This is a genomic window from Pseudomonas sp. FG6 (genome assembly GCF_057809015.1).
This window is the reverse complement of sequence record NZ_JBMDJD010000022.1, coordinates 1-57007: the sequence shown is the minus strand read 5'-3', so window position 1 is coordinate 57007 and position 57007 is coordinate 1. Positions and strand designations below refer to the sequence as shown.

Below are 57007 nucleotides of genomic sequence, written 5' to 3'. Positions count from 1 at the left end.
CCGGCTGCCGTTGCCCAGGCGCAGCAGGCGCGGTGGCTTGGGCTGTTTCACGGCCTTGAGCAGGCCGGCGGCGAATTCGTGGGCGGGGGTCGGGTTGTCCTGGGAGGCCTTGGCGCGGGCGCGGATGCCGTTGCGCAGGGGCCACCAGGGCGATTGTTCGCTGATCAGTTGTTCGGCCTCGTGGCCGGCATTCTTGGCGAAGCTGGAGGCAATGGCACCGGGCTGGACTTCCATCACGCGGATGCCGAACGGTGCCAGTTCCATGCGCAGTGCATCGCTCAAGGCGTGCACCGCCGCCTTCGAGGCGCAATAGGCGCCAGCAAACGGCGTGACCAGTACGCCGGAAACGCTGCCGATATTCACCACCAGCCCCCTGGCCCGGCGCAGCACCGGAAACAACGCGCGGGTGACGCCGACGATGGCGAACACGTTGGTCTCGAATTGGCGTTGCAAGGCCGCTACGCCACCGTCCAGCAGCGGTCCCATGGCGCCGTAGCCGGCATTGTTGACCAGCACATCCAGGCCGCCGTGCTGCTGGTTGATGCGTTCGGCCAGTTGCTCCAGGGCCGGTCCGTCATTGACGTCCAGTTGCACGGCGGTGAACCCGGCTGCCGTGAGCTGTGCCACGTCCTCGGGCTTGCGTGCGCTGGCCCAGACCTGGTAGCCGGCGGCCTTGAATGCATCGGCGAGGGCGCGGCCGATGCCGCTGGAACATCCGGTGATCAACGCGACGGGCATGGTGCAGGTCCTTGTGCAAAAAGTGAAAGGGGGGGCGGTCAGTTGGAGAAACTACCTTGCAATCGCTCGGCGCGAAACTCCAAGGTCTGGGGGCGATAGCCGGGGCGCAATGGCGGCAGGGGCAGGCAGTCTTGCCAATCCTTGCCGGCCTGCAATTCACCTGGGCCGTGGTAGCGCGGTGCGCTGTAGGGCGTGTCGGCCAGGTTGGTGGTGTCGCCGGGCGCATAGGCCGCGATCCGCCAGCGCAGTTCCGTCAGCGGCGCATCGTTGCCGTTGTTCATGTTTAGCAGCAAGGGCCGGTCGGCAGGGCAGTGTTCGGGGGCGTAAGTGATGCGCAGCTCCAGGCGCGCCAGTTGCCGGGTCTCGCGGTTTTCCTGCCAGACCACCCACGCCGCCACCAGTCCCAACCCGATGAATGCCGCCAGCGACACCGGCAACGCCTTGGCCGGGTAGCGCAGCAGCAGGATGAGCCAGGTGACGACCAGCAAGACGCCGATAAGCATGGTGAAAACCTCCTTGACTGTAGGGCCATCCTACCGAAGGGATCGACACGATGATATTGGCCCATCGCCAGACAAAAAAAAGCCCCCACCCAACCCGCTGCGGATAGGGGACGCAGTGGGCTGGACGGGGGCTTCTCGTTTTGCTGATCGTTGCTGATCTTTATTGTGCGATGGTCTTCACCGAGACGCCGCGCTCGATCGGGGTGGAGCGACCGTAGATGTCTTCGAAACGCTCGATGTCATCTTCGCCCAGGTAGCTGCCGGACTGCACTTCGATGATCTCCAGCGGGATCTTGCCCGGGTTGCGCAGGCGGTGAACCGACGCGATCGGGATGTAGGTCGACTGGTTTTCGGTGAGCAGGAACACGTTCTCGTCACAGGTCACTTCGGCGGTGCCACTGACCACGATCCAGTGTTCGGCGCGGTGATGGTGCATCTGCAGCGACAGGCACGCGCCCGGCTTGACCGAGATGTGCTTGACCTGGAAGCGACCGCCCATGTCCACCGAGTCGTACGAGCCCCATGGGCGGTACACTTCGCAGTGGTTCTGGGTTTCGGTGCGGCCCTGGGCATTGAGGGTGTTGACCATCTGTTTCACGCCTTGGACCTTGTCCTTGTGGGCGATCATCATGGCGTCCTTGGTTTCGACCACCACGATGTTTTCCAGGCCGATCACCGACACCAGCTTGCCGTTGCCATGGACCATGCAGTTGCGGCTGTCCTGGATCACTACGTCGCCCTTGGTGACGTTGCCGTTGGAGTCTTTTGCGTTGACTTCCCACAGCGACGCCCAGCAACCGACGTCGCTCCAGCCGGCAGCCAGCGGAACCACGCAGGCGCGCTGGGTCTTTTCCATCACGGCGTAGTCGATGGAGTTGTCCGGGCAGCAGGCGAAGGTGGCTTCGTCGAGGGTCACGGTGTCGTTGGTCTGCTCACTGCGCTCCAGGGTCAGCAGGCAGTTGTCGTAGATGTCCGGATCGTGCTTTTTCAGCTCTTCGAGGAAGCGGCTGGCGCGGAACAGGAACATGCCGCTGTTCCAGAAGTAACCGCCGGCCTCGACGAACTCGGTGGCGCGCTTGACGTCGGGTTTTTCGACGAAGTGCGAAACCCGGCTCACGCCTTCAGGCAGCAGCACATCGTTGGTCGACTTGATGTAGCCATAGCCGGTTTCCGGTTTGGTCGGCGGAATGCCGAACAGCACCATTTCGCCACGCTCGGCAGCCACGGTGGCCAGGGCCAGGGCGCGTTGCAGGGCTTTCTGGTCTTCGATGACGTGGTCGGCCGGCAGCACCAGCATCAACTCGTCGCGGCCTTCGTTGACCAGCATCATCGCGGTCAGCGCCACGGCGGGAGCGGTGTTGCGTCCGAACGGTTCCATCAGGATGCGTTGGGCTTCCAGCTTGCGGTTGCTCAACTGCTCGTTGACGATGAAACGGTGGTCTTTGTTGCAGACCACGATCGGTGTGTCCATGCCTTCGAACACCAGGCGTTCGAGGGTTTGCTGGAACAGGGTCTGTTCACCGGTCAGGGCCAGAAACTGTTTAGGGAATTGCTTGCGCGAAAGCGGCCAAAGACGTGAGCCGCTACCACCTGACAAGATCACCGGAATCATGTTTGTTACTCCTTTGAAGCGAAATGGTTTCAGAGCTACTGCGTTTTGTCGTTTCACTCTCTTGTTTTTGTTCCGTACCCGAATGACACCCCTATTCAGGGTGGGAGCAAGCCCGCTCCCACAGGGGTACAGCGTCAGTCGGGTGAATCTGTCAGCGGGTCGACACTGGACGCTTTACCCAGACCGGCGACAAGCTGCTTCCCGAGCCGGTGACGTACAGCACGGCGGCTTCGCCGCGCTCCAGGGCCACAGGCTTGAGGTCGCCGACTTTCTTGTCGCCTTCGAACAGCGCCAGGCTTACTTTCACCGGGTTGATTTCACGCTCGCCACGGCCCTTGGCCGCCACGTTCGGGACCACTTCGGTCTTGCCGTCGGCGGTCTTGAGGGTCAGGGCCTTGTCGGTGAGATTCTGCACGCGGACCAGGGACTTCTGCTTGTTCTTGAACGGCGGCTCTTCGATCAACTGCGGCTGGCCGCTGGCGTTGTTGACCAGGGTGTAATAGTGATCGGCGGCGAGTTTTACCGGCACGGTCTGGCTGCCGACTTTGGCGCTGTAGTCGCCGCCGGGCATGAAGCTGAAGTCGCTGCTGGCCAATGGTGCCACGTCGTTGATATTGGTGCTGCCGACGGTGGAGCTGACTTCGGCGTTGCTGGCGTTGTAGACCCGCACGAAGCTGGAGCCTTTTGGTGCAACAGGGCCGTACAAGGCCGAGTCACCGGCAAAGGCGGACAGCGAGAGGGCGCTCATGCTGGCGACCAGGGCCACGGCCTTGAAGGAACGAGCAGCGAGACGGCGAGGAGTAGTGTTGAAAGTCATGGTGGACCTCTCTTTCAGTTTTGCGCCCGGTCGGGCGTCTCGGATTGAGTGTTGGCGGCGACATTCTGTTGGCGGGCGCCGGCTTGTTTGAGCTCTGCGACCCACTGCGGGTCGGCGTCGCCGATTTCGTTGTTCACAGGCAGATAACGTTCAGGAAACTCCCAGATCAGCACCTGTGGCGGGCTGTTCTTGAAGGCATCGCTCTTGAGGTAGCTGAGCATCGGCAGAATCGGGCCGTGGCCGTCTTCGGCGTAGTTCACGACGTCGCTGTGCAGGGCTTGCTTGAGCGCACCGACGAAGTTCCAGTTAGGGTTGGCGCTGTAGCTGGTGCCGATCAGGGCCACGGGCACCTGGGCATCGGCGAACAGTGCATCGTCGCCAGCCGGCTGATCGTCGGCTTCGCGGGTGTTGCGCTTGACCAGCGGCTCCTGGGCCGGCATCAGGTTTTCGAACAGGGGGTCCAGGGGCAGGAACTGACGCAGGTCGCCCTTGTGGGTGATTTTTTCCCCGGGCTCGGTGACGAAGCGCTGCGGCTCGCCGTTGAGCGGCGTGCGTTCGGCGATGGCCTTGGCCAGGTTCTCGGCGGCCACCTGGGCGCCTTCCGGTGTCCAGTGGGTGTCGGTGCGCAGGAACACTTGCTGGCCGTTTTGCTTGGCCTGTTGCAGCGGGCCGAGCAGGTCAGGGGCAATGATCTTGTCCGCCGCCACACGGGCGTGGAAATCCTGGTAGAGGTTGGCGTGAATGCTGGCCGGCTTCACTTCACCCAGATGCTCGGGGTACAGGCGCGCCTTGGCCGGCACAATTGCCATCACCAGGGTAATGCCTTGTTCCTTGAGCTTCTGGCGAACACCTTCGACCAGGGCATAGTTGCCTTGCAGGTTCAGTTCTTCGTTGACGATCGGGTTGAACTCTTCGTCGCTGTATAGCCACTGGTCGCGGCCCAGGACCACGCCTTTGCGGCCCTCGTTGAACAGCTTGTAGTCCAGCGCGGCCCAAAGGTTGGTGCCCAGGCGCTTGATCGGGAACTCGTCGTCGTAGTGCGTTTCCACGGCCTTGGCCCAGCGACCGTTGAGCACGGTCGCATCGGGGTTGGTACTGAAGCCGAAGAAGCTGCGCATCGACCACAGGCCCAGTGCTGTCAGGATCAGCATGAACAGTGCGATGTAAAAGATGCGTAATGAGCGGGTCATGGTCAGATCCCTCAGAACTGGAAGTAAAGGAACGGCGAGAAGCTTTGCGCCGAGAGTTTGAGAATCGAGGCGATGAACAACAGCAGCACCAGGGCGCGCATCACGTAGCGGGACCAGTCCACTGTCCAGTAGGCCGGTTGCACCTGGGCTTCGACACCCACGGTGTAGCCCGGTTCGTGGATGGTCGACGGGTTGTCGCCCGGTACGGCCTTGATCATGCCTGGCTGTGCGGTCGCCGGGCCATCGGCCTGGGTGTTCACTTCAGGCTTGGTCTTGAGCGGCGGACGGTTGGTGTAGAAGTCCCGCAGGCCGAAGAAGGCGAGGGTGATGTAGGCCACCACCAGCGTGGCGATCTGCAGCCCGGTGAGGTTGGCGCGGGTCAGTTCCGAGAGCGACCAGTCACCGAAGCTGAACATGGCGCCGTACATGCGACCGGCCACGTGCAGGTTCTCGGCACGGAAGATCACCCAGCCCATCACCACCAGCAGGAAGGTCAGCGCCCAGCGGATCGGGTTGATGCTGCGCGGCGTGGTGTTGATGCCCACGGCTTTTTCGATGGCCAGCCAGATGCCGTGCCAGGCGCCCCAGATCACGTAGGTGATGTTCGCACCGTGCCACAGGCCACCGAGCAGCATGGTCAGGAACAGGTTGCGATAGGTCATCAGCGTGCCTTGGCGGTTACCGCCCAGGGTGATGTACAGGTAATCGCGCAGCCAGGTGGACAGGCTGATGTGCCAGCGCCGCCAGAACTCGGTGATCGACTGGCTGATGTAGGGCTGCTTGAAGTTTTCCATGAAGCGGAAACCCATCATCAGGCCCAGGCCGATGGCCATGTCGCTGTAGCCAGAGAAGTCGAAGTACAGCTGCGCGGTATAGGCCAGGGCGCCGAGCCAGGCGTCGCCCGTGGTCGGGTTCTGCAAGGCGAAGCAATGGTCGGCGACCACCGCCAGGGTGTCGGCGATGAACACTTTCTTGATGAAGCCCTGCATGAAGCGCGTGCAGCCTTCGGAGAACTTGTCCAGGGTGTGGGTGCGGTTGTTGAACTGGTCGGCCAGGTCACGGAAACGCAGCACGGGACCTGCGATCAGGTGCGGGAAGATCGCCACGAACGCTGCGAAGTCAATCAGGTTGCGGGTCGCCGGGGTGTCACCGCGATAGACGTCGATGATGTAGCTGATGGACTCGAAGATGTAGAACGAGATCCCGATCGGCAACAGCACGTGGGTCAGGATGAACGGTTCGAGACCCAAGCTGGTCATGATCGCGTTGAGGCTGTCCACGCCGAAGTTGGCGTACTTGAAGTAACCCAGGATGCACAGGTCCACCGCCACGCCGAGCAACAGCCAGCGCTGGGCCGGTTTGGTGCGCACGCCAGCGGCGCCGACCTTCAGGCCGATCCAGTAGTTCCACAGCGTCACGCCGGCGAACAGTGCCAGGAAGTCCACCCGCCACCAGGCATAGAACACATAGCTGGCGACCAGCAGCAGCAGGTTGCGATAGCGTTGCCCGCTCAAGTAGTACAAGCCGAGGAAGATCGGCAAGAACAGGAACAGGAACACGTTGGATGAAAATACCATCCCGATCTCTCCTTGTTGAATCAACAGTCAAGGGCCAAGGCCCCCCCAAACCCCCCCATGAAAACCGGGGGTGTAATACAGTTCATACGTGCCACAGGGGTATTCGTATGTAGCTAGGATCCTTTGCCTTTTTCATTGGCCGGGTCATACACCCGGGTCAAGTCCCCGCCGAGGCGGAAGGTCTTGAACGGTTGCATCTCGTGCTTGCGTTCCAGCACATCCTCGGAGCAGGTGTAGAGGCTGCAGAACGGTTCGAGCCAGGCGAATTTCGAATCGACCTTCAGGTCTTTCATGTCCTGCTCTTCGCCGTTCTTCTTCTCGAAGATCTCCGGGTCTTTCACCCCGGCCAGTACCCGGTCACCCAGGCGCTTGAGCGCGCCGTTGTTTTCCTGGCGCAGGTCCACGCCGTTGACCTGGGCGAAACTGGCGATCATCGCCAGCGGCGGCAGGGCATAGTTGTGATAGGACAGGGCCCGTTGCTTGCGCTTGAGTTCGTTGGGCAGGAAACCGTCGGCGTCGATCTGGTTGACGCCGACCTTGTATTCCTTGACGGACCAGTCGAACAGGTCACGGCGGTTGGTCGCCACGGAAGCGGCCATCACCGACCATGCCGCCCAGTACGAGTGGTTGTTTGTCATGTCCAGCGGCAGGTTGTCCCAGTCGCTGACCACCTGGTCGGCCATCCGGCTGAACCAGTTTTCGATCAGTTGTGCCTGCTCCTGGTGCGTGGCCAGTGGGCGGGACTCGGAGAACTTCAGACGCACATAGGCCGAAGCCATGCTGCCCAAGGCCCATTTGCGCATGGACTTGCCGGTGTGGTTGAAGTCTTTGGACATCAACGCATCGGCCTGGGCCCAGGCGGTCAGCCAGTTCAGCGTGCAGTCCAGTTGCTCGGGGCGACCGTCGCGCATGAACTGCATCACTTGCTTGCTGACGCCGCGCTCGATCTTGGTGATGTCGGCGGTGCTGTCACGGAAGGCCTTTTCCGATTGCACGTTCAGCGTGGCGCGGGCCTTGTCGGAGCCTTCGTACTTGCTGCGAAACTGCAAGGCGCCGGTGTACGGCGTCGGGGTTGCGTCGCAACCCTGAGCCGGGGCGCCAACCTTGGTTTTCTCGATTGGGGCGAAGTAGCCTTGTGGCGGGCGCAGCGGGGCCGCCGCCTGCGTGGCACCGGCAAACATCGCCAGGGCCAGCAGGGACGGAGCCAACAGGTTTTTCAACGTTCGGGTACGCGTGGTTCTGGTCATGAGACGAGACCTCATTGTCCGATTTGAGCCGTTTGTTCGGCTTGCACAGAGGCATTGCGTTTGCAGACTTTCGCTTCTACTTGCTGTGGCGCTGCACCGGCTTCGGGACCCTGGACTTCAACGGCCAGCAGGTTCTGCGAAGCCCAGTCCTCATCGGTGCGCAACTGGAAGGCGAAACGCCCGTCGGTGTCGGAGGTGTTCGGTTTTTCGATCTTGATGTCCTCGTGGCGCCCATTCATGTACCAGAGGGTGGCTTGCAACGTTTTCACCGAGGTATCGGCGAAACGTATGTCGACTTGGTGACTGCCGTTACGCAGGTCCATGTTCTTGCTGTTGACCATCAATTCGTTCTTGCCCGGCTTGAGGGCAGTCTTGCTGCTCATCAGTGCCGGCTTGCCTTCGCAACCGTTGTTGTCCAGCAGCGCCATCATCTGGCGGTAGATGGTTTCCTGGTCCAGGCGATACAGCGGCGAGAATTCCCAGATCAGGATCTTCGGCGGATTCTTCTGGAATTCTTCGCTGCCCAGGTACTGGATCATGGCACCCTCGAAGCCGCCGCCGGGGAAGGCCACGTTGAGGATGTCGGCGCCGATGGCTTCTTCCAGGAAGCCGGCGAAGTTGTAGTTCTTGCCACTGTGGCTGGTGCCCACGAGGGTGATCTGCGGGTTGCCCGAATCGCCGAACAGGTCGCCGTCACCGGCCTCGCCCTTAGGCTCGGTGGTGAACTGGTCCATGTACTGGATCGCGTAGCTGGTGCCGCACAGTTGCCCGGCCATGTTGTGCAAGGTACCGGTCTTGCCCATGCGGCCGGATTTCTTGGTCTCGAATTCACGCTTGGGAATGTCGGCGAAGGCCGGGATCTGCTTGACCTTCTCGGCAACGACCTTGGCCGTGCGCTGGGCGCCGTAGGGCGTCCAGTGCTGGTCGCCACGGAAGTAGAAGTCGTGGGCCGGCAGGGTTTCGGGCTGGTTTTCGTTGGTCAGTGGCGACAGGTCCGGCACCACGTAGCCCATCTGCGCGAAACGGCCGAGCATGCCCTTGTAGTTGGTCAGGGCCTTCTCGTAGTCGAAGCTGGCCTTTTCCTGCGGGTTGAGCTTGTTGCGGTTCACCAGGCCACGGGTTGGCTGGTAGACGATCACCAGCTCGACGCCTTTTGCCTTGAACGCATCGTGCAGCTGTTGCATGCGCTTGTAGCCGGCCGGAGTGGTGCTGAACTCGGTACGCAGGTCTTCCTGGGTCCGGAACAGCCAGTCACCCTGGGCTTGCACCAGCGTGGTGAAGTTCTGCTGATAGCGCGTGGTGTAGTTCTTCGCATCGTGGGCGGCAGGGCACAGGTTGCAGCACGGTTCGGCGGTGAAGCTCGGTGCCTTGACTTCATCGGCGCGCGCACCGCTTGCAGCGGCCAGGATGCCGGCAGTCAGGGCGGACAGGCCCAGGAGTTTGATCATTTGTGGGTTCATAAAGGTCATCCTCAGTCCCGCATTTCGGTCTGGCGTTCAACAGGGTCGATCAGCACGGCTTTCTGCTGGCGCACCAGCAGGTCGAGAATTTCGTCCTGGCGCTCGCCCAGGATTCCCGTGAAGCTGATGCCGCTGGTTTTGGTCGGCGCGAGCATGGACACGCGGTACAGCTCGACGCTCAACGGCGAGTCGATGGACAGCGGGCCACTGCCGTTGGCGGCCAGTTCGCCACCGACCACGATCAGCGAAACCTCGGCATCGAACGGGTCGAGCTTGATGTCCCGGTCGGTGTCGGACAGGTCCTTGATGTGACCGTAGATACCGGTCAGGCCGTTGGCCATGGACACGTTTTCGTAGAGGCGGATGTTCACGCTGTTACGAATCCGGATGCCGTGGCGCTGGTTGCTGATCACCTTGTTGTCCCACAGCAGGTTGTCCGCACTCTCATAGAGGGTGATGCCGTCGGTGTGGTTCTTGTAGATCTCGTTGTAGGCGATGATGTTGTTCACGCTGTTACGGTCGATCACCAGGCCCGAGAGTTTGTTGTCGTAGCTGCGGTTGTTGAAAATGAAGCTGTCGTTGACCTCACGGGAAATAATGATCCCGTGCTTTTTCTTGGTCCCGTAGACGGTGTTGTCGGTGATGATCAGCCGATGCGAACGGTCGTGGGGGTCGATGCCGTAGACGATGTTGTCTTTGTAGGTATTGCCTTTGACCACGAAGTCGCGGGTCTCGTAGCAGTAGAAGCCGTACCACATGTCCGAGAACTCGGAACCGATGATCCAGCCGGTCGGTTCCGGACGCTTGAGGACCTTGGCCATGTTCGGCGTGTACTGGGAAATACTCACCCCGTACGACTTACTGTTGGAGTAGCCGAAGCTGGCCATCTTGGTGTTGACGACGTAGGTCTCGGTGCCGCCCCAGGACAGCAGGAACGGACGGAACTCCTTGGGCGAGCGGAACGTGGCCGGGCCATTGTCCTTCTCGCGCCAGCCGGTGACCTTGGTGTCACGGATGAACATCTTGCCGTCGTTGACCAGGAACGAGCCGCCTTCCTGGGACAGGCGCAGTTCCTGGGTCTGTTTGTCGATCTCCAGGATGCCTTTCTGGCCGACCACGACCGGAATCTTCGCCAGGTAGACACCTGGCGAGGTTTCGATGATGTACTTCGGCTCTTTCTTGGCCAGGTCCTTGAAGTTCATGTAGCCATCGTCGACGAAGATGGCCTGCGGGATACCGTGCTGGCGCACCACCCACTCGGCCATCTTGTTGTCGCCGCCGATGAAGTCCTTCAAGGCGTCTTCCTGCATCATCCGGCGCACGCTGACTTTGCCGGGCTTGGAGCGGTCAATTTTTGCCGCGACCGCTTCGGCGGTGAAGCCTTTGAGGTCGGGCAGGGTTGGCTTGGCCAGCTCCAGTGGCGCGGTCGGCGCACTGTTGACGGTGTAGGTCTTGGCGCGTTGCAAGCCCTTGGCCACGTTGCCCGGCTTGACCGCCGGTTCAACGTTGGCGAACGCCGGCGAGCCGGCCAGCAGCATGGCCGCGACCAACAGGCTGATCGAACCTTTCATCGCCTGGCTGTTCCTGAGGTAGCGGTTCATTTCGGGCACTCCCATGGCCATTTGCATCAGAAGCGCCAGATCACGTCGACAAAGGCGCGATGCATGTACGAATCGACCTCTTTGCCGTAGGCGTCGCCTGGCTTGAACACGCCGCCACGAAAGCGCACCAGCGCCGACGGCTCATCAATGGATTGGCTCAGTGCCGCTGGCAACAGGCCTTGCTTGAAGTACTTGGTGACCACCAGGTCGACTTCCTGGCCCAGGTCCTTGTCGCCATCGCGCAGCGGCAGGGTCGAGGTGGACAGGATCGCGCCGGTCACGTCGTCGGTGTTGTTTTCCACCGCGTTGATGCCGTTGCTGCCGACGGGCTTGTTGCCGTCCACGCGCCAGAACTTGTGGTACACCAGGCTGGCGTCGTATTCGTCACGCAGCTGCCAGGAACCGAACAGGCTCGCGCTCTGGGTGTTGGCCATTTCGCCACGGAACGCTTCGCCGAAACGGTGTACCCGCGAGCGGGTGCCGGTGAAGTTCGAACGGTTGCTCTGCAGGCCGTTCTGTTGGTACTCGTCGCTGGCGCGGGCATAGGCCGCACCGACTTGCCATTGCGGGTCCAGACGCAGGCGGACACCCAGGTCGGTGGCCCAGCCGTTCAAGTCTTCGCTGCGCTTGGCTTGCGCCGGACGCGTGCCGTCGGCGTTGAGCGGGTTGACGGTGTCGCGATCGCCGCTCATGCCGGTGAGGCTGGCCCAGTAGTTGACGGTGTTGGTGTTGCGCCAGTTGTAGGCGTCGCTGTTGGCTTCCAGGCCCAGCCAGGAAATGTCACCGTTCTGGGTCTTGTCCAGCGTGTCGGTGGGTTCGCCCGGGGTCGGGTAGTCGAGGCTGCCGTTGTCATGGGTGTGATGGGCGCGAATGCTCGCCCACTGGCCCGGCATCCACTGGTAACCCACGTCACCGTAGACGTGCAGGCGATCCTTGTCCTTGGGGGACAGTTCCTTGAGGTCGGTGCGGTATTCGCTGAACCGTTCGGCAACACCGAGGTTGGCCCGCAGCAAGGTGGTGTCGAAGGTCCAGTTCAGGGCCTCGATGTTGGTGTCGCGCCATTGGCCGTCGTCGTTGCGCAGGCGCTGGCGACCGAACTTCAGTTGCTCGCCCGGGTACTCGGTCAGGCCGCGATAGCCGATCCAGAACTCACGCATGGCCAGGTAGCTTTTCTTGGCTTCGCGGTCGCCGCTGTCGGTCTGCTGGGTACCGCCATCGGACTGTTGCAGGGTGTCGGTCTCGATGACGTCGCTGGAAGTCACGGCCTGGGCCATGGCGTAGGCGCTCCAGGCGCCGCTTTCGCCGTAGACCCAGGGACGCAGGTCGAGGCCGACGCCGTTGACGTCGCCACCGCTCTGGGTGCCGAGGTCGCGGTCATCTTCGGACTGGCCGGTGATCTTCACTTCCAGGCCGAAATTCTTGCTTTCGGTCAGCGCCGCCAGGGTCGGGCAGGACCACAGCAGGGCAAACGACAGGCCAATACCGGCCTTTACAAAAGGGTTGAGTTTCAAAGGCTTCATAGTTGTTCCTCGCCGTCATCTTCTTTTAGGGCTTGCAGTTCCAGCGTATCGGGGCTCATGGCGCCCCGAATGGCCTGCTCTTGTTGTAGCAGGCGCTGGGCCTGGGCTAGCTGCTGCGGCGGTAGTTGCGCTTCGAGGGTCTGGGCAAGCTCGTTCGCTTGCGGGGTGTTCTGGACCTTGGCCAACTGGCTGAACACATAAGCGTTCACCGGGTTGGGCTTGGTGCCCTTGCCCTGGGAGAACAGCTGGGCAATGGCGAAGTCGGCACTGTTCTGGCCGTTGCGGGCGGCCTTGAGCAGATGGTCGAGGGCTTTTTGCGAGTACACCTGGCCCAGGTAACCGCGGCGGTAGATCTGGCCGAGGTAATAGTCGGCAGCCACTTCGCGGCCAACGGCTTTCTGGAAGTGCGCTTCGGCGACCTTGGCGTCGGCCGGCACCCACTTGCCTTCGTAGTACAGCTTGCCCAGCAGCAGCTCGGCACGAGGCTGATCGGCGGCGCGACCGTTTTCCAGGTATTGCATCATCTTGTCGACGTCACCCAGTTCGGGGAAGTCGTAGAGCAGTTGCGCCAGGCTGACCCAGGCAGCGGGGTAGCTGGGGGCAATGCCTTCGAGCAGCGACTGCGCGGTTTTTTCGTCGGTCTTGCCCAGGCTGGAATCGGCCAGGACGCGAGCGACGCTGTCGATCCGTTGTGCGGACACGACGCCGCGGGCACCACCGGCCTGCATCTGCTTGAGCAGCTCAGCCTGCTGTTCCGGTTGGCCGCGTTTCTGATAGACCGTGGCCAGTTCGACGTAGCAGATGTCCGTGGTGGCCAGCGCTGCCTTGCAGACTTTCTCCACTTCGTCCAGGTGCTGGTCGTAGGTGCCCTGGGTGCGATAGAGCAGGATCTGCGCCAGACCCGCTTCCGGGTAGCCGGCGCTGCGCCATTGGCTGATCTGCTGCTGGGCGTTGACGTTCGGGAAGCTGTGGGGGTATTGCAGGTACAGCATCGCCAGCGGGATGAGGGTATTGCCTTCACCGTTGGCGAAGGCTTTCTTCAACAGGCCTTCGGCTTCGTGTTTTTCCGCTTCGGTGGAGCCTGGCTTGGCCACCAGCAGGCGACCCAGGCGAGCCTGGGCCCGTGGCGAGATGTCGGCCGCGGCGCGGTAAGTCGCCTCGGCTTTTTTCATCTGCTCGGGATCATGGCTGTCTACCTGGATGTCGGCCAGGCCGACCTGGGCTTCGCTGTAGCCCAAGTCTGCCAGTCGCTGATAGTTCTGCTGCGCCAGCGCCGTGTCGCCGCGCTTGAGGGCTTCGTTGGCCAGGCGTTGGTCGGGCAGCCCGGCGCAACCGGCCAGGCTGACGGCCAATGCCAGGGCACAGAGTGTTCCCAGGTGGGAACGCGCTTGCGGCAAATCATCCTGACCGCATTGATCCTTTCGCGAGCAAGCCCGCTCCCACAGAGTCTGTGGGGTATTCAGGATTTTTGTAATGGTCACGGGCATATCCTCGACTTAAATACCGACGGCCATGGCTTTGTCGATCAGCCAGTTCAGGTTCGGGCCACGGTCGCTGTGAACTTCTACCGGACGGCCGGCCAGCGAGCTGTCCAGGGGTTCGTCAGGCTTGATCAGCACACGGATGTCGGAGGACAGGTCTTCGCTTTTCAGGCTGGTGCTGCTGACGATCTTGCCGGTGCGGGTGACGTCTTCGCCGGCCACCTGGAAGTTGACCGCAGTGCCTGGACGCACGTCGCCGAACTGGCGATAGGAGAAGCGCGCCTCGATGTTGGCTTCTGTGCCCCGTGGGACCAGTTGGAAGATCGTGTCGCCCTTGCTGGCGTACTGACCGTTGGACACCAGCTGCTGGGCCACGATGCAGTCGCACGGGGAGGTCAGGGTGCCGGTCATCTGCTTGCCGAACAGTTCCTCGACCTTGGCCGGTTGCAGTTGGTTGTCGTCCAGGTGGCCCTTGAGCACGTCGAGCATGCTGGTGCTGAACGTGGCCAGCGGGGCGCCCTTGGCGGCTACGCCGTCAGCCTTGACCAGGCTTTGTACGGTGCCGTCGCGCGGCATGGTGATGGCCATGCCCGGTACGTTCACCAGGCCCGCCTGGGCGTGGCTGACGAAGTACATGCCGTACACCGACTTGAAGACGAAGCCGAACGCCGTCAGGCCGACGACGAAAACGCCGAGGCTGAAGGTCACGGCCCGCAGGCGGCCGAAGGCGGTCATGCCACCGTTGTCGTCCTTTTGCTTGCGCGCCTTGGTGAAGTTGTCGCGTTGCAGGGTCGCCAGCACATCGCCGACGCCGACGATGTCGCCGGCCAGGTGCGAGGTGATGATGTGGCGCAGCGTCGAGATATCCCGAGGTTCGAGGTTCTGGAACTGGCAGCCGGTGCGGCCGGTCTGGCGGTCATGGGAACGAATCTGCAATTCCACGTCCATGGCCAGGCCAAGGTTGTCGATCACGAACTGCAGGCGACCCTTGTAGGCCTCGCCGACCTTGAGGGGCATTTGACCGGCGTTGAAGCTCAGGCCACCGGCAGACAGGTCCAGGACCTTGACTTCCATGGGCGTTCGGTCGGGACCGAAGAAGCGCAACTTGGCCGGGATTTTCACTCGGGCGTGTTGGCGCTGGGCTTCGGATTCATGCACTACGTTGACATTCACGGCGGTATTCATAGGGGCGATTTCCTAGTTAATTCATTCAAGTCCGGTCAGACCATCGTCAGCAGCACAGCGACAAAAATGCTGCCGGCGGAGAAGGTCATGGTCCGAGACGACCAAGTGTTGAACCAACGTTGAAAGCTGGCGAGATCACGAGACAGAGAAGTGGGTTGGCGCGTCCAGGACTGTTGGTCGAGGCGGAAGAACACGTAGATCTTCACCAGGGCGCCGACGATCTGGTTGTAATAGAGAATCGCCGGGTAGGCAGGGCCGATCCGGTGTCCGGAGCACGACAGCAGCAAAGTCAGGATGAACCGGGTGATGCCGATCCACAGCAGGTACGCCAGGATGAACGCGGTGCCGTACTTGAAGCTGGCGATCAGTGCCACGGTCAGGCCCAGCAGCGAGGTCCACATCGACACGCGCTGGTCGAACAGCACCACCGAGGTAAACAGGCCCAGGCGGCGCAGGCCCAGGCCGAGGGCCCGGGAGTTCTGCCGCAGGTTGTTGCCGTACCAGCGGAACATCAGCTTGCGACTGGCCTTGATGAAGCTCTTTTCCGGCGGGTGTTCGACCGTCAGGATCGCCGCGTCGGGCACGTAGAACGTGTCGTAGCCCAGGCGCATCAGGCTGAACCAGCTCGATTTGTCATCGCCGGTCAGGAACTTGAAGCGACCCAGGCGCCAATGTTGCAGCGAGTCGCTTTCCACGTCGGCGATGAACTCCGGATTGGTCACCACGGTGGCACGGAACACCGACATGCGCCCGGTCATGGTCAGCACGCGCTTGGACAGGGCCATGGAGCACATGTTGATGTGACGCTGGGCGAAGCGCAGCTTGTGCCATTCGCTCATGATGTAGCCGCCGCGCACTTCGCAGAACTCGTTGGTGGTCAGGCCGCCGACATTGCCGAACAGGTGGAACCACGGCACGGTCTTGCGCACGACGCCTTCGGCGAGCACGGTGTCGCCATCGATCACGGCCACCACGGCGCGGTCGTCCGGCAGGTGGCGAGAGATGGCGCGGAAGCCGAATGCCAGTCCGTCACGCTTGCCGGTACCCGGAATGCGCACGAAGTCCAGCTTGACCCGCGCGGGCGGGTTCTGGCGAGCCCAGAGGCTCTTGATCAGCAGTTCGTCGGACATTTCCACGATGGAGCAGACCACGGTGGTGGGCAGCCCGCATTCGATCGCCTCGCGAATCACCGAGCCGTAGACCTGGGCGGTGGTCAGCGCGTCGATCCGGAAGCTGGTGACCATCAGGTATACGTGGGACGGGTCCGCCGCCTTGCCCATCTTGCGAATCTTGCGACGCAGGTGCGGGTAGACGATGTACAGGAAGATCATTCCACGCACGAAATGCGTCGCGCCCATGGAATAACGCCAAATGCCCACGGCGCCGATCAGGAAGATGAAATCCTTGGATTCGGAGTCGAACGTGGACGCGGGCAGCGCCAAGGCGAGGCCCATCAGTAAACTCAAGTAAAACAGCCAACCGGCGGCCTGAAGCAGGCCGTGCTTTAGCCTGTGCATAATCGGTACCCTAAAGTCAGTTGCAAGCTTCAAGCTCCAAGCTTCAAGCCCGGACGAATCTGCATTCGCCCGGGCCTGGTGCCTGAAGCTTGCGGCTGCTTTACCAGCAGATGCCTTCGGTCCGGCCGCTTGGGGAAGTGGCCTTGGACATGAAGCCGACCAGGTCGATGATCTGCTTGCCTTCCGGTACGTTCTCGGTCAGTGCGCGGAACTGCTCGTCGCGGTTACCGAGGATGATGATGTCGGCGTTGTCGACCACGGCGTCGAAGTCCGAGTGGAGCAAGGACGAGACGTGAGGAATCTTCGACTCGATGTAGTCCTTGTTCGCACCGTGGACACGGGCGTATTCGACGTTGCGATCGTAGATGCGCAGGTCGTAGCCCTTGCCGATCAGCATTTCCGCCAGTTCCACCAGCGGGCTTTCACGCAGGTCGTCGGTACCGGCCTTGAAGCTCAGGCCCAGCAGGGCGACCTTGCGCTTGTCGTGGCTGGAGACGATGTCGAAAGCGTTCTGCACTTGCGATTCGTTACTGCGCATCAGCGAGTTGAGCAGTGGCGCTTCCACGTCCAGGGAGCCGGCGCGGTAGGTCAGGGCGCGAACGTCCTTGGGCAGGCACGAGCCGCCGAAGGCGAAGCCTGGGCGCATGTAGTACTGCGACAGGTTCAGGGTCTTGTCCTGGCAGACCACGTCCATCACTTCACGACCGTCGACGCCGACAGCCTTGGCGATGTTGCCGATCTCGTTGGCGAAGGTCACCTTGGTGGCGTGCCAGACGTTGCAGGTGTACTTGATCATCTCGGCAACGGCGATGTCCTTGCGGATGATCGGCGCATCGAGTTCTTCGTACAGCGATTGCAGGACGTCGCCGGAGGCTTTGTCCAACTCACCGATAACGGTCATTGGCGGCTGGTCGTAGTCCTTGATCGCGGTGCTTTCGCGCAGGAACTCAGGGTTGACCGCGACACCGAAGTCGACGCCGGCTTTCTTGCCGGAGCAGTCTTCCAGGATCGGGATGACCACGTTCGCCACGGTGCCTGGCAGTACGGTGCTGCGAACCACGATGGTGTGGCGGGTGGTCTTGTCGCGCAGGACAAAACCGATCTCGCGGCATACCGCTTCGATGTAGTTCAGTTCCAGGTCGCCGTTCTTTTTGCTGGGTGTACCGACACAAATCATCGACAGGTCGGTATCACGAATCGCTTCGGCGAAGTTGGTGGTGCCACGCAGTCGGCCGGTTTCAATACCTTGTGCCAACAGCTCGCCCAGGCCCGGTTCAACGATTGGCGATTTGCCAGCGTTGATCATGTCGATCTTGTCTTTGGCGACATCTACGCCAACTACGTCATGGCCCCGTGCAGACAGGCAACCGGCACATACTGCACCGACGTAACCCAAACCAAATATGCTAATGCGCATCGCATTTACCTCTGTTTTCACGCCATCAAATGGCCGGAGTTAATAGTCTTTTCAGCGGTCATAGTGCACTCGGAAGTGCAGCGCGCAGGCGCAACAATGCCGGGTACAGGCATACAAAGTTCCGAGTGGCTAAATAATTGCACTCAAGTTGTGCGCAAACGGCCTAGTTGTTATGACTTGCCCTGTTATGCAGCCAGTCCTCGTTGTCGGGAACGCTCGTGCAAAGGTCTTTCACTTCCGATCTCTGGCAAAAAGCCCACAAAATCAGGAGCCTGTGTGCTCAGGTGAGCACTTGATAGGGGCGCAGCCTTGGCCTTTTTGGGGATAGTAATGATGCGTTATCTCCCGTCCTTTAGGGTGGATCCAGTGGGACGACCGTTTCACTAAGTTGTCGTGACAACTTGGTTAAATCCGATCGACTTCCTTTGTAAGTTATCTCTTACACGCTCGGCGAGAATCGTTACGGGTGGTATGAGCCGTGCAATTTCACATAGTTCCGATCCGCTCATCGCGATTTTCGAAATTTTTCGAAATATTGTGGAAGATGGCACTGCTTTCAAATTGATGGCACTTGCCGTTTCGGCCTTTATTAATAGGTAGTTGGCAGGGGTGGGTGGTTATTTGCCACTACCCGGGAAAATTTTTAGTGCCACTACGCAAAAAACTGACGAGTGTCGAGTGAAAGAAAAGTTAGTAGAGGAGGGAGGCGATTTATTGGCGTCATGAAAATGACGAAGTGTGCGGGTAACTAAGATGACAAGCGCATGTTTGATCGAAGCCCCCAATCAGGGGGCGATATACGGCCGTGCTTTATTCAGGAGCATGGTCGCGCAGGAAAACCAATTTGTCCGGACTCGACTGTTCGGCGTTGAAGCGGTAGCCCTGCACGTCGAATTGTCTCAGCTGGGCGGGGTCGTCGATGCGCTCCTGAATCACGAAGCGACTCATCAGGCCGCGGGCTTTCTTGGCGTAGAAACTGATGATCTTGTACTGGCCGTTCTTCAGGTCCTTGAACTCGGTATCGATGATGCGCGCCTTCAATGCGCTGCGCTTGATGGCCGAGAAGTACTCATTGGATGCCAGGTTCAGCAGGACGTCGTCGCCCTGGTCGGCCAGCGCCTCGTTCAGCCATTCGCTGATGTGCGTGCCCCAGAACGCGTAGAGGTCCTTGCCGCGGGCGTTGCTCAGTTTCGTGCCCATCTCCAGGCGATAGGGTTGCATCAGGTCCAACGGGCGCAGCAGGCCATAGAGACCGGAGAGCATGCGCAGGTGTTGTTGGGCGTAGTCGAAATCGGCTTCGCCGAAGCTTTGCGCATCCAGGCCGGTGTAGACGTCACCCTTGAAGGCCAGCAGCGCCTGCTTGGCATTGGCCGGGGTGAATGCCGGGGTCCAACTGCCGAACCGTGCGGCGTTGAGGCCGCCGATCTTGTCGGAGACGTGCATCAGTTCGCTGATCTGTGCCGGCGAGAGTTCGCGCAGTTGCTCGATCAGTTCCTGGGAATGGTCCAGGTACTGCGGTTGGGTAAAGCGCTCGGTGGCCGGCGGTGTTTCGTAATCGAGGGTCTTGGCGGGGGAAATCACCATCAGCATGCGAATCGTCTCCTTTAAAGGTGCGGCGATTCTAGGGGGTTGTCCGGGTGGACTCCAGCTATCGGGGTGATAGGTGATGGGTGGCGAGCATCAAGGCGTTTTATGTGGCGAGGGAGCTGTGGGAGCAAAGCTTGCTCGCGATTGCGGCCACTCGATTTCTGAGGGACCGCGTCGCTGCTATCGCGGGCAAGCCTTGCTCCCACAGAGTCCTCAGACCACAAGGGTATTACGCCAGGATCAGCTATCATGCCGCGCGGGTTTGGTTATGGAGACATCCCTTTTGCGTATCGCCCTTTTGTTATCGGCCTGGCTGTTGAGCCTGGGCGCTGTAGCCGCGCCCAACGACGTCGCCACCCTGGACCGCAGCACCTGGCCGGAACAGCTCACCAGCCCGACGCTGTTCGATGTGGCGTCGCGGGCCGAGATCCTGATGTTCGCCAACGTCCTGCTGGACACCGACGCCATGGATGAAATAGCCCTGAAGCAGTACCTGGGGCTGCGCTCGGTCAATATGGTCGCGGTCCAGGCCCTTCGTGCGCGGCTGTGGCAGCGATTGCTCGCCGGTTACAACTTCGCCCAGCAGACTTGCGACCAGGATGCTTCGTTCTGTTACCTGGTCGAGAACATGGCGACCCTGCGAGAAGAAGCGCGCAGGTTCCAGCTCGATGAGAACTCCTATTACATCAAGTGGGCCGAGCCGAGCCGAAGCTTCCATACCCGGTACCGGGACGAACTGCTGCGCAAGGCCGCGCTGTTTCCCCAGGCCACCAGCGAGATCGAACGTTTCGGCGATTACGAGCGCAATGGCGACGGCATGCACGACCGGCTGTTCCTGCTGACCTTCGACAGCGGCGCCAACGTCGTGCCGGACAATACCCCGTGGCTGGCCGACTACCTGCGCAAGTCGAACATCAGCGGCACTTTTTTTGTGCTGGGCAAGGAGATCCAGGCACGGCTGGCGGATCGCTCGGTCAACAACCTCCAGGCGCTGTATTCAGGGCAATGCGTGGGCGTGCAAGGCTGGGAGTTCCGCTCCCACAGCTACTGGCAAGACTGGCAATACTCGGTGCGACGCAGTGTCGACCTGGTCAAGGGCAAGCTGCCGGAGAACTACGTGCCGCTGTTTCGCCCACCCCAGGGCCAGCGTCGGGGCGATGCCGGGGCGTTTTTCCGCAACCAGGGACTGCAAGTGGCGTTGTGGGACATCGACCCGCAGGACAACGGTCGCCTCAAGCCCGAGCAGAGTGCCCAGCGTGCGCTGACCTTGATGCTGTTGTGGCGTCACGGAGTGATCAACTTCAACGCCAAGCAGGATGCAGTGAAAACGGCGTTGCCCTGGCTCATGGCGCAAACAGCGCAAAGCGGGATCGGTTGGGAGGATTGCCAGGAGGCGTTTCGCTGATGCCGGGAAAGGCCCGGAAACACTGGGGAAGGGAGAAAAACGGGGGCACATTCATGACGACCGGACTTCCGACTTTAACGGCGCAGCGGCGCTACGCCAAGGGTTATTCGTCACTCTGAAAAATAAACTTCAAAAAAGCGTCAAAGTACTTTTTCCTGTCATGGTTTTTGGAGTATCAAGAAGTCAGACCGCCGAAACCTGCAACACAGGTGGCGTCTTCAAAGACCCAGATTGTGTGCAGTTCACCTGAAAACCTCGCGGGTGAATTCGGTGGCTACCTCGAGGCGCAGCACTGTCATGGTATTGCGTCGAATGGCCCCCACAAAGGTGACCGAGTATGGATGACCACGGACGTAGCCCTTCCTCCAACCAGCCAATCCTCTATGTACTCGATACCAACGTATTGATCCACGATCCAAACGCGCTGCTGAATTTCGAAGAACACCACGTTGCCATTCCCATGACCGTGCTCGAAGAGCTGGACAAGCTCAAGAGCGGGCATCACAGCGTTGCGGCCGAATGTCGCCAGGCCATCCGTCTGATCGACAAGACCCTGGGCGATGCCTCCCCCGAGGACGTTGAGCTCGGTGTACCGATCCAGCGTGGCAAAAGCGGTCCCAAGGGCCTGCTCTCGATCCTGATGAGCAAGCGCACCGAGCCCAACCTGGTGCTGCCGGAACACCTGAACGACAACATCATCATCAATCAGTTGATCGACCTGCACGCGCGCACCAAGGACCAGGCCGTGGTGCTGGTGACCAAAGACATCAACATGCGCCTCAAGGCCCGTGCCTGCGGCATTGCGGCGGAGGACTACAGCACCGACCAACTGGTCGACGACGTGTCGCTGCTGCCCAACGGCTACCACACCATGACCGGCTCCTTCTGGGACCGCGTGAGCAAGGTCGAGACCCGCCAGGACCACGGCCGCACCTGGCACCAGGTGCAGTTGATCGACAACCTGCCGGCGGTGCACATCAACGAATTCATCATTGACGAACAAGGATTCGTCGGCTGGATCAAGGAGATCGAGGATGATCGGCTGCTGATCCTCGACCTGCACCAGGAACCTTTGCTGCATCAGGAAGCCTGGGGCCTCAAGCCACGCGACATCTACCAGAGCCTGGCGCTGTTCGCCTTGCTCGATCCGGATATCCACCTGGTCAACCTGTCCGGCGCCGCCGGTTCCGGCAAGACCATCCTGGCCCTGGCCGCCGCCATCGAACAGACGATGGTCAGCAAGCGCTACCGGCGGATCATCGCGACCCGCAGCGTGCAGGGCCTGGACCAGGAAATCGGCTTCTTGCCCGGCACCGAAGCAGAAAAAATGGAGCCGTGGCTGGGGGCTATCACCGACAACCTCGAAGCCTTGCACATGGATGACGAAAGCACCCATGGCAGCGTCGACTACATCCTCAGCAAAGTGCCGTTGCAGTTCAAATCCCTCAACTACATCCGAGGCCGCAGCTTCCAGCAAAGCCTGATCCTGATCGACGAATGCCAGAACCTCACCCCGCACCAGATGAAAACCATCATCACCCGTGCCGGTGCCGGTTCCAAAGTGGTGTGCCTGGGTAACCTGGCACAGATCGACACCCCTTACCTGTCCGCGACCAGTTCCGGGCTGACCTACCTGACCGAACGCTTCAAGGACTTCCCCAACGGGGTCCACATCACCCTGCAAGGCGTACCGCGCTCGATCCTCGCCGAATACGCCGAGTCTCATCTGTAACTCCAGCCGAGCCGGGCGACTCTGTGGTCGCCCGGTTTTTTTTGGCTGACATTCAACCTCCCGCAAGGGATGTGTAGTGTTTGGAAAATCGCAGGCCACCCCAGGTGCGACAATCAGCCCTGCCGGAATCTGACTCACGGGTTTACAATCGACACTCCCCGATCAGGAGTTACCCCGTGCTGACCCATCTCGATTCCCAAGGTCGCGCCAACATGGTCGACGTGACCGACAAGGCCATGACGTTCCGCGAAGCCACGGCCGAAGCCTTTGTGCGCATGCTGCCCGAAACGCTGCAGATGATCGTCAGTGGTGGCCATCCCAAGGGGGATGTGTTTGCCGTTGCGCGCATTGCCGGCATCCAGGCCGCCAAGAAGACCAGCGATCTGATTCCGCTCTGCCATCCCCTGATGCTCACCAGCGTCAAGGTCGAGCTCACTGCCGCAGGCGAGGACCGGGTGCGGATCGTTGCCTGTTGCAAACTGTCGGGGCAGACCGGGGTGGAGATGGAAGCGCTCACCGCTGCCAGCGTCGCCGCGCTGACCATTTATGACATGTGCAAGGCCGTGGACCGGGGCATGATCGTCGAGGGTGTGCGGGTGCTGGAGAAACTCGGCGGCAAGAGTGGCCATTTCCAGGCGGACGCGTCATGAAAATCAATGTGAAGTTCTTTGCCCGCTATCGCGAGACCTTGGGCCTGGATTCGCAAAGGCTCGAAGGCGATTTTTCCACGGTGGACGATGTGCGGGCGTTGCTGGCCGCGCGCGAAGGGTTCGACGTGCTCAACGAGCAGAACCTGATGTGCGCCCGTAACGAAGACCTCTGCCAGCTCGATGAGCCCTTGGAGGACGGTGACGAAGTCGCTTTTTTCCCCACCGTGACCGGAGGCTGACCCATGGCGATTCGTGTGCAGGCCGAGCCGTTCGATCCGGGAAGCGAAGTCAACGCGATGCACGCCGCGAATGTCGGCGTGGGGGCGGTGGTGAGTTTTGTCGGCTACGTGCGTGACTTCAACGATGGCCAGGATGTGTCCGGGATGTTCCTGGAGCATTACCCGGGCATGACCGAAAAGGCCTTGGGCAAGATCGCCGTCGAGGCGGAGCAGCGCTGGCCGTTGCTCAAGCTGGAAGTGTTGCACCGCATCGGCGCCCTGGAGCCGGGCGAACCGATTGTCTTCGTGGCCGCTGCCAGCGCCCACCGCCAGGCGGCATTCGACGCCTGCGCCTTTGTCATGGACTACCTCAAGACCCGCGCACCGTTCTGGAAAAAGGAAAACACCGTCGACGGCCCACGCTGGGTCGAAGGGCGTGACAGTGATCACGCGGCGGCGGAGCGCTGGAAGCAGTAAATACCTACAGATTTCCTTTGCTTGTCAGACCGTCATCGCGAGCAGGCTCGCTCCCACAATGGATCTTCGTTGTACACATCATTTGTGTCCAACACAGAACTCCTGTGGGAGCGAGCCTGCTCGCGATGAGGCCATCAGCCTTTCATCATTTCTTCAATTGACGGTATGTACATTAAAGTCCAGTATGGATTTATAAGTACATAACATCGCTTCGCCTGCCTTTTTCTCTGCCAAACCAACAACAACCCGCGAGAGAACGATCATGAAGAAATTTCCCCTCATCACCGGCCTTGCCTTGAGCCTGTTGGCGTCCAGCAGCCTGTTCGCCGCCGAGAAGACTCTGCGCATCGGCATCGAGGCGGCTTATCCACCGTTTGCTTCGAAGAACTCCGAGGGCAAGATCGTGGGGTTCGACTACGACATCGGCAACGCCTTGTGCGCTCAGATGCAGGCCAAGTGTGAGTGGATCGAGGGTGAATTCGACGGGTTGATCCCCTCGCTGAAGGTGAAGAAGATCGACCTGGCGCTGTCGTCCATGACCATCACCGAAGAGCGCAAGAAGTCGGTGGATTTTACCCACAAGTACTACTTCACCTCGTCGCGCCTGGTGATGAAGGAAGGCGCCGTGGTCGATGACCAGTACGCCAGCCTCAAAGGCAAGACCGTGGGGGTCCAGCGTGCCACCACCACTGATCGCTACGCCACGGAAGTCCTCGAACCCAAGGGTGTGGTGATCAAGCGCTACAGCAACAACGAAGAGATCTACATGGACCTGGCGTCCGGTCGCCTGGACGCGATCTTCGCCGACACCATCCCGCTGGATGACTTCCTGTCGATGCCGCGTGGCAAGGGGTATGCGTTCGTCGGGCCTGAGCTCAAGGATCCGAAATACGTCGGCGAGGGCGCCGGGATCGCAGTGCGCAAGGGCAATGCCCAACTGGTGGCGGATTTGAACAAGGCCATCGAAGGGATCCGGGCCAACGGGGAGTATCAGAAGATCGAGGCCAAGTATTTCAAGTCGGATATCTACGGCGACTGATCAATAGCTATCGTCGGATCGCCGCCCGGAGCAGGCTCGCTCTCACAGGGTTATTCACGTCGCACACAATGTCTGCGTGCAATGAGATCCAAATGTGGGAGCGAGCCTGCTCGCGATGGCGTCAGCGAAGGCAATACAAGACCTCAGCCCTTCAACTCCTTCAGGTGCTTGTACACCGTCGCCCGCCCCATGTTCAGCACATTGGCCACATAGTTGGACGCGCTCTTGCCCTTGAATGCACCTTCGGCATGCAGCGCCAGGACCAGCTCGCGCTTGTGGTCGCGGGTCAGCAGGTTCAGGCTCAGTTGGCGTTCGCGCATCCAGGCGTGCAGGAAGGTGTTGATGCGCTCCTGCCAGTCATCGCGAAACAGTGAATCCGGCTGGGGGATCAATTTGTTCGGTGAAAGGAACAAATCCAGCGCGGCCTTGGCGTTCTCGAACAGCGAGATGTTCAGGTTGATGCACAGCACCGCCAGGGGCTGACCCTCGGCATTGCGCAGTACGCTGCTGAGGCTGCGAATCTTCTGCCCGTCCCAGTTCAACTTTTCGTACGGTCCGATGTTCCGTTCGCTGACCTCTTCGCTGAGCATGTCTTCCAGGGACGAGTCGTCGCCAATTTCGCGCTTGGACAGGTTGTTGGCGATGTAGTCGACTTTCTGTGTGCGCAGGTCGTGCAGCACCACTTCGGCATGGGGATAGAACAACGTGGCGATGGCGTCGGCGATGACGCGGAAATTTTCCAGTGCCGGATCGGCTAGCGGGGCATTCATGACAGGGCTCCAGGCAGCGTCAGCGCCCCGTGAAGCAGGGGCGCGGGGGAGTGTGCCGCAATCGTGGCGATGCGTCACCTCGATCGGGTTCACCCCAGGCGCTTGGGTGACAGCATGGCGCTGCTCAGGCCGAAACGTGTCAGTGCTTCAGGCAACGGCTCGCCACGCACCAGGGCCGCACTGGCCTGGCCCATGGCCGGTGAGGTCTGGATGCCGTAGCCGCCCTGGGCCGCGACCCAGAACAGGCCGGGCACCTGCGGATCGAAACCGGACAGCAGATCACCGTCGTGCACGAAGCTGCGCAACCCGGCCCAGGTGCGGGTGGGGCGGCGGATGGTCAGGGTGGTGGCTTCCTCGATCTGATAGATGCCCATGGCGATGTCCAGTTCTTCCGGCTGTACGTCGTGGGGCTCCACCGGGTCGGCGTTGGCCGGCGAACCGAGGAACATGCCGGCATCGGGCTTCATGTAGAACGATTCGTCCAGGCTCACCAGCATCGGCCAGCCGTGGATGTCCACACCCTCGGGACCGGCGAAAATGAACGCGGCGCGGCGCTTGGGTTGCAGGCCCAGCTTCCGAGCGCCGGCCATGTCGGCCACCTGGTCGGCCCAGGCGCCGGCAGCGTTGATCAGAACCGCCGCCGTGAACGTTTGGGTTGCCGTCTTCACGTGCCACAACCCCTGGTCGTCGCGGCTGATGCTCATCACTTCGCTGTCGGTGTGCACTTCGCCGCCGCTGCGACGAATGCCGCGCAGATAGCCCTGGTGCAAGGCGTCGGTGTCGATGTCGCAGGCCGTAGGGTCGTAGATCGCGCCGTGGACTTTGTCCCGTCGCAGGATCGGCAGCCGCACACAGGCTTCGTCGGCGCTGAGCAGTTGCATTTGCGGCACCGTGGCCTTGGCGCTGCGGTACTGGTTGTTCAACTCGGTCGGATCGCCAGTGAAATCCACAGTCATTTCACCCCGAGGGGTCAGCAGCGGGTGTTCGCAGAAACCGGCCGGTGGTGCGTCGAAAAAGTCGCGACTGGCCTGGGTCAGCGCCCGCACCTGCGGGGTGCCGTAGGCGGCGGTGTACAACGCCGCCGAGCGTCCGGTGGAGTGGTAGGCCGGGTGGGATTCGCGCTCCAGCACAATGACCCGGCCGTGGGGCGCCAGCCAGTAGCCGGTGGAGGCACCGGCAATGCCGCCGCCGATGATGATGAAATCTGCTGAGGTCATGAAACGCTCCTGCCTTGCACGGTGCCGGGGAGTTTGAAAGAAAACCTGTGGGAGCGAGCCTGCTCGCGATGGCAGTGGGTCAGATAAAAATAAGTGTCTGATATACCGCCATCGCGAGCAGGCTCGCTCCCACAAGGGGAAATGGGGGTTAGTTGTTCAACCGATAAAGCGCATTCGCCAACGCCACATCCTCCAGCCCCAGGCCGATGGAACGGAAGAATGCGTGGCGTTGATAGCTCGGGCGCGCCACCCGTTCGCTGAGCAGGTCGGGCAAGTCGCCGACGATGCGTGACGCCTCCCAGCCATGTTGCTCGGCCGCGATCAGCATTTCGCCGGCCGAGCCCGGTGTGGTCTGACGATAGTCGCAGAACACGTCCATGTCGTTGAGGCTGTGCGGCGGTACTTCGTGGGCGCGTGGCGCGTTGGTGCTGATGGAGGTGATCAACGCTGGCTTACCCAAGGTCTGCGGGTCGAGCACCGCTTGGGCGGACGAGGTGCAGAGCATCACCACATCGGCGTCGTGCAGGGCGGCTTCCAAGCTGTCGGCGATTTGCAGGCGCGGATCCAGGGCCGTGAGGGCGGCCAATTCCTGGGGCGTCTTACCCGACAGGCTCGGCGAATACAGACTGATGCTCGCCCACTCCCGCAACCCTTTCACGTACTGCACATGCGCACGGGCCACGGCACCGCTGCCGATGACCGCCAGGCGCCGGGCCCGGACCGGGGCCAGGGCATCGACGGCGACGGCGGTGGTTGCGGCGGTGCGCGCGGTGGTCAGTTCAGCGGCATCGCACAGCAGCAACGGCTGGCCCGTCTGCATCGACATCAGCAAGGTCCAGGCGGTGACCAGCGGGCCTTGCTCCCGGACGATGTAGGGCGAGGTCTTGACCCCGTAGACCTGGTCTTGCACCAACACGCCCAGGTAATTGATGAAGTCCCCGGCGCCCTGGGGAAACACCACCAATTGCTGGGGCGGCTGCACCGCTTGCCCGGCCGCCAGATCGCGAAACAACTTGCGCAGGATATGTGGCACATCGATTTGTCCGAGCAGTTCTCGGGCCTGGGCTTGGGTCATGACATAAGGCGTGCTGGACATGGGGACTCCGGAATGCTGTTTTGTAAACTTATTTGTCCATTATGGACTTTTTGTTTCTGCAGGCAATATTCCGGGCAAAAAAAAGCGCAGCCCGTTACGGCTGCGCTTTTTCTGGTTTGGGGGTAGCGATCAATGCCGCTTGCGTTCAACCGCCCGCAACAAATGCGTCGGAGGCATCTCGCAACTGATCTTGCGTCCCAGCAGTGCTTCGATGGATGGAAGCTGATACGAATCATCTTCCCCGGCAAAACTGATGGACACGCCCTCGGCCCCTGCACGACCTGTCCGTCCGATGCGGTGTACGTAGTCGTCCGGGACTTCCGGCAGGGTGAAGTTGATCACATGGCTGATGCCGTCGATGTGGATGCCGCGCCCGGCCACGTCGGTGGCGACCAGCACGCGGATCTTGCCTTCGCGAAAACCTTCCAGCGTCTTGATGCGTTTGTGCTGTGGCACGTCGCCCGAGAGTTGGGCGGCGTTGACGCCGTCGCGTACCAGGCGTTCTTCGATGCGCCGCACTTCATCCTTGCGGTTGGCGAAGACCATCACCCGTTCCCAGCCGTTGTCGTTGACCAGGTTGTACAACAGCTTGTACTTGTCGGCGCTGGCCACGGCATAGATGTGCTGTTCGACGTTCTCGTTGGCGACGTTCTCGGCTTCGATCTCGACGATGGCCGGGTCCGTGGTCCATTGCTTGGCCAGGTTCATGACGTCGTCGGTGAACGTGGCGGAGAACAGCAGGGTCTGGCGTTCGCTTTTCGGTGGGGTCTGGCGAATGATCTGCCGCACTTGCGGGATGAAGCCCATGTCGAGCATGCGGTCGGCTTCGTCGAGCACCATCACTTCGACCATGTCCAGGTGCACGTCGCCGCGCTGGTTGAAGTCCAGCAAACGGCCGGGGGTGGCCACCAGGATGTCGCAGTGGCGGGCTTCGAGTTGCTTGAGCTGTTTATCGAAGTCCATGCCGCCGACGAACGTCATGACGTTCAGGCCGGTGTACTTGGTCAGGGCGGCGGCGTCCTTGGCGATCTGCACCACCAGCTCGCGGGTCGGCGCGATGATCAGTGCACGCGGCTCGCCCATGTAGCGTTCCTTGGGCGGCGGGGTCTGCAGCAACTGGGTGATGATGGAGATCAGGAACGCGGCAGTCTTGCCGGTGCCGGTCTGGGCGCGCCCGATGGCGTCCTTGCCGGCGAGGGTGAAGCCCAGCACCTGCGCCTGGATCGGCGTGCAGTACGGGAAGCCCAGGTCCTGGATGGCATGCATCAACTCAGGGGCAAGTTTGAAATCGTGGAAGCGGGTCTTGCCTTCCTGGGGTTCTACGACGAAGTCCTCGAGCTTCCAGGCAGCGACCGGCGGTTTCGGTGCGCGTTCGCGGCGTGGCTTGGGCGTTTCGTTGCGTGGTTTTTCCGGCGTCGGGGTGGTCACCGACGGGGCGGCTGGGGGAGGCGGCGCTTTCTTGGCGTCTGCGTCAGGTGCAGACCGGCGTGGCTGCTGCGCATCGGTGTGGCCTGGGCCCTGGACGGTGGCGCTGGCGTCAGGCGCGAGCTGCTCGGCCTCGCTTTTACCGAACATCTTCTTGAGTGCTTTGAGCACGGTCATCTCATCGATTGGTTAAGGAATGTACGCCGGCCAGTGTAATGCAAGAAACGGGCGCGGCGTAGTGTGTTCATCAATGGTGCGCGCTTAACGTAACCGTTCGGCCAACCAGGTGCCGATGTCGCGAATCTCCTCGGGTAACACTTCGTGGCCCATTGGGTATTCCTGCCATATCACGGTGACACCATGTAGCTTTAAGTACTCTTTTGCGGTCCGCCCCATGGGGTTGAGGACCACTTCGTCGTATTGCCCGTGCAGTGCCAGGACCGGAATGCGTTGCTGGCTGGCCGACAGTTGCAGTTCTTCGCTGAATGTCGGTGCATAAGTAGAGAGTGCAACCACGCCCCCCAGTGGCCCTTGCCACTTCACGAACGCCGTATGGTAGATCACCGCACCGCCTTGGGAGAAACCGGCCAGGAAAATACGCGAGGCGTCTATTCCGCTGGCTCGCTGGGTTTCGATCAACGCGATGACCCGTTGGGCCGAGGCTTCGAGTTGTTGTTCGTCGATGGCGCGCGCCGGGCTCAGGGCGCGGATGTCATACCAGCTGGGCATGGCGTAGCCACCGTTGATCGTCACCGGTTGCGTCGGCGCCTGGGGCAAAACGAAACGCGTGGTGAGCAGGCTTTGCTGGAGCATTTCGGCTACCGGCAGGAAATCATAACGATCGGCGCCCAGGCCGTGGAGCCAGATAACACAGGCATCGGCAGTGCCGCTGGGCTCGAGAATCAGGGGGTCGGTCATGGCTGTGCTCCAAATCTGTGCGGGCGCGCTCAATCAGTGCGTGATTTCAGTGCGTGCCCGGTGCCTCAGTTAATTAGATGTCGCAAAATTGAAAGTTTTTGTCTTGACGTGTTTCACATGGGGCTAAGCGCAGCGCTCTGGTACGGGCTTTGCTATGGGATAACCGAGTGATGATTCTTGCGCTGCGCGGTAACACTATCAGTTCGACGCGATGCATGGGATATCAGAAATCCGGTGATGGATGTTCGCCAATAGCCGCTACGGGCTTCGCGAACGTGAAGGGCTACAGCCCGTTCGGCCGATTGGTGAGAGATGAGGATGGCCGCCGCTGGGGGCTTCTTCATTAATTGACTCATGGCGAAGGTCCAAGACGTCGGTTGACCCTAAAAAAAGCCAACAAGGGTCGGCAATGCCCCAAAAGGGTGCGATAGGACTCAAGCTCCGACACAACAAGAGCAAAACTGGAGGTTTGAATGAAGTTACTGAAATCCACCCTGGCTGTCGTGACTGCAGCAACTGTACTCGGTGTCAGCGGGTTCGCTCAGGCGGGTGCCACCCTGGACGCCGTACAGAAGAAAGGCTTTGTGCAATGCGGTGTGAGTGATGGCCTGCCGGGTTTCTCGGTGCCTGACTCGACTGGCAAGATCGTGGGTATCGACGCAGACTTCTGCCGTGCCGTGGCCGCTGCGGTATTCGGCGACGCCACCAAGGTCAAGTTCAGCCAGTTGAACGCCAAGGAGCGCTTCACCGCGCTGCAATCGGGCGAAATCGACGTGCTTTCGCGCAACTCCACCATGACCAGCTCCCGCGACGCGGGCATGGGCCTGAAATTCCCGGGCTTCATCACCTACTACGACGGCATCGGCTTCCTGGCCAACAACAAGCTGGGCGTCAAGAGCGCCAAGGAACTGGACGGTGCGACCATCTGCATCCAGGCCGGTACCACCACTGAGCTGAACGTTTCCGACTACTTCCGCGCCAACGGCCTGAAGTACACCCCGATCACCTTCGACACCTCCGACGAAAGCGCCAAGTCGCTGGAATCCGGTCGTTGCGACGTGCTGACCTCCGACAAGTCCCAGCTGTTCGCCCAGCGCAGCAAGCTGGCTTCGCCGAAGGACTATGTGGTCCTGCCGGAAACCATCTCCAAGGAACCACTGGGCCCGGTCGTGCGTAACGGCGACGACGAGTGGCTGGCCATCGTGCGCTGGACAGGCTACGCCCTGCTCAACGCCGAAGAAGCGGGCGTCACTTCGAAGAACGTCGAAGCCGAAGCCAAGTCCACCAAGAACCCTGACGTGGCTCGTATGCTGGGCGCCGACGGTGAATACGGCAAGGACCTGAAACTGCCGAAAGACTGGGTCGTGAAGATCGTCAAGCAAGTGGGTAACTACGGCGAGATGTTCGAACGCAACCTGGGCAAGGGCACTCCGCTGGAAATCGATCGCGGCCTGAACGCGTTGTGGAACGCTGGCGGCATTCAATACGCACCACCAGTGCGCTGATGGTTCTATCACCCGGTGGGTCCTCCACCGGGTGATGTTCTGTTCCATTCTTTGCGGGGCACTTCATGCAAAATTCAATCGGCGCACCTAAGCAGAGGCTCAGCCTCAGCGATCCACGAGTGCGTGCGTGGGTATTTCAGATCGTCACGGTCGTGGCGGTTATTTCCTTGGGCTGGTTCCTGTTCGACAACACCCAGACCAACCTGGCCCACCGGGGCATTACTTCCGGTTTTGGCTTCCTGGAGCGCAGCGCCGGTTTCGGCATTGCCCAGCACCTGATCGACTACACCGAAGCGGACAGCTATGCCCGCGTGTTCGTCATCGGTTTGCTGAACACACTGCTGGTGACGTTCATCGGTGTGATCCTGGCGACCATCCTCGGGTTCATCATCGGCGTGGCGCGCTTGTCGCAGAACTGGATCATCTCCAAGCTGGCCACTGTCTATGTGGAGGTCTTCCGTAACATCCCGCCGTTGCTGCAAATCCTGTTCTGGTATTTCGCGGTGTTCCTGAGCATGCCGGGGCCGCGCAACAGTCATAACATCGGTGACACGTTCTTTATCAGCAGCCGGGGCTTGAACATGCCGGCCGCGCTGATGGCGGACGGGTTCTGGCCGTTCATGGTCAGCATCGTGGTGGCCATCGCAGCCATCATGCTGATGGTGCGCTGGGCCAACAAGCGTTTCGAGGAAACGGGCGAACCGTTCCACAAATTCTGGGTCGGCTTGGCGCTGCTCCTGGTCATTCCTGCCGTGTGCGCGTTGCTGTTCGGGGCGCCGGTGCATTGGGAAATGCCGGAACTCAAGGGGTTCAACTTCGTCGGTGGCTGGGTATTGATCCCGGAACTGCTGGCCTTGACCCTGGCCTTGACCGTGTACACCGCGGCGTTCATCGCTGAAATCGTGCGTTCGGGCATCAAGTCGGTCAGCCACGGCCAGACCGAAGCGGCGCGCTCCCTGGGGCTGCGCAACGGTCCGACCCTGCGCAAGGTGATCATCCCGCAAGCCCTGCGCGTGATCATTCCGCCGTTGACCAGCCAATACCTGAACCTGGCAAAGAACTCTTCCCTGGCCGCCGGTATCGGCTACCCGGAAATGGTTTCCCTGTTTGCCGGTACGGTGTTGAACCAGACCGGCCAGGCCATCGAGGTGATTGCGATCACCATGAGTGTGTACCTGGCGATCAGTATCAGCATCTCGTTGCTGATGAACTGGTACAACAAGCGCATTGCGCTGATCGAGCGGTGAGGAAACGCGCATGACGACTCATACTTTCAAACCCGACATGCCACCGCCGTCCAGCAGTATCGGTGTGGTGGCGTGGATGCGCGCCAACATGTTCTCCAGCTGGATCAACACGCTGCTGACCCTGTTTGCGTTCTACCTGATTTACCTGATTATCCCACCGCTGCTGCATTGGGCGATCCTGGATGCGAACTGGGTCGGTACTACCCGCGCCGACTGCACCAAGGAAGGGGCCTGCTGGGTGTTCATCCAGCAACGTTTTGGCCAGTTCATGTACGGCTACTACCCGACGGACCTGCGCTGGCGCGTAGACCTGACCGTGTGGCTGGCCGTGATCGGCGTGGCGCCGCTGTTCATCTCGCGCTTCCCGCGCAAGGCGATCTACGGGCTGGGCTTCCTGGTACTGTATCCGATCATTGCCTGGTGCCTGCTGCATGGCGGCGTGTTCGGCCTGGACGCCGTGGCGACCAGTCAATGGGGCGGCCTGATGCTGACCCTGGTGATTGCTACCGTGGGTATCGCCGGGGCGTTGCCGCTGGGTATCGTGCTGGCCTTGGGCCGACGTTCGAACCTGCCGGCGATCCGTGTGGTCTGCGTGACGTTCATCGAGTTCTGGCGCGGCGTGCCGTTGATCACGGTGCTGTTCATGTCGTCGGTGATGCTGCCGCTGTTCCTGCCTGAAGGCATGAACTTCGACAAGCTGCTGCGGGCGCTGATCGGTGTGATCCTGTTCCAGTCGGCCTATGTGGCCGAGGTGGTGCGTGGCGGTCTGCAAGCGATTCCCAAGGGGCAATACGAAGCGGCCGCGGCGATGGGCTTGGGCTACTGGCGCAGCATGGGCCTGGTGATCCTGCCACAAGCCCTGAAGCTGGTGATCCCGGGTATCGTCAACACGTTCATTGCGTTGTTCAAGGACACCAGCCTGGTGATCATCATCGGCCTGTTCGACCTGCTCAACAGCGTGAAACAAGCTGCCGCCGACCCTAAATGGCTGGGCATGGCCACCGAAGGCTATGTGTTCGCCGCCCTGGTGTTCTGGATTTTCTGTTTTGGTATGTCGCGCTATTCCATGCATCTGGAACGTAAGCTCGACACAGGCCACAAGCGTTAGGAGTTGACTCATGAGTGAAGCAATCAAAAAGCCTGTGAGCCCTGAAGGCATTATTCAGATGCAGGGCGTGAACAAGTGGTACGGCCAGTTCCACGTGTTGAAAGACATCAACCTGAACGTGACGCAGGGCGAGCGTATCGTCCTGTGCGGCCCGTCGGGTTCTGGCAAGTCCACCACCATTCGCTGCCTCAACCGTCTGGAAGAGCACCAGCAGGGCCGCATCGTGGTCGATGGCGTGGAACTGACCAACGACCTCAAGCAGATCGAAGCGATCCGCCGTGAAGTCGGCATGGTGTTCCAGCACTTCAACCTGTTCCCGCACCTGACCATCCTGCAGAACTGCACGCTGGCGCCGATGTGGGTGCGCAAGATGCCCAAGCGCCAGGCCGAGGAAATCGCCATGCATTACCTGGAGCGCGTGCGCATTCCAGAGCAGGCGCATAAATACCCGGGCCAGCTCTCCGGCGGCCAGCAACAGCGTGTGGCCATCGCCCGTGCCCTGTGCATGAAGCCCAAGATCATGCTGTTCGACGAGCCGACTTCGGCCCTCGACCCGGAAATGGTCAAGGAAGTACTCGACACCATGATCGGCCTGGCCGAAGACGGCATGACCATGCTGTGCGTGACCCACGAAATGGGCTTCGCCCGTACCGTGGCCAACCGCGTGATCTTCATGGACAAGGGTGAAATCGTCGAACAAGCCGCACCGAACGACTTCTTCGATAACCCGCAGAACGACCGCACCAGACTGTTCCTGAGTCAGATCCTGCATTGATGCGGAGTTGATTCGCAAAACAAACCCGGCCTTGTGCCGGGTTTGTTTTTTGGAATTTGGGCTCAGGACGTCCCGAGGGCTTCGTGTTCCTTGTGCTCGATGTATTTGAATCCGCTTCTCAAATCCGCGCCTTCGCCCAGCGCTTTGGCATCGGCGAGCAAATGCGGGTAGCGATCCAGCAGGCGCATCAGCAGCATCAATGCCTTGGGCGGCAGTACCTCGCCGCGCTCGTAGCGTGAAAATGCATTGTGTCCACCGCCGGAGAGCAGATGCACCGCCTCTTTTTGTGTGAGGTGCAATTTGCGCCGGATGCGTTTCATCTCGGTGCCGATCATCTGCCTGGCCGCGATGACCAGTGCGTCACTTGCCTCCCCATAACGTTCCGCACTATCGGTATCAGGGTCCCACTCGACTTCATGGCATTGCTGGCATTCCCAGCCAGAAAGATCGTCCACGCGACGTTCCATGCCTTTGACACTTATTGTTTCTCCGCGCCCCTCGAAATACCTCATTCCCTCATGGGCTCCGCAATTGAAACATTGCCGGGTTTTCATGGGTTTTGCTCCTTGAAGGAGATTACCGGTGGGCCGCCGGCAGGGCGGTAGGTCACCTTGATGTAGATCTCCAGACCTTGCGAGTTGGTGTGATACACGTCTTGCCAGATTCGATGATCGTCATAGGTGGTCATCGATTTGTACAACATCGTGTTCTGCAATTTAAAAATGACCTCTTGCATCTCTCGGGTACTAAAGCCGAGATCGGCGCCGGCTTGTCCGGCGGTCTTTGTGAAAGCTTTCCTTCCAAGTTTCCTGACATCCTCCTTGATCGCCGCCAAGTCGTAGTGGGGGGTATTTTTCTCCATGAAGCTTGAATCCCATTTTTGGAAATTACCCTAAAAGGGTAGTTTCGACCAATCGAAAATATTGCTCCTTTGCTACCCCATTGACGGTAGGCGGTTGTCGTCCTACACGAAGCTGACTAACATGTCAGAAAATTCAGCACCGCTATTTCCCGCGTTTCGACGCGAAATTGTGGCGAAGTCCCATTATCGGTACGACATCGTCATGCATCAGCTTTTCCAGCAGGCGCCAGCGCTGTTGCCTCGCCTGCCCATGAACTTCAACCAGAGCTTTCCATGTCCCGCGATCCGCTTGACCGCAGTGCCGCCATTCCGTCTGAACGTGCCGCTGAACTCGACGAATTACTGATCGACGCCGAAGCCGACGACGAACAGGTGCAGCAAAGCCACCCCTTGGTGCGTCGCCCGTGGCTGTTGCTGCTTGGCCTGATCCTGGTGGCGCTGAACCTGCGCCCCGCGTTGTCGAGCATGGCGCCGCTGCTCACGCAAGTGTCGCAAAGCCTCGGCTTGTCGGCTGCCCAGGCCGGTTTGCTGACTACGTTGCCGGTGCTCTGCCTGGGCTTGTTCGCGCCGCTGGCGCCGGTGCTGGCGCGGCGTTTCGGTGCCGAGCGCGTCGTGCTGGGGATCTTGTTGACGCTGGCGGGTGGGATTGTGTTGCGCAGCGCGTTCGGCCAGGTCGGGCTGTTTGCCGGCAGCGTCCTGGCCGGTGCGAGCATCGGCGTGATTGGCGTGCTGTTGCCAGGCATCGTCAAGCGCGACTTCGCCAAGCAGGCGGGGGCCATGACCGGTGTCTACACCATGGCGCTGTGCCTGGGCGCGGCCATGGCGGCCGGGGCCACGGTGCCGCTGAGCGAGCACCTTGGCCACCGCTGGGCCCTGGGCCTGGGTTTCTGGGCGGTACCGGCGCTGCTGGCGGTGGTGTTCTGGCTGCCGCAGGTCGGCCACAAACACGGCGCCCATCGCGCGGCGTATCGCGTTCGCGGTTTGCTGCGCGATCCACTGGCCTGGCAGGTGACGTTGTACATGGGGCTGCAATCGTCCCTGGCCTACATTGTGTTTGGCTGGTTGCCGTCGATCCTCATCGGCCGTGGCCTGACCCCGACCGAGGCCGGGCTGGTGTTGTCCGGCTCGGTCATCGTGCAGTTGATCAGCTCCCTCGCGGCGCCTTGGCTGGCGACGCGAGGCCGGGATCAGCGCCTGCCCATCGTGATCGTCATGCTCATGACCCTGGGCGGGCTGTTCGGCTGCCTCTATGGGCCCATCGACGGTTTGTGGGGCTGGGCGATCCTGTTGGGCCTGGGGCAGGGCGCGACGTTCAGCCTGGCGTTGACGCTGATCGTGCTGCGCTCACGGGATGCTCATGTGGCCGCGAACCTGTCCAGCATGGCCCAGGGCTTTGGTTACACGCTGGCGTCACTGGGGCCGTTCGCGGTGGGTGTGGTGCATGACTGGACCGGCGGTTGGAATGCCCTGGGGTGGATCTTCGGCCTGATTGGCCTGGGTGCGATCGCCGCCGGTGTCGGGGCTGGTCGGGCGCGGTATGTCGGGGTCAGCAGCGAAAGCGTGTCCGATCTTCGTTGATGTCATTTTCATGGCGAATGACGATAGTGTTCCCGACACGGGCGGATTATCGTGCATGCCTACTGAAACGATTTTCGGAGCTTGTCCATGAGCGATGCCCACAATGCCTTGATCACCCGTTTTTACCAGGCCTTCCAGCGCCTGGACGCCGAGGCCATGAGCGCCTGCTACACCGATGATGTGCTGTTCAGCGACCCGGCGTTCGGCGAGCTGCGCGGACGCGATGCGGGCGACATGTGGCGCATGCTCACCACGCGGGCCAAGGATTTCTCCCTGACGTTCGATAGCGTGCGCAGCGACGAACGAACCGGCGGTGCGCACTGGGTGGCGACCTACCTGTTCAGCCAGACCGGCAATGTCGTGATCAATGACATCCACGCCCGCTTCGTTTTTCGCGACGGCAAGATCTGCGAGCACCACGACAGCTTCGACCTGTGGCGCTGGTCGCGCCAGGCATTGGGGGCCAAGGGCTTGCTGCTGGGCTGGACACCGCTGGTGCGCAACGCAGTGCGGGCCCAGGCGCTCAAGGGGTTGCGGGCGTTCCAGGCCGGTCGCTGATAAGATCGGCGCTTGTGTCTTCTTGCCCCTGTCGAGCCTTTTCGTGACCTGCATCCCTGAATCCTGCGACCCGCCGGCCCCGACGCTGACCGAGCCGGCGAAACCCTGGTTCGTCTACCTGGTGCGGGCCGCCAACGGCTCGCTGTACTGCGGCATCAGCGATGATCCGGTGCGGCGCTTTGCCAAGCATCAAAGCGGCAAGGGGGCCCGGTTCTTTCTTTCCAGCCCGGCGGTGGCGCTGGTGTACACCGAAGCCTGTCGCGACAAGGGCGAAGCCTTGCGACAGGAGCGGCTGATCAAGAAGCTCAGGAAAAGCGCCAAGGAGTGCCTGGTGGCCAGCGCCGCGCAACCCCATCAGTCGCGCTGATAGCCTGCAATCAGGCCGGTAGGCTGTCCGCTCAAGGCGCGCTAAGCTGCGGACTTCTTCCCTGCAGTGGCCACTTCCATGTCAGAGCTGATTCTTCATCATTACCCGACCTCTCCTTTTGCCGAGAAAGTCCGTCTGTTGATGGGCTTCAAGGGCTTGTCCTGGCGTTCGGTGCGTATCCCGCCAATGATGCCCAAGCCCGACCTGACGGCGCTGACGGGGGGCTACCGCAGGACGCCGGTGTTGCAGGTGGGGGCGGATATCTATTGCGACACCGCCCTGATTGCCCGTCGACTTGAACAGGAAAAAGCCTCGCCGGCGCTGTTTCCCGAAGGACGGGAAATGATCGCCGCCTCCTTTGCCGCGTGGGCCGACTCGGTGGTGTTCCAACACGCGGTGAGCCTGGTGTTCGAACCTGAGTCGGCGGCGGCGCGTTTCGCCAAGCTGACGCCTGAAGCCATCAAGGCGTTCATGACCGATCGGGCTGGGCTGTTCAGTGGCGGCTCGACCACGCGTTTGGCGGCCGAACTGGCGCGGCACCAATGGCCAACGATCATGGCGCGCCTGGAGCAACAGTTGCAGCGCGAGGAAGGTGATTTCCTGCTGGGCGAGCCGTCAATTGCCGATTTTGCCCTGGCTCATTCGCTGTGGTTCCTCAAGGGCACCCCGGTCACTTCGCCGCTGGTGGACGCGTATCCGACGGTTTCGGCCTGGTTGGCGCGAGTGCTGGGTTTCGGCCATGGCGCAGTCAACGAGATGAGCAGCGAAGAGGCCTTGGACATTGCGCGCAACGCCACTGCGGCGGCGCTGCCGGATGAGTCGTTCGAAGAGCCGAACGGGTTCAAGGCAGGCCAGTCGGTGAGCATCGCCGCGACCGACTATGGCGTCGATCCGGTGGCGGGGGAGTTGCTGTTTGCCGGGCGCGAAGAGTTGATCCTGCGCCGCGAAGACCTCCGTGGTGGCTTGGTGCATGTGCACTTTCCGCGGCTGGGTTTTCGCATCGAGGCACGCTGAATAACCCCTGACCCTGTAGGAGCGAGCAAGCCCGCTTCCCACAGTTTTTCGGTTTGCGTACACCGCATACCCCTGTGGGGGCGAGCCTGCTCGCGATCAGGTATTGGCAATCAATATTACGGGGATCAGTTACGCCGCTTGAGCTGATCGGTCAGCGAGGTCGGCAATCCCTTGATGATCAGCGTGCCGGCTTCTTCGTCATATTCGATCTTGGAGCCCAGCAGATGCGCTTCAAAGCTGATGGACAAGCCTTCGGCGCGGCCGGTGAAGCGGCGGAACTGGTTGAGGGTGCGTTTATCCGCCGGGATTTCCGGCGACAGGCCGTAATCCTTGTTGCGGATGTGATCGTAGAAGGCCTTTGGGCGGTCTTCATCGATCAGTTCGGACAGCTCTTCGAGCCCCATCGGCTCGCCGAGCTTGGCCTGGCTGCTGGCGTACTCCACCAGGGTCTTGGTTTTTTCCCGGGCATCGTCTTCGGGGAGGTCTTCGCTTTCGACGAAATCACTGAAGGCCTTGAGCAGGGTGCGGGTCTCGCCAGGACCGTCGACGCCTTCCTGGCAGCCGATGAAGTCGCGGAAGTATTCTGAGACCTTCTTGCCATTCTTGCCCTTGATGAAGGAAATGTACTGCTTGGATTGCTTGTTGTTCTGCCATTCCGACACGTTGATCCGGGCCGCCAGGTGCAGTTGGCCCAGGTCCAGGTGGCGGGAAGGGGTCACGTCCAGTTCATCGGTGACCGCCACGCCTTCGCTGTGGTGCAGCAGGGCGATCGCCAGGTAGTCGGTCATGCCTTGTTGGTAATGGGCAAACAACACGTGGCCACCCACCGACAGGTTGGATTCTTCCATCAGCTTTTGCAGGTGTTCCACCGCCACCCGGCTGAACGCGGTGAAGTCCTTGGCGCCGTCCAGGTACTCTTTCAGCCAGCCGCTGAACGGATGCGCCCCGGACTCGGCGTGGAACAAGCCCCAGGCCTTGCCTTGCTTGGCGTTGTAGCTCTCGTTGAGGTCGGCGAGCATGTTCTCGATAGCCGCCGACTCCGCCAGTTCGGAGTCGCGGGCATGGAGCACTGCGGGGGTGCCGTCGGGTTTTTTGTCGATCAGGTGGACGATGCAATGACGGATCGGCATGGATTTCTCGGCTGATGAAAGAGAGGAGGGCGTGCTCCCCGAAAAAGCCGCAGTGTACCGCAACCATGGGCTTGCGAGGGTCGGGAAGCGTCTTTCAGACCCGTCCGATACCCACAGGGCATGTTTTTACCGATTTGGCGCAATAAAGCTGACCAAATGGGTAGGTAGAAGCGGATATTTCAGAGGCGTTGTGCTAGTTTTGCGCGGTCTTACGCTAAGTCACTGCGTTAAGCGTGCATTCAGCATTTGTCAGGTCGAACCAAACCCGGATTTCGGCATCTATTACCCCGATCCGTCGTGGTGATGACCGAGGGCGCCCGATCCGCAGAGACCGGGCTCGATGGCTGACACTGCACTCTGCAATCCATATGAATTTGATAGGGAAGGAACATTACATGGCTCTTACTAAAGACCAACTGATCGCTGACATTGCTGAAGCTATCGACGCACCGAAAACCACCGCGCGTAACGCTCTGGACCAACTGGGCCAAATCGTTGCTGATCAGCTGGAAAATGGCGGCGAAATCACCTTGCCAGGCATCGGCAAGCTGAAAGTCACTGAGCGTCCTGCCCGCACTGGCCGTAACCCTTCGACTGGCGCTGCCATCGAAATCGCTGCCAAGAAAGTGGTTAAGCTGGTTGTGGCCAAAGGCCTGACCGACGCGATCAACAAGTAAGATCGCTGCAAAAAAAACCGTGCTGCGGAGCGATCCGGGCACGGTTTTTTGTTGCCTGGGGGAAACTGCCCGGTGTTCGGGCATGTGGACCCTGTGGCGAGGGAGCTTGCTCCCGTTGGGGCGCGTAGCGGCCCCTTTTGCGAGCACGGACCAGTTGAACGGGAGCAAGCTCCCTCGCCACAGTGATTCGTATCGGCCTTGAAGTGCTCGGGCGGACTCAGTCCTTGCGAACCCAACGCGCCTGACGCCAGGCCTGTTGCTGTTCCGGTGTGTGGAACGTCCACGCCACGAAGCGGCTCTGTTTCTGCCCCTGGGACATTTCCACCACCTGGCTGTGCAGCGCACCGGCCTTCTTCAGCGCCGCCTCGATCGCCGGCAGGTTCGACGCCTTCGACACCAGCGTGCTGAACCACAGCACTTGCCGGGCCACTTGCGCGCTTTCGCCGATCAATTGCGTCACGAACCGGGCTTCGCCCCCTTCGCACCACAGCTCGGCGGCCTGACCGCCGAAATTCAATACCGGCAGCTTGCGTTTCGGATCCGCCTTGCCCAATGCTCGCCATTTGCGCTGGCTGCCCTTGGTGGCTTCTTCCAGGGAGGCGTGGAAGGGCGGGTTGCACATCGTCAGGTCGAACCGTTCGCTGTCCTCCAGCAAGCCCAGCAGGATCTGCTTGCGGTTGGCCTGCTGGCGCAACTGGATGGCCTTGTTCAACCCGTTGGCCTGGACGATGGTCTTGGCCGAGGCGATGGCCGTCGCGTCGATGTCCGAGCCCAGGAAGTGCCAGCGGTAATCGCTGTAGCCGATCAGTGGATAGACGCAATTGGCGCCGGTGCCGACGTCCAGCACCTTGACCGCCGCCCCGCGCGGGATTTCACCGCCGTTGTGGCTGGCGAGCAAATCGGCGAGGAAATGCACATAGTCCGCCCGACCCGGCACCGGAGGGCACAGGTAGTCGGCCGGAATGTCCCAGTGGGCGATGCCGTAGAAAGCCTTGAGCAACGCCCGGTTGAACACCCGCACGGCCTCGGGGCTGGCGAAGTCGATGCTTTCCTTGCCGTGGGGGTTGATGATCACGAACCGGGCCAACTCAGGCGTGGACTTGATCAACGCCGGGAAGTCATAGCGGCCCTGGTGGCGATTGCGCGGGTGCAGGCTGGCCTTTTCACGCGGCGCCACGGGTTTGGCCTCGGCGGCGGGCTTGGGCTTCTGGCGGGCAGGTTTGGGTGTGCGTGGGGCGGTCATGGGCGGGTCGATTCGGGGCGGATTCAAAAAGTGGCGGGCATTGTCCCACATCCGGCCCCTGCGAACCCAATTGCAACGATCAGCACGATCCCCTGGAAGGAAAATGACAGGCATAAAAAAGGAGGTCCAATTGGACCTCCCTTTTCATTGCGAACCACCGTTACAAGCTGGAGATCCGCGCGTGCTGCTCGGCCAGCTTGCCCAGGGCCTGTTCGGCCTCGGCCAGCTTGGCCCGTTCCTTCTCGATGACTTCGGCCGGGGCCTTGTCGACGAAACCGGCATTGGACAGCTTGCCGCCGACCCGCTGCACTTCGCCTTTGAGGCGCAGGATTTCCTTGTCCAGGCGCGCCAGCTCGGCGGTCTTGTCGATCAGGCCGGCCATCGGCACCAGTACTTCCATCTCGCCGACCAGGGCGGTGGCGGACAACGGGGCTTCTTCGCCAGCGGCCAGGACCGTCACCGATTCCAGTTTTGCCAGTTTCTTGAGCAGCGCCTCGTTTTCATTGAGGCGACGCAAGTCTTCGGCATTGGCGTTCTTCAGGAACAGGGCCAGTGGCTTGCCCGGGCCGATGTTCATTTCGGCGCGGATGTTGCGCAGGCCCAGCATGAAGGTCTTGAGCCATTCGATGTCGTCTTCGGCAGCCGGATCGATGCGTGTTTCGTTGGCCACCGGCCACGGTTGCAGCATGATCGTCTTGCCCTGGGCGCCGGCCAGCGGTGCAACGCGCTGCCAGATTTCCTCGGTGATGAACGGCATGAACGGATGTGCCAGGCGCAATGCCACTTCCAGCACGCGGACCAGGGTGCGGCGGGTGCCGCGCTGGCGCTCGAGCGGGGCGTTCTCGTCCCACAGCACCGGCTTGGACAGTTCCAGGTACCAGTCGCAATACTGGTTCCAGATGAATTCGTACAAGGCTTGCGCGGCCAGGTCGAAACGGAACTGGTCCAACTGACGGGTGACTTCGGCTTCGGTGCGTTGCAACTGCGAAATGATCCAGCGATCGGCCAGGGTCAGTTCATAGGCTTCGCCGTTCTGGCCGCAGTCTTCGCCTTTGTCCAGCACGTAGCGCGCCGCGTTCCAGATCTTGTTGCAGAAGTTGCGATAGCCTTCGACGCGGCCCATGTCGAACTTGATGTCGCGACCGGTGGAGGCCAGCGAACAGAAGGTGAAGCGCAGGGCGTCGGTGCCGTAGCTGGCGATGCCCTCGGCGAATTCTTCGCGGGTGGCCTTCTCGATCTTCTTCGCCAGTTTTGGCTGCATCAGGCCCGAGGTGCGTTTCTGCACCAGGGTTTCCAGGTCGATGCCGTCGATGATGTCCAGCGGGTCGAGGACGTTGCCCTTGGACTTGGACATCTTCTGGCCCTGGCCGTCGCGCACCAGGCCGTGGACGTAGACGGTCTTGAACGGTACCTGCGGGGTGCCGTCCGGGTTCTTCATCAAGTGCATGGTCATCATGATCATCCGGGCGACCCAGAAGAAAATGATGTCGAAACCGGTCACCAGCACGTCGGTGGAGTGGAATTTCTTCAGGAACTCGGTCTGCTGCGGCCAGCCCAGGGTGGAGAAAGTCCACAGGCCCGAACTGAACCAGGTGTCGAGTACGTCGTTGTCCTGTTGCAACGCCACGTCCGGGCCGAGGTTGTGCTTGGCGCGAATTTCGGCTTCATCGCGGCCGACATAGACCTTGCCCGATTCGTCGTACCAGGCTGGGATGCGATGGCCCCACCACAATTGACGGCTGATGCACCAATCCTGGATGTCGCGCATCCACGAGAAGTACATGTTTTCGTATTGCTTGGGCACGAACTGGATGCGGCCGTCTTCCACGGCGGCAATCGCAGGTTCCGCCAGCGGCTTGGTGGACACGTACCACTGGTCGGTCAGCCAAGGCTCGATGATGGTGCCGGAACGGTCGCCTTTCGGGACTTTCAGGCCGTGGTCGTCGACGCTGACCAGCAGGCCGGCGGCTTCGAATGCCTCGACGATCTGCTTGCGCGCCTCAAAACGGTCGAGGCCGGCGTATTGCGCCGGGATCTGGCCGTCGATGCTGTCGTTCAGCGTGCCGTCGAGGTTGAACACCTGGGCGGCCGGCAACACGTTGGCGTTCTTGTCGAAGATGTTCAGCAGCGGCAGATTGTGGCGCTTGCCGACTTCGTAGTCGTTGAAATCGTGGGCCGGGGTGATCTTCACGCAGCCGGTGCCGAATTCCGGGTCGCAGTAGTCATCGCCGATGATCGGGATGCGACGGCCAACCAGCGGCAATTCGACGAACTTGCCGATCAGGGCCTGGTAGCGCTCGTCGTTCGGGTTCACCGCCACGGCGGCGTCGCCGAGCATGGTTTCCGGACGGGTGGTGGCGACGATCAGGTAATCCTTGCCTTCAGCGGTCTTGGCGCCGTCGGCCAGCGGGTATTTCAGGTTCCACAGGAAACCTTTCTCGTCGTGGTTTTCCACTTCGAGGTCGGAAATGGCCGTGTGCAACTTGGTGTCCCAGTTGACCAGGCGCTTGCCGCGATAGATCAGCCCGTCTTCATGCAGGCGCACGAAGGCTTCCTTCACTGCTTCCGAAAGACCGTCGTCCATGGTGAAGCGCTCGCGGCTCCAGTCCACCGACGAGCCGAGGCGGCGGATCTGACGGCTGATGTTGCCACCGGACTCGTCCTTCCACTCCCAGACTTTCTCGAGGAATTTCTCGCGGCCCAGGTCGTGACGACTCTGCCCTTGGGCTTCGAGACGACGCTCCACCAGCATCTGCGTGGCGATACCGGCATGGTCGGTGCCCGGCTGCCAGAGGGTGTTGCGACCCTGCATGCGACGGAAACGGATCAGGGCGTCCATGATCGCGTTGTTGAAACCGTGGCCCATGTGCAGGCTGCCGGTGACGTTCGGCGGCGGGATCATGATGGTGTAGGAATCGCCCGCGCCTTGCGGAGCGAAATAATTCTCGGACTCCCAGGTGTTGTACCAGGAAGTTTCAATGGCGTGCGGCTGGTAGGTCTTATCCATGCGCGGCGGGACCCTATTGGCATTTATTCAGGAAAAGCCGGGAAGTATAGCGGGGCATGGAGCGCAGGGCGAGCCGGGGAGGCGGTGATCATTCGCATTGAGTGTGGATAAATAGTGTGGCGAGGGAGCTTGCTCCCGCTGGGTCGCGAAGCGACCCCAAAATCGGTAGGCGCATTGCGACTGCTTCGCAGCCGAGCGGGAGCAAGCTCCCTCGCCACAAAAGTGCATTCAGCCGAGTAACAGCGCTACTCGTACTGGCTCAGCAGCCGCTCCATCCGCGCATCCAGCCGGCGCTTGATCTCGGTCTCGATGTGCGGGGCGAAGTCGTCGATGACATCTTGCATGATCAGTTGCGCAGCGGCGCGCAGCTCGCTATCCAGGTGCAGCAGCGCGTCGGGGCCCTTGGGCTCGGGCTTGGCGACCGGCTTGGGCTCGGGTTGGCCGTTGATCGGATCGAACAGCAGCGGGATCTGCTCGTCGTGCGCAGTGGCGGGCGCGACGGCGACTGTGTCGGTCAGCAGCGGCGGCTGCAGGTTTTCGTCGCCGAGCAGTTGGCGGATCGACTCGAGGTCGTCCAGCAGGTGTGCGGGTTTTTGCGGTGGTTTTGGAGTGTCCATCGTAGGCTCAGAGTCGCTGTAAACGGTGGTCTTGCAGAGGATAGCCCTGTTCGCGGTAGAAACGGAAACTCTCCCGCGCGGCCTGCCGGATGACCGGATCTTCCACCACCACTTCCGCCACGCGGGCGAAGCGCTGGGCAAAAGCCGGCACTTTCAGGTCAAGGTTGACCAGCAGGTCATGGTGTTGACCGCAGTCATCCCCCAACCCCAGCACGATCAGCCCCTCGGGCTCGCTTTCGGCCGGGCCGTGAGGCACGAAGCTTTCACCCTTGAATGCCCATAGGCGGGCATCGAGGTCTTCGCGCTGGCTGGCATCGCTGCAATGCAGGTAGATGCGATGGCCCATGCGCCAGGCTTTTTCGGTGAGCTTGCAGGCAAAGTCCAGCCGCGCCGACGGATCGGCGCTGGGCAGGATGTAAAAATCGACTTTGGTCATTGCGGTTCCTGGACGGCCGCTGGCGCCACCTGTGGAGGGCGCCAGCGACGGTCATCGGGGTCAGGCCTTGGCGCGGTCCAGCAGGTACTGGGTCAGCAGGGGCACTGGACGACCGGTGGCGCCCTTGTCCTTGCCGCCGCTGATCCAGGCCGTGCCGGCGATGTCCAGGTGGGCCCAGTTCAGGTTCTTGGTAAAGCGCGACAGGAAGCATGCCGCCGTGATGGTGCCGGCTTTCGGGCCGCCAATGTTGGCGATGTCGGCAAACGGGCTGTCCAGCTGCTCCTGGTACTCATCGAACAGCGGCAGTTGCCAGGCGCGGTCGTCGGCCTGCTGGCCGGCGCTGAGCAGTTGGCCGATCAACTCGTCGTTGTTGCCCAAGAGGCCCGAGGTATGGGAGCCGAGGGCGACGATGCAGGCGCCGGTCAGGGTGGCGATGTCGATCACTGCTTGTGGCTTGAAGCGCTCGGAGTAGGTGAGGGCGTCGCACAGCACCAGGCGGCCTTCGGCGTCGGTGTTGAGGATCTCCACGGTCTGGCCGCTCATGGTGGTGACGATGTCGCCCGGGCGCGAAGCGTTGCCGCTGGGCATGTTCTCGGCGCAGGCCAGGATGCACACCAGGTTGATCGGCAGTTTCAGTTCCAGCACGGCGCGCAGGGTGCCGAACACACTGGCGGCGCCACCCATGTCGTACTTCATCTCGTCCATGTTGGCGCCGGGCTTGAGGCTGATGCCGCCGGTGTCGAAGGTGATGCCCTTGCCCACCAGCGCGTAAGGCTTCTCGGACTTCTTGGCGCCGTTGTATTGCATGACGATCAGGCGCGGCGGCTGGGCGCTGCCCTGGCCGACGGCGTAGAACGAGCCCATGCCCAGGTCCTTGATTTTCTTTTCATCGAGGACTTCGACCTTCAGGTCCTTGAATGCCTTGCCCAGGGCCTTGGCCTGTTCGCCGAGGAACGTCGGGTGGCAGATGTTCGGCGGCAGGTTGCCCAGGTCACGGGTGAACGCCATGCCATTGGCAATCGCGGTGGCGTGGGCCACGGCGCGCTGGACTTCAGCCTGGGCGGCCTTGATGGTCAGCAGGGTGATTTTCTTCAGGGCGCGGGGCTCGGCTTTCTGGCTCTTGAACTGGTCGAACTGATACCCGCCATCCACCAGTGTCTCGGCCAGCAGGCGATTCTTGCCATAACTGTCGCGGCCCTTGACCACCAGTTCGTCCAGCGCCAGGGTTGCATCGCCGCCGCCCAGGCCCTTGAGGGTGGCCAGCACGCCGGCGATGATTTTGCGGAACGGGCGGTCGCCCAGTTCGGCATCCCTGCCCACGCCCACCAGCAGTACGCGCTCGGCCTTGAGGTTGGGCAGGTTGTGCAGCAACAGGCTCTGGCCGACTTTGCCGACCAGGTCGCCGCGCTTGAGCACGGCGCTGATGGCGCCGCCGCTAAGGGAATCGAGCTGGGTGGCAACGACGCCGAGCTTGCGGTCTTCACCGACGGCAACGACCAGCGTGGCGGTCTTCAACGTTTCTGGGCTGACGCTTTTTACAACCAGTTCCATGTCCGGGTCCTTGAATGAAGGGGCGAGATGCCTGGCGCCGATGCTTATGGCGAGCGAGTTACGACAGTGCGTCGGCGACAAAAGCCGCAGTTTGAACCCCGGCGCCCAAGCCTGACAACCCTCGCTTCAAGGCTTTGAGCGCCGGCATAAAGCGTGCGCAGTGACAGGCGCCTCCAATCACAGGATAATGCGGCTCTTTTTTCGGCGGCTCGCAGCTCGGGCCGGCTCGATACGTTTCCTGTTTGGCCGCCTTAGCCTGACAATCCTGGAGTGTCTGGTTTGATCGTCTTCCGTTACCTGTCCCGCGAAGTCCTGCTGACCTTGAGCGCCGTAAGCGCCGTATTGCTGGTCATCATCATGAGCGGGCGCTTCATCAAATACCTCGCCCAGGCGGCGTCCGGCGCCCTGGATCCGGGCTCGTTGTTCCTGATCATGGGCTTTCGCCTGCCAGGCTTTTTGCAGCTGATCCTGCCGCTGGGGTTGTTCCTGGGCATTCTGCTGGCCTATGGCCGACTGTACCTGGACAGCGAAATGACCGTGTTGTCGGCCACCGGCATGAGTCAGCAACGCCTGTTTCGCATGACGCTGTTCCCGGCCGCGCTGGTGGCGCTGCTGGTGGCCTGGCTGAGCCTGAGCCTCGCACCCCAGGGCGCCAATCAGTTCCAGTTGCTGATCAACCAGCAGGACGCCATGACCGAATTCGACACCCTGGTGCCGGGGCGCTTCCAGGCCCTGCGCGACGGTACTCGTGTCACCTACACCGAACAACTTTCGGAAGACCGGGTCAACCTCGGCGGCGTCTTCATCACGCAAAAGAACCTGTCCTCCGACGCCAAGAAAGACCGTGGCATTTCCGTGCTGGTGGCCGAGAAGGGTCGCCAACAGATCAGCCCCGAGGGCAATCGCTACCTGATCCTGGAAAACGGCTACCGCTACGACGGCAAGCCGGGGCAGGCCGATTACCGCGCCATCCGCTACGACACCTATGGCGTGTTGCTGCCCAAGCCCGAGGTCAGCGAGGAAGTCACCGACCGTGACGCCATGCCCACTTCCAGCCTGCTGGCCAGCAATGACATCCGCGCACGCACCGAGCTGCAATGGCGCCTGTCGCTGCCGCTGCTGGTGTTTATCGTGACCCTCATGGCGGTCCCGCTGGCGCGGGTCAATCCGCGACAGGGCCGTTTCCTCAAGTTGCTGCCGGCGATTCTCCTGTACATGGCTTACCTGACCATCCTGATTTCCGCCCGCAGTGCCCTGGAAAAAGGCAAGATCCCACCGGCCCTGGGCCTGTGGTGGGTGCACGCGATCTTCCTCTTCATCGGCCTCGGGTTGCTTTACTGGGAGCCGCTGCGCCTGAAGCTGGCCAGTCGCCGCGCGCTGGAGGTGGCCCGTGGTTAAACTTGATCGCTACATCGGCAGCAGCGTATTCATCGCGATCCTGGCGGTATTGGGGATCATTCTCGGGCTGGCGACCCTGTTCGCCTTCATCGATGAAATGAGCGATGTCAGCGACACCTATACCCTGTCGGACGTCTTGAGCTATGTGCTGCTGACCGCGCCGCGCCGCCTGTACGACATGTTGCCGATGGCCGCGCTGATCGGCTGCCTGATCGGCCTGGGCAGCCTGGCCAGCAACAGCGAGCTGACCATCATGCGCGCCGCTGGCGTGTCCATTGGTCGGATCGTCTGGGCGGTGATGAAGCCCATGCTGGTGCTGATGCTGGTGGGCGTGCTGATCGGCGAGTACATCGCCCCGGCCACCGAGAACACCGCCCAGGCCAACCGTTCCCTGGCCCAGGGTGGCGGTGATGCGCAAAGTGCCAAGCACGGCCTGTGGCACCGCCAGGGCGATGAATTCATCCATATCAACTCGGTACAGCCCAACGGCACCCTGTATGGCGTGACCCGTTATCGCTTCGACGACCAGCGGCACATGCTTTCGTCGAGTTTCGCCAAGCGCGCCAAGTTTGCCGAAGATCACTGGCAACTGAGCGACGTTACCACCACCTTGTTCCACGACAAGGGCACCGAAGTGGTCGCCGCGCCGCAAGAGCGCTGGGACGTGTCCATCAGCCCACAACTGCTCAGCACCGTGGTGATGGCGCCGGAGTCCCTGTCGATTACCGGTTTGTGGGGGTATATCCACTACCTGGCGGACCAGGGGCTGAACAACGGTCGCTACTGGCTGGCTTTTTGGGTCAAGGTGTTGCAACCGTTGGTCACCGCTGCCCTGGTGCTGATGGCGATCTCCTTCATCTTCGGTCCACTGCGCTCGGTCACCCTGGGCCAACGGGTGTTCACTGGGGTGTTGGTGGGGTTCACCTTCCGGATCGCCCAGGACCTGCTGGGGCCATCGAGCCTGGTGTTCGGCTTCTCGCCGCTGCTCGCGGTGCTGGTGCCGGCCGGTGTCTGCGCCTTGGCCGGGCTCTGGTTGCTGCGCCGGGCGGGTTGAGCCCAATTTTCTTGTGGCGGAGGAGCTTCTGTGGCGAGGGAGCTTGCTCCCGCTGGACTGCGCAGCAGTCCCCTGCATCCTGCCTGACACATCGCCGTGGCGGATAATCGAGGGGCCGCTTCGCAGCCCAGCGGGAGCAAGCTCCCTCGCCACAAGAGCTCATTGACAGGCGAGCGTGACGCTTGCTCGGTGTATCAGGTACAATTCCCGGCTATTTTTCGGCGGGCCATGCCTGCAGCCTTTTTGAGTGTTGATCCGTGAGTGATTTGAGTCATATCCGCAATTTCTCCATCATCGCCCACATTGACCATGGCAAGTCGACGCTGGCTGATCGCTTCATCCAGATCTGCGGCGGCCTGGCCGAGCGTGAAATGGAAGCCCAGGTCCTGGACTCCATGGACCTCGAGCGTGAACGCGGGATCACCATCAAGGCCCATAGCGTTACCCTCTATTACAAGGCCCGCGACGGCATCACCTATCAGCTGAACTTCATCGACACCCCCGGCCACGTCGACTTCACCTATGAAGTCAGCCGGTCGCTGGCCGCCTGCGAAGGCGCCTTGCTGGTGGTCGATGCTGGCCAGGGCGTCGAGGCCCAGTCGGTTGCCAACTGCTACACGGCCATCGAGCAAGGCCTGGAAGTCATGCCCGTGCTGAACAAGATCGACCTGCCCCAGGCCGATCCGGAGCGCGTGAAAGAAGAAATCGAGAAAGTCATTGGCATTGACGCCACCGACGCGGTCACCTGCAGTGCCAAGACCGGCCTGGGCGTGGACGAAGTGCTCGAACGCCTGGTGGCGACCATCCCGGCGCCGACCGGCAACGTCGAAGATCCGCTGCAAGCGTTGATCATCGACTCCTGGTTCGACAACTACCTGGGCGTCGTTTCCCTGGTCCGCGTGCGTCAGGGTCGCGTGAAGAAAGGCGACAAGATCCTGGTCAAGTCCACCGGCAAGATCCACCTCGTGGACAGCGTCGGTGTATTCAACCCGAAACACACTGCCACCGTAGACCTGAAGGCCGGTGAAGTGGGCTTCATCATCGCCGGCATCAAGGACATCCACGGCGCGCCGGTGGGTGACACCCTGACCCTGAGTTCGACCCCGGACGTCGATGTACTGCCAGGGTTCAAGCGTATCCAGCCGCAGGTCTACGCCGGCCTGTTCCCGGTCAGTTCCGATGATTTCGAGGACTTCCGCGAAGCCCTGCAAAAACTGACGCTCAACGATTCGTCCCTGCAGTACACGCCGGAAAGCTCCGATGCCCTGGGCTTCGGCTTCCGTTGCGGGTTCCTGGGCATGCTGCACATGGAGATCATCCAGGAGCGCCTGGAGCGCGAGTACGACCTGGATCTGATCACCACGGCGCCGACGGTAATCTTCGAGCTGCTGCTCAAGACCGGCGAAACCATCTACGTCGACAACCCGTCCAAACTCCCGGACCTGTCGTCGATCGAAGACATGCGCGAACCCATCGTGCGGGCCAACATCCTTGTGCCTCAAGAGCACCTGGGCAACGTCATTACCCTGTGCATCGAGAAGCGTGGCGTGCAGCACGACATGCTGTTCCTCGGTTCGCAAGTCCAGGTCACCTACGACCTGCCGATGAACGAAGTGGTGCTGGATTTCTTCGATCGCCTGAAATCCACCAGTCGCGGCTACGCGTCGCTGGACTATCATTTCGATCGCTACCAATCGGCTAATCTGGTGAAGCTGGATGTGCTGATCAACGGTGACAAGGTCGACGCCCTGGCGCTGATCGTGCACCGGGACAATGCGCACTACAAAGGTCGCGCGTTGACCGAGAAAATGAAGGAGCTGATTCCGCGGCAGATGTTCGACGTGGCAATCCAGGCCGCCATTGGCGGGCAGATTGTGGCGCGGACAACCGTCAAGGCGCTCAGAAAGAACGTATTGGCCAAATGCTACGGTGGCGACGTCAGCCGTAAGCGCAAGCTGTTGGAAAAGCAGAAGGCCGGTAAAAAACGCATGAAGCAGGTCGGTAACGTGGAGATTCCACAGGAAGCCTTCCTTGCGGTGCTCAGGTTGGATAGTTAGGTCTTATGTCGCTAAATTTCCCGCTGTTGCTGGTTATCGCTGTATTCGTCTGCGGCCTGTTGGCGTTGATCGATCTGTTGTTCCTGGCGCCGCGGCGCCGGGCGGCCATCGCCTCTTATCAGGGCAGCGTCAGCCAGCCTGATGGCGTGGTGGTCGAAAAGCTCAACAAGGAACCGCTGCTGGTCGAGTACGGCAAGTCCTTCTTCCCGGTGCTGTTCATCGTGCTGGTGCTGCGCTCGTTCCTGGTGGAGCCGTTCCAGATCCCGTCGGGTTCGATGAAGCCGACCCTGGACGTGGGCGATTTCATCCTGGTGAACAAGTTCTCCTATGGAATTCGCCTGCCGGTGATCGACAAGAAGGTCATCGAAGTCGGTGACCCGCAACGCGGCGATGTGATGGTGTTCCGCTACCCGAGCGACCCGAACGTCAACTACATCAAGCGTGTCGTCGGTTTGCCGGGCGACACGATCCGCTACACCGTCGACAAGCGCCTGTTCGTCAACGGTGAGTCGGTGGCCGAACAGCTGCTGGGCTCCGAGCCCGGCACGTTGGGCAGTGCGGAGCTCTACAAGGAAAAACTCGGCGCGGTCGAACACCTGATCCGCAAGGAAATGAGCCGCTACCGCGCAACGCCGGACCATTCGTGGACCGTGCCGGCGGGGCACTATTTCATGATGGGCGACAACCGCGACAACTCCAACGACAGCCGCTACTGGGATGATCCGAACATTCCCAAGGATCTGCTGGGCATGGTCCCCGACCGCAACATCGTCGGCAAGGCCTTCGCGGTCTGGATGAGCTGGCCGGAACCCAAACTCAGCCACCTGCCGAATTTCTCGCGGGTTGGCCTGATCAAGTAATCACACACGGCGCTGTTGAACACAGCGCCGAATGCATTTCTGGAGCCTGCATAAGGCGCCAACGATAGTCAGGACGTTATTTTTGAACACAGCGTTAATTGTCCCAAGCCAGCGGCGCCCCATGGCCGCAGCGGTGGAATCCAGCCACGAACTCAGCGTGGGTAAACCGTGAGCGTTTCTCTAAGCCGTCTCGAGCGTCAGCTCGGTTACACCTTCAAGGACCAGGAACTGATGCTCCTGGCCCTCACTCACCGCAGTTTTGCCGGGCGCAACAACGAGCGCCTGGAATTCCTCGGTGATGCCATCCTCAACTTCGTGGCGGGCGAGGCGCTGTTCGAGCGCTTCCCACTGGCCCGCGAAGGCCAGTTGTCGCGTTTGCGCGCACGCCTGGTAAAAGGTGAGACCCTGGCCGTACTGGCCCGTGGTTTCGATCTGGGCGACTACCTGCGCCTGGGCTCCGGCGAGTTGAAAAGTGGCGGTTTCCGTCGCGAGTCGATCCTGGCCGATGCCCTGGAAGCCTTGATTGGCGCGATCTACCTGGACTCGGGCATGGAAGTGGCGCGTGAGCGCGTGCTGGCCTGGCTGACTTCCGAGATCGACAGCCTGACGCTGGTGGACACCAACAAGGACCCCAAGACCCGCTTGCAGGAATTCCTGCAATCGCGCAGCTGCGAGTTGCCGCGCTACGAGGTGGTGGACATCCAGGGCGAGCCGCATTGCCGGACCTTCTTCGTCGAGTGCGAAGTGGTATTACTGAATGAAAAAAGCCGGGGCCAGGGCGTGAGCCGTCGTATCGCCGAGCAGGTGGCCGCCGCCGCAGCACTGATCGCCCTGGGCGTGGAGAATGGCAATGACTGATACAACCGTCACCCGCTGCGGCTATGTCGCCATCGTCGGCCGGCCGAACGTGGGCAAGTCCACGCTGCTGAACCACATCCTGGGCCAGAAGCTGGCAATCACCTCGCGCAAGCCCCAGACCACCCGCCACAACATGCTGGGCATCAAGACCGAAGGCGACGTGCAGGCGATCTACGTTGACACCCCGGGCATGCACAAGGGCGGCGAAAAGGCCCTGAACCGCTACATGAACAAGACCGCCTCGGCGGCGTTGAAAGACGTCGACGTGGTGATCTTCGTGGTTGACCGCACCAAGTGGACCGAAGAAGACCAGATGGTCCTCGAACGCGTCCAGTACGTGACCGGTCCGTTGATCGTGGCGCTGAACAAGACCGATCGCATCGAAGACAAGGCTGAGCTGATGCCGCACCTGACCTGGTTGCAGGAGCAGTTGCCGAACGCGCAGATTATCCCGATCTCCGCCCAGCACGGCCACAACCTCGACGCGCTGGAGCGGGTGATTGCCGAGCACCTGCCGGAAAACGATCACTTCTTCCCTGAAGACCAGATCACCGACCGCAGCAGCCGTTTCCTCGCCGCCGAGCTGGTGCGTGAGAAAATCATGCGCCAGATGGGCGCCGAGCTGCCGTACCAGATCACGGTCGAGATCGAAGAGTTCAAGCAGCAGGGGAAGACCCTGCACATTCATGCGTTGATCCTCGTCGAACGTGACGGCCAGAAGAAGATCATCATTGGCGACAAGGGCGAGCGCATCAAGCGCATCGGCACCGAAGCGCGCAAGGACATGGAGCTGCTGTTCGACTCCAAGATCATGCTCAACCTGTGGGTCAAGGTGAAGGGCGGCTGGTCCGACGATGAGCGGGCGTTGCGTTCGTTGGGTTACGGCGACTTGTAATCCTTTCTTTGGAGACATGAATTCCATTGTGGGAGCGAGCTTCTGTGGCGAGGGAGCTTGCTCCCGCTGGGCTGCGAAGCGGCCCCTGGATTCGCGATCCCATCTAGCCAGACACACCGCATGGCCTGGTTTTACGACTGCTTCGCAGCCGAGCGGGAGCAAGCTCCCTCGCCACAGGATTTCTTCAACCATTGATGTCTTGTTGATACTCAGGCCCGCGGATGTCCCCCAACCAACCCATCGCCCAACCCGCCTACGTCCTCCACTCCCGCGCCTACCGCGAAAGCAGCGCCCTGGTGGACTTCCTCACGCCGCAAGGGCGGTTGCGGGCGGTGTTGCGGGGCGCGCGGGGCAAGGCCGGGACACTGGCGCGACCGTTCGTGCCGCTGGAAGTCGAGTTTCGCGGGCGCGGCGAGTTGAAGAACGTCGGGCGCATGGAAAGCAGCGGGGTCGCCACCTGGCTCAACGGCGAAGCGTTGTTCAGCGGACTGTACCTCAATGAACTGCTGATCCGCCTGCTGCCTGCCGAAGATCCCCACCCGGCGCTCTTCGATCATTACGCCGCCACGCTGTTGGCGCTCGCCGAGGGGCGTGCGTTGGAGCCGTTGCTGCGTTCCTTCGAATGGCGCTTGCTGGACGACCTGGGCTACGGCTTTTCCCTGGACACCGACCTGCACGGCGACCCCATCGCTGCGGACGGTTTGTATCGCCTGCAAGTGGATGCCGGGCTGGAGCAGGTTTACCTGCTACAGCCCGGGCTGTTCAACGGCGTCGAGCTGCTGGCCATGGCCGAAGCCGACTGGAGCGCGCCGGGCGCCCTGCCGGCGGCCAAGCGTCTGATGCGCCAGGCGTTGGCCGTTCATCTGGGTGGCCGGCCGCTGGTCAGTCGCGAGTTGTTTCGCAAGCCCTGATCTACCCGTATGCTGTCGGCCGACTATCTGCCCATTCAGGAGCGCTTTTTCGTGAGCACCAGCAATCGCATTCTTCTCGGCGTGAACATCGACCATGTCGCCACCCTGCGCCAAGCCCGTGGTACGCGCTACCCGGACCCGGTCAAGGCCGCGCTGGACGCGGAAGAGGCGGGTGCCGACGGCATTACCGTGCACTTGCGTGAGGACCGTCGCCACATTCAGGAGCGCGACGTGCTGCTGCTCAAGGATGTGCTGCAAACCCGCATGAATTTCGAGATGGGCGTGACGGAAGAGATGATGGCGTTTGCCGAGCGCATCCGCCCGGCGCACATCTGCCTGGTGCCGGAGACTCGCCAGGAGTTGACTACCGAAGGTGGCCTGGACGTGGCGGGGCAGGAGGCGCGGATCAAGGCGGCGGTGGAGCGCTTGTCGAAGATCGGCGCCGAGGTGTCGCTGTTCATCGATGCCGATGAGCGGCAAATCGCAGCTTCCAAGCGCGTCGGTGCCCCGGCCATTGAACTGCACACCGGTCGTTATGCCGATGCCGAAACCCCTTCGGATGTGGCCGACGAGCTGCAACGGGTCGCCGACGGCGTCGCCTTCGGCCTGGCCCAGGGCCTGATCGTCAACGCCGGCCATGGCTTGCACTACCACAACGTCGAAGCGGTAGCGGCCATCAAGGGCATCAACGAATTGAACATCGGCCACGCGCTGGTGGCCCATGCGCTGTTTGTCGGGTTCAAGTCGGCGGTGTCGGAGATGAAGGCGTTGATCCTGGCGGCTGCCAAAGGCTGATCCACCGCCACACTCTGTGTGGCGACTCACTCAAGGCTTGCCGGATCCATTGTGGCGAGGGAGCTTGCTCCCGCTGGGCTGCGCAGCGGCCCCAAGATTTTGCGG

51 protein-coding genes (1 of these 51 cut by a window edge) are annotated in these 57007 nt (G+C 61.3%); 23 read left to right on the top strand and 28 right to left on the bottom strand.

All coding sequences use genetic code 11. The features are described from left to right. The 15 genes from ACODSJ_RS15885 to yaaA form a co-directional block, all read right to left on the bottom strand. Nucleotides 1-738 carry the 5' portion of an SDR family oxidoreductase gene (locus ACODSJ_RS15885; RefSeq protein ID WP_489102630.1) on the bottom strand. It extends 87 nt beyond the left edge of the window, so the window shows 738 of its 825 coding nt (coding positions 1-738); its start codon is at nucleotides 736-738; its stop codon lies off the left edge, out of view. Between the two features lie 38 nt (nucleotides 739-776). Next, the gene (locus tag ACODSJ_RS15880; protein ID WP_489102629.1) at nucleotides 777-1241 is read right to left on the bottom strand and encodes a multidrug transporter; all 465 of its coding nucleotides are present in this window, start codon (nucleotides 1239-1241) and stop codon (nucleotides 777-779) included. Nucleotides 1242-1401: 160 nt separating this feature from the next. Beyond that, complete coding sequence (locus tag ACODSJ_RS15875) at nucleotides 1402-2853, bottom strand: mannose-1-phosphate guanylyltransferase/mannose-6-phosphate isomerase (RefSeq protein WP_489102628.1); 1452 nt, start codon at nucleotides 2851-2853, stop codon at nucleotides 1402-1404. Between the two features lie 151 nt (nucleotides 2854-3004). Beyond that, nucleotides 3005-3670: an alginate O-acetyltransferase AlgF gene (locus ACODSJ_RS15870; RefSeq protein WP_489102627.1), complete on the bottom strand. Its 666-nt coding sequence runs from the start codon at nucleotides 3668-3670 to the stop codon at nucleotides 3005-3007. 14 nt (nucleotides 3671-3684) lie between these two features. Beyond that, nucleotides 3685-4860, bottom strand: a complete 1176-nt coding sequence (locus tag ACODSJ_RS15865; protein WP_489102626.1) for an alginate O-acetyltransferase — start codon at nucleotides 4858-4860, stop codon at nucleotides 3685-3687. 11 nt (nucleotides 4861-4871) lie between these two features. Beyond that, nucleotides 4872-6437 (bottom strand): MBOAT family O-acyltransferase, encoded by a 1566-nt coding sequence (locus tag ACODSJ_RS15860; RefSeq protein ID WP_489102625.1) that lies wholly within the window; start codon nucleotides 6435-6437, stop codon nucleotides 4872-4874. Nucleotides 6438-6550: 113 nt separating this feature from the next. Next, nucleotides 6551-7684 carry a mannuronate-specific alginate lyase gene (locus ACODSJ_RS15855; protein WP_489102624.1) on the bottom strand — a complete coding sequence of 378 codons (1134 nt, stop codon included), beginning with the start codon at nucleotides 7682-7684 and terminating at the stop codon, nucleotides 6551-6553. 11 nt (nucleotides 7685-7695) lie between these two features. Then, complete coding sequence (locus ACODSJ_RS15850) at nucleotides 7696-9144, bottom strand: alginate O-acetyltransferase (RefSeq protein ID WP_489102623.1); 1449 nt, start codon at nucleotides 9142-9144, stop codon at nucleotides 7696-7698. Nucleotides 9145-9155: 11 nt separating this feature from the next. After that, nucleotides 9156-10745: a mannuronan 5-epimerase AlgG gene (gene algG, locus ACODSJ_RS15845; protein WP_489102622.1), complete on the bottom strand. Its 1590-nt coding sequence runs from the start codon at nucleotides 10743-10745 to the stop codon at nucleotides 9156-9158. 26 nt (nucleotides 10746-10771) lie between these two features. After that, entirely contained in the window at nucleotides 10772-12256 is a 1485-nt protein-coding gene (locus ACODSJ_RS15840; RefSeq protein ID WP_489102657.1) for an alginate export family protein, read from the bottom strand. Between the two features lie 5 nt (nucleotides 12257-12261). Beyond that, on the bottom strand, nucleotides 12262-13746 hold the full coding sequence (algK, locus tag ACODSJ_RS15835; protein WP_489102621.1) for an alginate biosynthesis TPR repeat lipoprotein AlgK: 1485 nt from the start codon (nucleotides 13744-13746) through the stop codon (nucleotides 12262-12264). Between the two features lie 15 nt (nucleotides 13747-13761). Next, nucleotides 13762-14931: a PilZ domain-containing protein gene (locus ACODSJ_RS15830; protein WP_489102620.1), complete on the bottom strand. Its 1170-nt coding sequence runs from the start codon at nucleotides 14929-14931 to the stop codon at nucleotides 13762-13764. Nucleotides 14932-14966: 35 nt separating this feature from the next. Beyond that, nucleotides 14967-16448 (bottom strand): mannuronan synthase, encoded by a 1482-nt coding sequence (gene alg8, locus ACODSJ_RS15825; protein WP_489102619.1) that lies wholly within the window; start codon nucleotides 16446-16448, stop codon nucleotides 14967-14969. A 100-nt stretch (nucleotides 16449-16548) separates the two neighbouring features. Continuing rightward, nucleotides 16549-17865 carry a nucleotide sugar dehydrogenase gene (locus ACODSJ_RS15820; protein ID WP_489102618.1) on the bottom strand — a complete coding sequence of 439 codons (1317 nt, stop codon included), beginning with the start codon at nucleotides 17863-17865 and terminating at the stop codon, nucleotides 16549-16551. An 810-nt stretch (nucleotides 17866-18675) separates the two neighbouring features. Next, the gene (gene yaaA / locus ACODSJ_RS15815) at nucleotides 18676-19455 is read right to left on the bottom strand and encodes a peroxide stress protein YaaA (protein ID WP_489102617.1); all 780 of its coding nucleotides are present in this window, start codon (nucleotides 19453-19455) and stop codon (nucleotides 18676-18678) included. A 280-nt stretch (nucleotides 19456-19735) separates the two neighbouring features. Here yaaA and ACODSJ_RS15810 point away from each other — a divergent pair, with 280 nt between their 5' ends. From ACODSJ_RS15810 to ACODSJ_RS15785, 6 genes are all read left to right on the top strand, one after another. Beyond that, entirely contained in the window at nucleotides 19736-20857 is a 1122-nt protein-coding gene (locus tag ACODSJ_RS15810) for a polysaccharide deacetylase family protein (protein ID WP_489102616.1), read from the top strand. 337 nt (nucleotides 20858-21194) lie between these two features. Then, nucleotides 21195-22589: a PhoH family protein gene (locus ACODSJ_RS15805; protein ID WP_489102615.1), complete on the top strand. Its 1395-nt coding sequence runs from the start codon at nucleotides 21195-21197 to the stop codon at nucleotides 22587-22589. Between the two features lie 176 nt (nucleotides 22590-22765). After that, the gene (moaC, locus tag ACODSJ_RS15800) at nucleotides 22766-23239 is read left to right on the top strand and encodes a cyclic pyranopterin monophosphate synthase MoaC (protein WP_489102614.1); all 474 of its coding nucleotides are present in this window, start codon (nucleotides 22766-22768) and stop codon (nucleotides 23237-23239) included. Further along, the gene (locus ACODSJ_RS15795; protein ID WP_489102613.1) at nucleotides 23236-23478 is read left to right on the top strand and encodes a MoaD/ThiS family protein; all 243 of its coding nucleotides are present in this window, start codon (nucleotides 23236-23238) and stop codon (nucleotides 23476-23478) included. The genes moaC and ACODSJ_RS15795 overlap by 4 nt, the downstream gene beginning before the upstream one ends. A 3-nt stretch (nucleotides 23479-23481) precedes the next feature. Beyond that, nucleotides 23482-23934, top strand: coding sequence for a molybdopterin synthase catalytic subunit MoaE (gene moaE / locus ACODSJ_RS15790; protein WP_489102612.1), 453 nt, complete (start codon nucleotides 23482-23484; stop codon nucleotides 23932-23934). Between the two features lie 262 nt (nucleotides 23935-24196). Beyond that, nucleotides 24197-24973: an ABC transporter substrate-binding protein gene (locus ACODSJ_RS15785; RefSeq protein ID WP_489102611.1), complete on the top strand. Its 777-nt coding sequence runs from the start codon at nucleotides 24197-24199 to the stop codon at nucleotides 24971-24973. A gap of 143 nt (nucleotides 24974-25116) precedes the next feature. Here the strand turns inward: ACODSJ_RS15785 and ACODSJ_RS15780 are convergent, their stop codons facing one another. The 5 genes from ACODSJ_RS15780 to ACODSJ_RS15760 form a co-directional block, all read right to left on the bottom strand. Continuing rightward, complete coding sequence (locus ACODSJ_RS15780) at nucleotides 25117-25743, bottom strand: helix-turn-helix transcriptional regulator (RefSeq protein ID WP_489102610.1); 627 nt, start codon at nucleotides 25741-25743, stop codon at nucleotides 25117-25119. An 89-nt stretch (nucleotides 25744-25832) separates the two neighbouring features. Next, complete coding sequence (locus ACODSJ_RS15775; RefSeq protein ID WP_489102609.1) at nucleotides 25833-26960, bottom strand: NAD(P)/FAD-dependent oxidoreductase; 1128 nt, start codon at nucleotides 26958-26960, stop codon at nucleotides 25833-25835. Nucleotides 26961-27108: 148 nt separating this feature from the next. Continuing rightward, the gene (locus ACODSJ_RS15770) at nucleotides 27109-28056 is read right to left on the bottom strand and encodes an ornithine cyclodeaminase family protein (RefSeq protein WP_489102608.1); all 948 of its coding nucleotides are present in this window, start codon (nucleotides 28054-28056) and stop codon (nucleotides 27109-27111) included. Between the two features lie 129 nt (nucleotides 28057-28185). Then, the gene (rhlB, locus tag ACODSJ_RS15765; RefSeq protein WP_489102607.1) at nucleotides 28186-29658 is read right to left on the bottom strand and encodes an ATP-dependent RNA helicase RhlB; all 1473 of its coding nucleotides are present in this window, start codon (nucleotides 29656-29658) and stop codon (nucleotides 28186-28188) included. Nucleotides 29659-29742: 84 nt separating this feature from the next. Beyond that, nucleotides 29743-30399 (bottom strand): alpha/beta hydrolase, encoded by a 657-nt coding sequence (locus tag ACODSJ_RS15760; RefSeq protein ID WP_489102606.1) that lies wholly within the window; start codon nucleotides 30397-30399, stop codon nucleotides 29743-29745. A gap of 473 nt (nucleotides 30400-30872) precedes the next feature. On the opposite strand from ACODSJ_RS15760, the gene ACODSJ_RS15755 reads away from it, so the two are divergent. The 4 genes from ACODSJ_RS15755 (at nucleotide 30873) to ACODSJ_RS15740 (ending at nucleotide 35034) form a co-directional block, all read left to right on the top strand. Next, nucleotides 30873-31904, top strand: a complete 1032-nt coding sequence (locus ACODSJ_RS15755) for an amino acid ABC transporter substrate-binding protein (protein ID WP_489102605.1) — start codon at nucleotides 30873-30875, stop codon at nucleotides 31902-31904. A 65-nt stretch (nucleotides 31905-31969) separates the two neighbouring features. After that, the gene (locus tag ACODSJ_RS15750) at nucleotides 31970-33151 is read left to right on the top strand and encodes an amino acid ABC transporter permease (protein ID WP_489102604.1); all 1182 of its coding nucleotides are present in this window, start codon (nucleotides 31970-31972) and stop codon (nucleotides 33149-33151) included. Nucleotides 33152-33161: 10 nt separating this feature from the next. Continuing rightward, the gene (locus ACODSJ_RS15745; RefSeq protein WP_489102603.1) at nucleotides 33162-34259 is read left to right on the top strand and encodes an amino acid ABC transporter permease; all 1098 of its coding nucleotides are present in this window, start codon (nucleotides 33162-33164) and stop codon (nucleotides 34257-34259) included. Between the two features lie 10 nt (nucleotides 34260-34269). Beyond that, the gene (locus ACODSJ_RS15740) at nucleotides 34270-35034 is read left to right on the top strand and encodes an amino acid ABC transporter ATP-binding protein (protein ID WP_489102602.1); all 765 of its coding nucleotides are present in this window, start codon (nucleotides 34270-34272) and stop codon (nucleotides 35032-35034) included. A gap of 62 nt (nucleotides 35035-35096) precedes the next feature. On the opposite strand, the gene ACODSJ_RS15735 is transcribed toward ACODSJ_RS15740, so the two are convergent. Then, the gene (locus tag ACODSJ_RS15735) at nucleotides 35097-35588 is read right to left on the bottom strand and encodes a type II toxin-antitoxin system MqsA family antitoxin (RefSeq protein WP_489102601.1); all 492 of its coding nucleotides are present in this window, start codon (nucleotides 35586-35588) and stop codon (nucleotides 35097-35099) included. After that, nucleotides 35585-35896, bottom strand: coding sequence for a type II toxin-antitoxin system MqsR family toxin (locus tag ACODSJ_RS15730; protein WP_489102600.1), 312 nt, complete (start codon nucleotides 35894-35896; stop codon nucleotides 35585-35587). Before ACODSJ_RS15730 ends, ACODSJ_RS15735 begins: the two co-directional genes overlap by 4 nt. A 273-nt stretch (nucleotides 35897-36169) precedes the next feature. On the opposite strand from ACODSJ_RS15730, the gene ACODSJ_RS15725 reads away from it, so the two are divergent. The 4 genes from ACODSJ_RS15725 to ACODSJ_RS15710 all read left to right on the top strand — a co-directional run bounded on the left by ACODSJ_RS15725 (nucleotide 36170) and on the right by ACODSJ_RS15710 (nucleotide 39413). After that, nucleotides 36170-37474 carry a CynX/NimT family MFS transporter gene (locus ACODSJ_RS15725; RefSeq protein WP_489102599.1) on the top strand — a complete coding sequence of 435 codons (1305 nt, stop codon included), beginning with the start codon at nucleotides 36170-36172 and terminating at the stop codon, nucleotides 37472-37474. 87 nt (nucleotides 37475-37561) lie between these two features. Continuing rightward, entirely contained in the window at nucleotides 37562-38032 is a 471-nt protein-coding gene (locus ACODSJ_RS15720; protein WP_489102598.1) for a nuclear transport factor 2 family protein, read from the top strand. 43 nt (nucleotides 38033-38075) lie between these two features. Continuing rightward, nucleotides 38076-38399 carry a GIY-YIG nuclease family protein gene (locus tag ACODSJ_RS15715; RefSeq protein WP_489102597.1) on the top strand — a complete coding sequence of 108 codons (324 nt, stop codon included), beginning with the start codon at nucleotides 38076-38078 and terminating at the stop codon, nucleotides 38397-38399. 78 nt (nucleotides 38400-38477) lie between these two features. Beyond that, nucleotides 38478-39413, top strand: coding sequence for a glutathione S-transferase family protein (locus ACODSJ_RS15710; protein ID WP_489102596.1), 936 nt, complete (start codon nucleotides 38478-38480; stop codon nucleotides 39411-39413). Between the two features lie 125 nt (nucleotides 39414-39538). Here ACODSJ_RS15710 and yejK read toward each other — a convergent pair whose 3' ends face one another. Next, the gene (gene yejK, locus ACODSJ_RS15705; RefSeq protein WP_489102595.1) at nucleotides 39539-40543 is read right to left on the bottom strand and encodes a nucleoid-associated protein YejK; all 1005 of its coding nucleotides are present in this window, start codon (nucleotides 40541-40543) and stop codon (nucleotides 39539-39541) included. Nucleotides 40544-40938: 395 nt separating this feature from the next. Here yejK and ACODSJ_RS15700 point away from each other — a divergent pair, with 395 nt between their 5' ends. Continuing rightward, entirely contained in the window at nucleotides 40939-41220 is a 282-nt protein-coding gene (locus ACODSJ_RS15700; RefSeq protein ID WP_260962238.1) for an HU family DNA-binding protein, read from the top strand. 217 nt (nucleotides 41221-41437) lie between these two features. On the opposite strand, the gene rlmF is transcribed toward ACODSJ_RS15700, so the two are convergent. The 5 genes from rlmF to ACODSJ_RS15675 form a co-directional block, all read right to left on the bottom strand. Further along, nucleotides 41438-42463 (bottom strand): 23S rRNA (adenine(1618)-N(6))-methyltransferase RlmF, encoded by a 1026-nt coding sequence (rlmF, locus tag ACODSJ_RS15695; protein WP_489102594.1) that lies wholly within the window; start codon nucleotides 42461-42463, stop codon nucleotides 41438-41440. Between the two features lie 160 nt (nucleotides 42464-42623). Beyond that, nucleotides 42624-45470 (bottom strand): valine--tRNA ligase, encoded by a 2847-nt coding sequence (locus ACODSJ_RS15690; protein WP_489102593.1) that lies wholly within the window; start codon nucleotides 45468-45470, stop codon nucleotides 42624-42626. 245 nt (nucleotides 45471-45715) lie between these two features. Continuing rightward, nucleotides 45716-46087, bottom strand: a complete 372-nt coding sequence (locus ACODSJ_RS15685; RefSeq protein WP_489102592.1) for a DNA polymerase III subunit chi — start codon at nucleotides 46085-46087, stop codon at nucleotides 45716-45718. 7 nt (nucleotides 46088-46094) lie between these two features. Next, a complete protein-coding gene (locus tag ACODSJ_RS15680; protein WP_489102591.1) occupies nucleotides 46095-46523 on the bottom strand; it encodes a DNA polymerase III subunit chi in 429 nt (142 codons plus the stop codon). Between the two features lie 60 nt (nucleotides 46524-46583). After that, on the bottom strand, nucleotides 46584-48074 hold the full coding sequence (locus ACODSJ_RS15675) for a leucyl aminopeptidase (RefSeq protein WP_489102590.1): 1491 nt from the start codon (nucleotides 48072-48074) through the stop codon (nucleotides 46584-46586). Nucleotides 48075-48353: 279 nt separating this feature from the next. Between ACODSJ_RS15675 and lptF the strand changes: the two genes are divergently transcribed. The 8 genes from lptF (at nucleotide 48354) to pdxJ (ending at nucleotide 56902) form a co-directional block, all read left to right on the top strand. After that, entirely contained in the window at nucleotides 48354-49472 is a 1119-nt protein-coding gene (lptF, locus tag ACODSJ_RS15670) for an LPS export ABC transporter permease LptF (RefSeq protein WP_489102589.1), read from the top strand. Further along, nucleotides 49465-50526: an LPS export ABC transporter permease LptG gene (lptG, locus tag ACODSJ_RS15665; RefSeq protein WP_489102588.1), complete on the top strand. Its 1062-nt coding sequence runs from the start codon at nucleotides 49465-49467 to the stop codon at nucleotides 50524-50526. The genes lptF and lptG overlap by 8 nt, the downstream gene beginning before the upstream one ends. Before the next feature lie 257 nt (nucleotides 50527-50783). After that, a complete protein-coding gene (lepA, locus tag ACODSJ_RS15660; protein WP_489102587.1) occupies nucleotides 50784-52583 on the top strand; it encodes a translation elongation factor 4 in 1800 nt (599 codons plus the stop codon). A 5-nt stretch (nucleotides 52584-52588) separates the two neighbouring features. Next, the gene (gene lepB / locus ACODSJ_RS15655; RefSeq protein ID WP_489102586.1) at nucleotides 52589-53443 is read left to right on the top strand and encodes a signal peptidase I; all 855 of its coding nucleotides are present in this window, start codon (nucleotides 52589-52591) and stop codon (nucleotides 53441-53443) included. 168 nt (nucleotides 53444-53611) lie between these two features. Continuing rightward, nucleotides 53612-54301, top strand: coding sequence for a ribonuclease III (rnc, locus tag ACODSJ_RS15650; RefSeq protein ID WP_489102585.1), 690 nt, complete (start codon nucleotides 53612-53614; stop codon nucleotides 54299-54301). Further along, nucleotides 54294-55196, top strand: coding sequence for a GTPase Era (gene era / locus ACODSJ_RS15645; RefSeq protein ID WP_039591481.1), 903 nt, complete (start codon nucleotides 54294-54296; stop codon nucleotides 55194-55196). The genes rnc and era overlap by 8 nt, the downstream gene beginning before the upstream one ends. A 221-nt stretch (nucleotides 55197-55417) precedes the next feature. Further along, complete coding sequence (gene recO, locus ACODSJ_RS15640; protein ID WP_489102584.1) at nucleotides 55418-56107, top strand: DNA repair protein RecO; 690 nt, start codon at nucleotides 55418-55420, stop codon at nucleotides 56105-56107. A gap of 51 nt (nucleotides 56108-56158) precedes the next feature. Further along, entirely contained in the window at nucleotides 56159-56902 is a 744-nt protein-coding gene (gene pdxJ, locus ACODSJ_RS15635; protein WP_489102583.1) for a pyridoxine 5'-phosphate synthase, read from the top strand. Nucleotides 56903-57007 lie beyond the last annotated feature (105 nt).

Coding starts and splice junctions, on each gene's coding strand:
- ACODSJ_RS15880 (WP_489102629.1), bottom strand. CDS start 1,241: ATGCTTATCGGCGTCTTGCTGGTCGTCACCTGGCTCATCCTGCTGCTG.
- ACODSJ_RS15875 (WP_489102628.1), bottom strand. CDS start 2,853: ATGATTCCGGTGATCTTGTCAGGTGGTAGCGGCTCACGTCTTTGGCCG.
- ACODSJ_RS15870 (WP_489102627.1), bottom strand. CDS start 3,670: ATGACTTTCAACACTACTCCTCGCCGTCTCGCTGCTCGTTCCTTCAAG.
- ACODSJ_RS15865 (WP_489102626.1), bottom strand. CDS start 4,860: ATGACCCGCTCATTACGCATCTTTTACATCGCACTGTTCATGCTGATC.
- ACODSJ_RS15860 (WP_489102625.1), bottom strand. CDS start 6,437: ATGGTATTTTCATCCAACGTGTTCCTGTTCCTGTTCTTGCCGATCTTC.
- ACODSJ_RS15855 (WP_489102624.1), bottom strand. CDS start 7,684: ATGACCAGAACCACGCGTACCCGAACGTTGAAAAACCTGTTGGCTCCG.
- ACODSJ_RS15850 (WP_489102623.1), bottom strand. CDS start 9,144: ATGAACCCACAAATGATCAAACTCCTGGGCCTGTCCGCCCTGACTGCC.
- algG (WP_489102622.1), bottom strand. CDS start 10,745: ATGAACCGCTACCTCAGGAACAGCCAGGCGATGAAAGGTTCGATCAGC.
- ACODSJ_RS15830 (WP_489102620.1), bottom strand. CDS start 14,931: ATGAATACCGCCGTGAATGTCAACGTAGTGCATGAATCCGAAGCCCAG.
- alg8 (WP_489102619.1), bottom strand. CDS start 16,448: ATGCACAGGCTAAAGCACGGCCTGCTTCAGGCCGCCGGTTGGCTGTTT.
- ACODSJ_RS15820 (WP_489102618.1), bottom strand. CDS start 17,865: ATGCGCATTAGCATATTTGGTTTGGGTTACGTCGGTGCAGTATGTGCC.
- yaaA (WP_489102617.1), bottom strand. CDS start 19,455: ATGCTGATGGTGATTTCCCCCGCCAAGACCCTCGATTACGAAACACCG.
- ACODSJ_RS15805 (WP_489102615.1), top strand. CDS start 21,195: ATGGATGACCACGGACGTAGCCCTTCCTCCAACCAGCCAATCCTCTAT.
- ACODSJ_RS15795 (WP_489102613.1), top strand. CDS start 23,236: ATGAAAATCAATGTGAAGTTCTTTGCCCGCTATCGCGAGACCTTGGGC.
- moaE (WP_489102612.1), top strand. CDS start 23,482: ATGGCGATTCGTGTGCAGGCCGAGCCGTTCGATCCGGGAAGCGAAGTC.
- ACODSJ_RS15785 (WP_489102611.1), top strand. CDS start 24,197: ATGAAGAAATTTCCCCTCATCACCGGCCTTGCCTTGAGCCTGTTGGCG.
- ACODSJ_RS15780 (WP_489102610.1), bottom strand. CDS start 25,743: ATGAATGCCCCGCTAGCCGATCCGGCACTGGAAAATTTCCGCGTCATC.
- ACODSJ_RS15775 (WP_489102609.1), bottom strand. CDS start 26,960: ATGACCTCAGCAGATTTCATCATCATCGGCGGCGGCATTGCCGGTGCC.
- ACODSJ_RS15770 (WP_489102608.1), bottom strand. CDS start 28,056: ATGTCCAGCACGCCTTATGTCATGACCCAAGCCCAGGCCCGAGAACTG.
- rhlB (WP_489102607.1), bottom strand. CDS start 29,658: ATGACCGTGCTCAAAGCACTCAAGAAGATGTTCGGTAAAAGCGAGGCC.
- ACODSJ_RS15760 (WP_489102606.1), bottom strand. CDS start 30,399: ATGACCGACCCCCTGATTCTCGAGCCCAGCGGCACTGCCGATGCCTGT.
- ACODSJ_RS15755 (WP_489102605.1), top strand. CDS start 30,873: ATGAAGTTACTGAAATCCACCCTGGCTGTCGTGACTGCAGCAACTGTA.
- ACODSJ_RS15750 (WP_489102604.1), top strand. CDS start 31,970: ATGCAAAATTCAATCGGCGCACCTAAGCAGAGGCTCAGCCTCAGCGAT.
- ACODSJ_RS15745 (WP_489102603.1), top strand. CDS start 33,162: ATGACGACTCATACTTTCAAACCCGACATGCCACCGCCGTCCAGCAGT.
- ACODSJ_RS15740 (WP_489102602.1), top strand. CDS start 34,270: ATGAGTGAAGCAATCAAAAAGCCTGTGAGCCCTGAAGGCATTATTCAG.
- ACODSJ_RS15735 (WP_489102601.1), bottom strand. CDS start 35,588: ATGAAAACCCGGCAATGTTTCAATTGCGGAGCCCATGAGGGAATGAGG.
- ACODSJ_RS15730 (WP_489102600.1), bottom strand. CDS start 35,896: ATGGAGAAAAATACCCCCCACTACGACTTGGCGGCGATCAAGGAGGAT.
- ACODSJ_RS15725 (WP_489102599.1), top strand. CDS start 36,170: ATGTCCCGCGATCCGCTTGACCGCAGTGCCGCCATTCCGTCTGAACGT.
- ACODSJ_RS15720 (WP_489102598.1), top strand. CDS start 37,562: ATGAGCGATGCCCACAATGCCTTGATCACCCGTTTTTACCAGGCCTTC.
- ACODSJ_RS15710 (WP_489102596.1), top strand. CDS start 38,478: ATGTCAGAGCTGATTCTTCATCATTACCCGACCTCTCCTTTTGCCGAG.
- yejK (WP_489102595.1), bottom strand. CDS start 40,543: ATGCCGATCCGTCATTGCATCGTCCACCTGATCGACAAAAAACCCGAC.
- ACODSJ_RS15700 (WP_260962238.1), top strand. CDS start 40,939: ATGGCTCTTACTAAAGACCAACTGATCGCTGACATTGCTGAAGCTATC.
- rlmF (WP_489102594.1), bottom strand. CDS start 42,463: ATGACCGCCCCACGCACACCCAAACCTGCCCGCCAGAAGCCCAAGCCC.
- ACODSJ_RS15690 (WP_489102593.1), bottom strand. CDS start 45,470: ATGGATAAGACCTACCAGCCGCACGCCATTGAAACTTCCTGGTACAAC.
- ACODSJ_RS15685 (WP_489102592.1), bottom strand. CDS start 46,087: ATGGACACTCCAAAACCACCGCAAAAACCCGCACACCTGCTGGACGAC.
- ACODSJ_RS15680 (WP_489102591.1), bottom strand. CDS start 46,523: ATGACCAAAGTCGATTTTTACATCCTGCCCAGCGCCGATCCGTCGGCG.
- ACODSJ_RS15675 (WP_489102590.1), bottom strand. CDS start 48,074: ATGGAACTGGTTGTAAAAAGCGTCAGCCCAGAAACGTTGAAGACCGCC.
- lepB (WP_489102586.1), top strand. CDS start 52,589: ATGTCGCTAAATTTCCCGCTGTTGCTGGTTATCGCTGTATTCGTCTGC.
- era (WP_039591481.1), top strand. CDS start 54,294: ATGACTGATACAACCGTCACCCGCTGCGGCTATGTCGCCATCGTCGGC.
- recO (WP_489102584.1), top strand. CDS start 55,418: ATGTCCCCCAACCAACCCATCGCCCAACCCGCCTACGTCCTCCACTCC.